The sequence below is a fragment of the Brachyspira intermedia PWS/A genome (assembly GCF_000223215.1).
Classification (GTDB): Bacteria; Spirochaetota; Brachyspiria; order Brachyspirales; family Brachyspiraceae; genus Brachyspira; species Brachyspira intermedia.
This window is the reverse complement of sequence record NC_017243.1, coordinates 1,095,757-1,153,427: the sequence shown is the minus strand read 5'-3', so window position 1 is coordinate 1,153,427 and position 57,671 is coordinate 1,095,757. Positions and strand designations below refer to the sequence as shown.

50 protein-coding genes, 2 tRNA genes and 1 pseudogene (2 of these 53 only partly in view) are annotated in these 57,671 nt (G+C 27.4%); 22 read left to right on the top strand and 31 right to left on the bottom strand.

The genetic code is table 11. The features are described from left to right. From BINT_RS05095 to galT, 5 genes are all read right to left on the bottom strand, one after another. Nucleotides 1–315, bottom strand: the start of a protein-coding gene (locus BINT_RS05095; RefSeq protein ID WP_041177270.1) for a S1 RNA-binding domain-containing protein. 1,365 nt of this gene lie to the left of the window's left edge; only the first 315 of its 1,680 coding nucleotides appear in the window; its start codon is at nt 313–315; its stop codon lies beyond the left edge, outside the window. 49 nt (nt 316–364) lie between these two features. Continuing rightward, entirely contained in the window at nt 365–1,036 is a 672-nt protein-coding gene (cmk, locus tag BINT_RS05090) for a (d)CMP kinase (RefSeq protein WP_014487479.1), read from the bottom strand. A 140-nt stretch (nt 1,037–1,176) separates the two neighbouring features. Further along, nucleotides 1,177–1,662, bottom strand: a complete 486-nt coding sequence (locus BINT_RS05085; protein ID WP_014487478.1) for a hypothetical protein — start codon at nt 1,660–1,662, stop codon at nt 1,177–1,179. A 133-nt stretch (nt 1,663–1,795) separates the two neighbouring features. Then, on the bottom strand, nt 1,796–2,728 hold the full coding sequence (locus BINT_RS05080; RefSeq protein ID WP_014487477.1) for a glycosyltransferase: 933 nt from the start codon (nt 2,726–2,728) through the stop codon (nt 1,796–1,798). A 3-nt stretch (nt 2,729–2,731) separates the two neighbouring features. Beyond that, nucleotides 2,732–3,706 carry a galactose-1-phosphate uridylyltransferase gene (gene galT / locus BINT_RS05075; RefSeq protein ID WP_014487476.1) on the bottom strand — a complete coding sequence of 325 codons (975 nt, stop codon included), beginning with the start codon at nt 3,704–3,706 and terminating at the stop codon, nt 2,732–2,734. Between the two features lie 295 nt (nt 3,707–4,001). Between galT and BINT_RS05070 the strand changes: the two genes are divergently transcribed. From BINT_RS05070 to BINT_RS15070, 6 genes are all read left to right on the top strand, one after another. Continuing rightward, a complete protein-coding gene (locus BINT_RS05070; RefSeq protein WP_014487475.1) occupies nt 4,002–4,913 on the top strand; it encodes a glycosyltransferase in 912 nt (303 codons plus the stop codon). A 242-nt stretch (nt 4,914–5,155) separates the two neighbouring features. Then, on the top strand, nt 5,156–6,097 hold the full coding sequence (locus BINT_RS05060; RefSeq protein ID WP_014487474.1) for a nucleotide-diphospho-sugar transferase: 942 nt from the start codon (nt 5,156–5,158) through the stop codon (nt 6,095–6,097). Between the two features lie 2 nt (nt 6,098–6,099). Beyond that, on the top strand, nt 6,100–6,390 hold the full coding sequence (locus BINT_RS05055) for a glycosyltransferase (protein WP_049783491.1): 291 nt from the start codon (nt 6,100–6,102) through the stop codon (nt 6,388–6,390). Between the two features lie 35 nt (nt 6,391–6,425). Continuing rightward, nucleotides 6,426–7,208: an FkbM family methyltransferase gene (locus tag BINT_RS05050; RefSeq protein WP_014487472.1), complete on the top strand. Its 783-nt coding sequence runs from the start codon at nt 6,426–6,428 to the stop codon at nt 7,206–7,208. Between the two features lie 168 nt (nt 7,209–7,376). Next, complete coding sequence (locus BINT_RS15075; RefSeq protein WP_234944363.1) at nt 7,377–7,604, top strand: hypothetical protein; 228 nt, start codon at nt 7,377–7,379, stop codon at nt 7,602–7,604. Beyond that, the gene (locus BINT_RS15070) at nt 7,601–8,149 is read left to right on the top strand and encodes a glycosyltransferase (protein ID WP_234944362.1); all 549 of its coding nucleotides are present in this window, start codon (nt 7,601–7,603) and stop codon (nt 8,147–8,149) included. The genes BINT_RS15075 and BINT_RS15070 overlap by 4 nt, the downstream gene beginning before the upstream one ends. A 213-nt stretch (nt 8,150–8,362) precedes the next feature. On the opposite strand, the gene BINT_RS05040 is transcribed toward BINT_RS15070, so the two are convergent. Next, the gene (locus BINT_RS05040; RefSeq protein ID WP_014487471.1) at nt 8,363–9,220 is read right to left on the bottom strand and encodes an aldo/keto reductase; all 858 of its coding nucleotides are present in this window, start codon (nt 9,218–9,220) and stop codon (nt 8,363–8,365) included. Nucleotides 9,221–9,229: 9 nt separating this feature from the next. Next, a complete protein-coding gene (locus BINT_RS05035) occupies nt 9,230–10,270 on the bottom strand; it encodes a mechanosensitive ion channel family protein (protein WP_014487470.1) in 1,041 nt (346 codons plus the stop codon). Between the two features lie 207 nt (nt 10,271–10,477). On the opposite strand from BINT_RS05035, the gene BINT_RS05030 reads away from it, so the two are divergent. Next, nucleotides 10,478–10,825 carry a cytochrome c biogenesis protein gene (locus tag BINT_RS05030; RefSeq protein WP_014487469.1) on the top strand — a complete coding sequence of 116 codons (348 nt, stop codon included), beginning with the start codon at nt 10,478–10,480 and terminating at the stop codon, nt 10,823–10,825. A 16-nt stretch (nt 10,826–10,841) separates the two neighbouring features. Here the strand turns inward: BINT_RS05030 and BINT_RS05025 are convergent, their stop codons facing one another. The 6 genes from BINT_RS05025 to BINT_RS05000 form a co-directional block, all read right to left on the bottom strand. Beyond that, on the bottom strand, nt 10,842–11,621 hold the full coding sequence (locus BINT_RS05025; RefSeq protein ID WP_014487468.1) for a hypothetical protein: 780 nt from the start codon (nt 11,619–11,621) through the stop codon (nt 10,842–10,844). 27 nt (nt 11,622–11,648) lie between these two features. Further along, nucleotides 11,649–12,020, bottom strand: a complete 372-nt coding sequence (fliE, locus tag BINT_RS05020; protein ID WP_014487467.1) for a flagellar hook-basal body complex protein FliE — start codon at nt 12,018–12,020, stop codon at nt 11,649–11,651. 32 nt (nt 12,021–12,052) lie between these two features. Further along, nucleotides 12,053–12,514, bottom strand: a complete 462-nt coding sequence (gene flgC / locus BINT_RS05015; RefSeq protein ID WP_012670385.1) for a flagellar basal body rod protein FlgC — start codon at nt 12,512–12,514, stop codon at nt 12,053–12,055. A gap of 35 nt (nt 12,515–12,549) precedes the next feature. Continuing rightward, nucleotides 12,550–12,978 (bottom strand): flagellar basal body rod protein FlgB, encoded by a 429-nt coding sequence (gene flgB / locus BINT_RS05010; RefSeq protein ID WP_012670386.1) that lies wholly within the window; start codon nt 12,976–12,978, stop codon nt 12,550–12,552. 124 nt (nt 12,979–13,102) lie between these two features. Continuing rightward, nucleotides 13,103–14,188: a tetratricopeptide repeat protein gene (locus BINT_RS05005; RefSeq protein ID WP_014487466.1), complete on the bottom strand. Its 1,086-nt coding sequence runs from the start codon at nt 14,186–14,188 to the stop codon at nt 13,103–13,105. Between the two features lies 1 nt (nt 14,189). Beyond that, nucleotides 14,190–14,849 (bottom strand): HAD family hydrolase, encoded by a 660-nt coding sequence (locus BINT_RS05000; RefSeq protein ID WP_014487465.1) that lies wholly within the window; start codon nt 14,847–14,849, stop codon nt 14,190–14,192. Nucleotides 14,850–15,044: 195 nt separating this feature from the next. Between BINT_RS05000 and def the strand changes: the two genes are divergently transcribed. The 4 genes from def to BINT_RS04980 all read left to right on the top strand — a co-directional run bounded on the left by def (nt 15,045) and on the right by BINT_RS04980 (nt 18,553). After that, on the top strand, nt 15,045–15,608 hold the full coding sequence (gene def / locus BINT_RS04995; protein ID WP_014487464.1) for a peptide deformylase: 564 nt from the start codon (nt 15,045–15,047) through the stop codon (nt 15,606–15,608). 6 nt (nt 15,609–15,614) lie between these two features. Further along, on the top strand, nt 15,615–16,277 hold the full coding sequence (locus BINT_RS04990) for an HAD family hydrolase (protein WP_014487463.1): 663 nt from the start codon (nt 15,615–15,617) through the stop codon (nt 16,275–16,277). A 99-nt stretch (nt 16,278–16,376) separates the two neighbouring features. Next, nucleotides 16,377–17,621, top strand: coding sequence for a M23 family metallopeptidase (locus BINT_RS04985; RefSeq protein WP_014487462.1), 1,245 nt, complete (start codon nt 16,377–16,379; stop codon nt 17,619–17,621). Nucleotides 17,622–17,725: 104 nt separating this feature from the next. Next, on the top strand, nt 17,726–18,553 hold the full coding sequence (locus tag BINT_RS04980) for a GGDEF domain-containing protein (protein WP_014487461.1): 828 nt from the start codon (nt 17,726–17,728) through the stop codon (nt 18,551–18,553). 156 nt (nt 18,554–18,709) lie between these two features. On the opposite strand, the gene BINT_RS04975 is transcribed toward BINT_RS04980, so the two are convergent. Continuing rightward, nucleotides 18,710–20,305, bottom strand: a complete 1,596-nt coding sequence (locus BINT_RS04975) for a potassium/proton antiporter (protein ID WP_014487460.1) — start codon at nt 20,303–20,305, stop codon at nt 18,710–18,712. Between the two features lie 480 nt (nt 20,306–20,785). Between BINT_RS04975 and BINT_RS04970 the strand changes: the two genes are divergently transcribed. From BINT_RS04970 to BINT_RS04950, 5 genes are all read left to right on the top strand, one after another. Then, the gene (locus BINT_RS04970) at nt 20,786–22,492 is read left to right on the top strand and encodes an ankyrin repeat domain-containing protein (protein WP_014487459.1); all 1,707 of its coding nucleotides are present in this window, start codon (nt 20,786–20,788) and stop codon (nt 22,490–22,492) included. A gap of 127 nt (nt 22,493–22,619) precedes the next feature. Beyond that, complete coding sequence (locus BINT_RS04965; RefSeq protein WP_014487458.1) at nt 22,620–24,548, top strand: lysozyme inhibitor LprI family protein; 1,929 nt, start codon at nt 22,620–22,622, stop codon at nt 24,546–24,548. Nucleotides 24,549–24,684: 136 nt separating this feature from the next. Continuing rightward, on the top strand, nt 24,685–26,358 hold the full coding sequence (locus BINT_RS04960) for an ankyrin repeat domain-containing protein (protein ID WP_014487457.1): 1,674 nt from the start codon (nt 24,685–24,687) through the stop codon (nt 26,356–26,358). A gap of 133 nt (nt 26,359–26,491) precedes the next feature. After that, a complete protein-coding gene (locus tag BINT_RS04955; protein ID WP_014487456.1) occupies nt 26,492–28,477 on the top strand; it encodes a lysozyme inhibitor LprI family protein in 1,986 nt (661 codons plus the stop codon). Nucleotides 28,478–28,610: 133 nt separating this feature from the next. Next, a complete protein-coding gene (locus BINT_RS04950; protein WP_014487455.1) occupies nt 28,611–30,584 on the top strand; it encodes a lysozyme inhibitor LprI family protein in 1,974 nt (657 codons plus the stop codon). Nucleotides 30,585–30,664: 80 nt separating this feature from the next. Here BINT_RS04950 and BINT_RS04945 read toward each other — a convergent pair whose 3' ends face one another. From BINT_RS04945 to BINT_RS04925, 5 genes are all read right to left on the bottom strand, one after another. Continuing rightward, nucleotides 30,665–31,084 carry a helix-turn-helix domain-containing protein gene (locus BINT_RS04945; protein WP_014487454.1) on the bottom strand — a complete coding sequence of 140 codons (420 nt, stop codon included), beginning with the start codon at nt 31,082–31,084 and terminating at the stop codon, nt 30,665–30,667. 2 nt (nt 31,085–31,086) lie between these two features. Beyond that, complete coding sequence (locus BINT_RS04940) at nt 31,087–31,788, bottom strand: JAB domain-containing protein (protein ID WP_014487453.1); 702 nt, start codon at nt 31,786–31,788, stop codon at nt 31,087–31,089. 148 nt (nt 31,789–31,936) lie between these two features. Then, nucleotides 31,937–33,445, bottom strand: coding sequence for a hypothetical protein (locus tag BINT_RS04935; protein ID WP_014487452.1), 1,509 nt, complete (start codon nt 33,443–33,445; stop codon nt 31,937–31,939). A gap of 174 nt (nt 33,446–33,619) precedes the next feature. Further along, complete coding sequence (gene feoB / locus BINT_RS04930) at nt 33,620–36,109, bottom strand: ferrous iron transport protein B (RefSeq protein ID WP_014487451.1); 2,490 nt, start codon at nt 36,107–36,109, stop codon at nt 33,620–33,622. 146 nt (nt 36,110–36,255) lie between these two features. Then, entirely contained in the window at nt 36,256–37,113 is an 858-nt protein-coding gene (locus BINT_RS04925) for a DMT family transporter (RefSeq protein ID WP_014487450.1), read from the bottom strand. 306 nt (nt 37,114–37,419) lie between these two features. Here BINT_RS04925 and BINT_RS04920 point away from each other — a divergent pair, with 306 nt between their 5' ends. From BINT_RS04920 to secA, 6 genes are all read left to right on the top strand, one after another. Continuing rightward, nucleotides 37,420–38,430: an ABC transporter substrate-binding protein gene (locus BINT_RS04920; protein WP_041177268.1), complete on the top strand. Its 1,011-nt coding sequence runs from the start codon at nt 37,420–37,422 to the stop codon at nt 38,428–38,430. 35 nt (nt 38,431–38,465) lie between these two features. Further along, nucleotides 38,466–39,494: an ABC transporter substrate-binding protein gene (locus BINT_RS04915; protein ID WP_014487448.1), complete on the top strand. Its 1,029-nt coding sequence runs from the start codon at nt 38,466–38,468 to the stop codon at nt 39,492–39,494. Between the two features lie 82 nt (nt 39,495–39,576). Beyond that, nucleotides 39,577–40,596 (top strand): ABC transporter substrate-binding protein, encoded by a 1,020-nt coding sequence (locus BINT_RS04910; RefSeq protein ID WP_014487447.1) that lies wholly within the window; start codon nt 39,577–39,579, stop codon nt 40,594–40,596. Between the two features lie 83 nt (nt 40,597–40,679). Next, nucleotides 40,680–41,804 carry an ABC transporter ATP-binding protein gene (locus BINT_RS04905; RefSeq protein ID WP_014487446.1) on the top strand — a complete coding sequence of 375 codons (1,125 nt, stop codon included), beginning with the start codon at nt 40,680–40,682 and terminating at the stop codon, nt 41,802–41,804. Next, entirely contained in the window at nt 41,797–43,446 is a 1,650-nt protein-coding gene (locus BINT_RS04900) for an ABC transporter permease (protein WP_014487445.1), read from the top strand. Before BINT_RS04905 ends, BINT_RS04900 begins: the two co-directional genes overlap by 8 nt. Nucleotides 43,447–43,618: 172 nt before the next feature. Beyond that, nucleotides 43,619–46,561, top strand: coding sequence for a preprotein translocase subunit SecA (gene secA, locus BINT_RS04895; RefSeq protein ID WP_014487444.1), 2,943 nt, complete (start codon nt 43,619–43,621; stop codon nt 46,559–46,561). A gap of 147 nt (nt 46,562–46,708) precedes the next feature. Here the strand turns inward: secA and BINT_RS04890 are convergent, their stop codons facing one another. The 12 genes and pseudogenes from BINT_RS04890 to BINT_RS04835 all read right to left on the bottom strand — a co-directional run. Further along, a complete protein-coding gene (locus BINT_RS04890; RefSeq protein ID WP_041177267.1) occupies nt 46,709–47,098 on the bottom strand; it encodes a hypothetical protein in 390 nt (129 codons plus the stop codon). 131 nt (nt 47,099–47,229) lie between these two features. Further along, nucleotides 47,230–50,046 carry a hypothetical protein gene (locus tag BINT_RS14400; RefSeq protein WP_014487442.1) on the bottom strand — a complete coding sequence of 939 codons (2,817 nt, stop codon included), beginning with the start codon at nt 50,044–50,046 and terminating at the stop codon, nt 47,230–47,232. Nucleotides 50,047–50,080: 34 nt separating this feature from the next. Then, nucleotides 50,081–50,881 carry a hypothetical protein gene (locus BINT_RS04880; RefSeq protein WP_041177582.1) on the bottom strand — a complete coding sequence of 267 codons (801 nt, stop codon included), beginning with the start codon at nt 50,879–50,881 and terminating at the stop codon, nt 50,081–50,083. A 261-nt stretch (nt 50,882–51,142) separates the two neighbouring features. After that, on the bottom strand, nt 51,143–52,111 hold the full coding sequence (locus BINT_RS04875) for a hypothetical protein (RefSeq protein ID WP_041177266.1): 969 nt from the start codon (nt 52,109–52,111) through the stop codon (nt 51,143–51,145). Beyond that, complete coding sequence (locus tag BINT_RS04870; protein ID WP_049783488.1) at nt 52,095–53,435, bottom strand: LptA/OstA family protein; 1,341 nt, start codon at nt 53,433–53,435, stop codon at nt 52,095–52,097. Before BINT_RS04870 ends, BINT_RS04875 begins: the two co-directional genes overlap by 17 nt. Then, complete coding sequence (gene lptC, locus BINT_RS04865; RefSeq protein ID WP_014487438.1) at nt 53,419–53,982, bottom strand: LPS export ABC transporter periplasmic protein LptC; 564 nt, start codon at nt 53,980–53,982, stop codon at nt 53,419–53,421. Before lptC ends, BINT_RS04870 begins: the two co-directional genes overlap by 17 nt. Beyond that, nucleotides 53,960–54,511, bottom strand: coding sequence for a KdsC family phosphatase (locus tag BINT_RS04860; protein WP_041177265.1), 552 nt, complete (start codon nt 54,509–54,511; stop codon nt 53,960–53,962). The genes lptC and BINT_RS04860 overlap by 23 nt, the downstream gene beginning before the upstream one ends. A gap of 38 nt (nt 54,512–54,549) precedes the next feature. Further along, nucleotides 54,550–54,622, bottom strand: a tRNA-Arg gene (locus BINT_RS04855). Between the two features lie 34 nt (nt 54,623–54,656). Next, nucleotides 54,657–54,739, bottom strand: a tRNA-Ser gene (locus tag BINT_RS04850). Between the two features lie 63 nt (nt 54,740–54,802). Next, nucleotides 54,803–55,555, bottom strand: a complete 753-nt coding sequence (truA, locus tag BINT_RS04845) for a tRNA pseudouridine(38-40) synthase TruA (protein WP_014487436.1) — start codon at nt 55,553–55,555, stop codon at nt 54,803–54,805. A 71-nt stretch (nt 55,556–55,626) separates the two neighbouring features. Continuing rightward, nucleotides 55,627–56,590 (bottom strand): annotated as a pseudogene (locus tag BINT_RS04840) (ABC transporter substrate binding protein). A 235-nt stretch (nt 56,591–56,825) separates the two neighbouring features. After that, nucleotides 56,826–57,671: the 3' portion of a hypothetical protein gene (locus BINT_RS04835; RefSeq protein ID WP_014487434.1), read on the bottom strand. The gene runs 363 nt beyond the window's last position; only the last 846 of its 1,209 coding nucleotides appear in the window; its start codon lies off the right edge, out of view; its stop codon occupies nt 56,826–56,828.

The window sequence follows — 57,671 nt, the reverse complement described above, 5'->3', positions numbered from 1 at the left end:
TTTTACAGCATTATCTATTAATTCTTGAGATTTTCTCTTATCTATTTCACTCTTAGATAATATAACATAACCTTTATCATCTTCGCCTGAAACAATAGCCTCTATTTCTTCTCCAATAGTAGGTTCTTTATCAAATTCGCTTCTTTTTATTTTACCTTCAGATTTAGAATCAAAATCTATAAAAACATCAGTATCATCAAACTGAACTACTTTGCCTTTAACGATTTTTCCTCGGCTTAAAAATGTATTATCACTTTCCTCTAAAGCCTTGCGAAATTCAATTTCATCATTTGATAAATTTTTATTATCTTCCATTGTTCCTTCTCCCTCCTGTACTTTCACAGGTTAAAAAAATAATCTAATATTAATTAGACTTTATATTAAAAATCACATTAGCGATTTTTTCAACCACTTCATCAATAGTCATACTAGTAGTATCTATTATATTAGCATTTTCCGGTACTACTAAAGGACTATCCTCTCTATTTGAGTCAAATTCATCTCTTTTTCTTATACTTTCCCTAACCTCTTCATAAGTAATATTCTTACCCTTAGATAATTCCTCATTATATCTTCTTTTAGCTCTTTCATCTAAAGAAGCATCCATATAAAACTTATATTTGGAATCAGGGAACACTACACTTCCTATGTCTCTACCATCTACAACATAATTACCGCCTTCTGCTATTTTTCTTTGTAGAGATACCATATTCTGTCTTACAATGCTTATAGAAGAAACTTTAGAAACAAGATTAACAACTTCCATACTTCTTATAGCTTCTGTTACATCTTCATCATCTAAATATATTCTGCCGGCATTATCAAAGTTAATACTTAAATTATTAAGAGCTGATATGACTTCACTATTATTATTTATATCAATATGATGCTTGATCATATAAAGAGTTACGGCCCTGTACATAGCGCCTGTATCTAAATATTTAAAAGATAATTTCTTTGCTAATAATTTAGCTATTGTACTTTTACCTGCCCCGGAAGGACCATCTAAAGTGATTATTTCGTATGTACTTGACACCTATAACCTTTTTTAAATTAATATAATTTCCTATACAGTATATCATAAATAATTATAATTTGCAAATATTTATTTTAATAAAAAACGAACTTTATTACATTTTTTAAATATTTTCTAATAAATAATTTATGCTATCAAGATTATAAAAAGAAGTGAATACCTAACAATATATTTGTATCCATACAAAATCTTGAACAAGATGCTGATAAATCTCTTATTATACTATTATAATTAACATTCATTGAGCTTGAATATGAAAAAGAAAATGATATATTCTTATTTATGTCTAAACAGTTCCATTCTATAGTTTTGAAAGTCCTAAAAAAATCTAAATGCATTATATATGTTTTTATACTTTTATCATATCCAATAAAATCATATAAATTATAAAATATTGATAATATTGGAAATTTATCTTTTAATATAAAAAAATTACTTAGCATAGGAAAACCTATAGTATTCAAGTTAATAGAATAGTCTTCAAAAACTATATCATTTATATCTGTTACCCCATCATCAATATAACTTTTACTATAAAAACTATCTGTAATATTAACTCCAGTAAAACAATACAAATCAAATGAAAATATGAACAAAACAAACAATACATATTTATAAATATACATTTATACAAACCCAAATTAATTTCACAAATTAAAAATATAAAATATTGATATTTTGACAATATGTAAATATAAAATTATTCAAAAGATTTATATTTTTTTATAGAAAAAGTAGCAACTCTCTTAAATTTAGTTATTATTCTAATGATTCCGTAAAAAAATCCAAGTCCATAGAAAAAATGAGTAATAAAAAACATAAAAGGATATATAAATATTCCCCGAATTTTTGATATAAAACCTTTATCACAAAAAGAATATACAATACCAGCAAAAAAGTCATTATTATGTAAACTAATAATGGAAGAAAATAATATTTCAATACATTTAATTTAGAAAAATGATAGACACACAATACTATAGGACTTAAAAGTATGTAATTAGCAAATAAAGAAGGCAAAATAAATATCAAATTTTTAATATTAAAATCCCTAAACAATTGCTCAAATCTGCCCCTTCCATAATTAAGAAGCATTTTTATATAAGCTTTTAAATTGGATCTAGGAGGTCTTTGAACTATTATTCTAGGATTATATATCAATTTATATCCTAGAGAAAGTATTTTATCTATCAATGCATTTTCTTCATTTGGATATAAATCCTCATTAAAAAGACCTGCTTCAAATAAAACATTTCTCCTTACAAACAAATTGCAAAGTATAACATCCCTATCACTTCCCTCTTTTACATCATTATTATCAAATCTATATCTATTAGCTATAGGACCTACAGCATAATAAGCTCTCATACATTTATCTATATACATTTCTATTAAAGAACTAACTTTATGTATAGCAGGACCTCCAACTATTGCTATTTTTTCATCTGATTCAAATATAGTACTAGCCTCTTTAATATTATCCGCACTTACAATAGAATCATTATCTATAAAATATACAATATCTCCTGCTGATTGTTTAATACATTCATTCCTCTGCACAGTAGGATGAGTTCCTTCTGCCTGAAAAATTTCAATATTTTCCTTAGGGTAATTAGAAAGATATACCCCTTCTAATGTTTTTTCTATATTTTCACCAACTCGGTGCGGTATTATAATAGTAAATTTTAGCAAATTCTACATTCCCATATATCTGATATATGCTGTTCTTAATTGAGCAGCCATTTCCTCAGGACTTGTAGGATTGCAAGGTGCCCAAGCTCCTGTTTCTGAAGAAGCATTGAATTTTTGTTTCTCCTTACTTCTCATAGGAGGGAAAAATTCTATATGATAATTCCATATATCACTGTAATTGAAACCATCATTTACAGGAGCACTATACATACACATCATATAAGGGAATTTCATATCAAATAATAAATCCAATGTAGAAGTAGCTTTTTTTAAGGCATCTGCTAGAGATAAACTTTCTTCTTTATTAAAATCTGTAATAGAATTTGTCTGTTTTTTAGGCATTATCATTATACCATAAGGATATTCTGATGCAAAAGGCAAGAAACATATAAAATGATCATTTTCAAATATAACTCTTTTATTATATTCAACTTCTTGCTCAATCATATCTAAAAATAGATTTCTGCCATTAACACTGTAATAACTAGAAGCCATCTCAATTTTCCTTTTTATTCTCAAAGGGATCCAACTATAGCCGTATATCTGTCCATGAGGATGAGGCATTGTAACACCTACTACCTCGCCTTTATTTTCAAATGGCATAATATATTTTATCTTTTTGTTTTCTGATATAACTTTCATTCTTTCCTGCCATAAAGCTACTAATTTAGCTATATGATCTACAGGAAGTTCTGGTAAAGTAGTATTATGATCAGGAGAGTATAAAATAACCTCACATTTACCTATAGATGGAGCTGTTCTAAATAATTTTCCATTATCAACTTCATCAGGATAAGGAGGTTCAAAGGATAAAGCAGGAAAGTCATTATCATAACAAAGAACCTCATAACTATCCGGTACTTTTCCGCTGCCGGGACAAAATGGACAATAGTCTTTAGGCATCTGAGGACGTGACTGCCTATGACTAGCTATCATAACATAATCTCCAAGCAATGGATTATAACGCAATTCTGCCATATTAATTCTCCTTAAAATTTCATTTATATAAAAATATATTTTTTATTTACACTTATATTATATACTTTTTTTAATAATAAACAATACATAAAACAATTATAATTCAAAAATATAAAATTATTATTTATTATTATTGGTAATGAAATTATACAACAGTAAAATATTAAACCCTATACATATAAAGCTAACATTTTAATAATTAGCTTTATATTATTAACTATTTATTTTTTTATATTATAATATATAATAATTAGAAAATATTAATATATATAAAAAATAGGAAAATATACCAATAATGAAGAAAAAAATCGCTTTACTTTTATGCTCAACAGGAAATGAGGCTTTTGCTGTTGGAAATGTTATAATAGGAGCAAAAAAATATTTATTTCAAAATTTAAAAGATGAAGAATATGACATAATATTTTATACAAATAAATTAGAACCAAATGATGAAAAAGCTTTAAAAACAATTTTTCCTAGAATAATTATAAAAATATATGAATCACCATTCTCGAAAAAAATGATAGAATTAAGAGAATTAAATAATTTTAGTGTCTTTGCTTATGCAAGATTTGAAGCTTTTAATATACTCGATAATTACCAAAAAGTTTTTTATACAGATACTGATATTGTTATACAAAAAGATATTTCACATTTAATAAATTTAGACTTCGAGCTATATGCAACATTATCTGATATTTCAATACGTAATTCTGCACAAACTAAAGAAACAATACCTATTTTAGAAAAAACTAAATATAATATAGATTGCAATTCTTTTTATGATGGAAATATAATAATATCAGATAAAATAAAAGATTATAAAAATATAGCAGAATGGTGCTACAAAAAAACTGAAGAATATATAACTAATGATTTAGTTATATTGAATTTAGCATGTCAAGAATTTAATATACAACTATTAGATGCAAAAGAAACTTTCTGCTGTTTTCCAAAATCAGAAAATGCAGATAAATCCCATATAATACATGCTATAGGTCCAGATAAATTCTGGAGAGGTACTTACAATAAATTTTGGGAAGAAAACAATAAAATATGGATAGAATCAGGCGGAAGCCAAACTTATAAAGAAAATAACGCTAAAAGAAAAAAAATAGATAAGATTGTTTGGTGGATACCTACATTTAAATTGAGAGATAAAGTAAGAAGATATTTATTAAGAAAATCAGGACTTACAGGAAGATAATATATTGACTTTTATTATATACAAAGTTAATATTCTCTCTATAAGGTTTTTATTATGACACAACACAACACAACACAACACAACACAACACAACACAACACAACACAACACAACACAACACAACACAACACAACACAACAGTTAAAAATAAAATCGTATTTTTTATTCCCCCATATTGTAAAAATATGGGGTATTGTTGCTATAAAAATACAATCAAAAATTAATATATTGGAGCAATAAATATGTTTGATACTCCAATATTATTAGTAATTTTTAAAAGAAAAGATACAGCATTAAAAGTTTTAGAAGCAATAAGAAAAATAAAACCTAAAAAATTATATATAGCAGCTGATGGCTGGAGAAATGAAGAAGAAAAAATAAAATGTATTGACACTAGAGAAAGTATTTTAAAATCTATAGATTGGGAATGTGAAATAAAAACATTATTTCAGGATACAAATTTAGGATGCTGTAATGGTGTATCAAAAGCGATAACTTGGTTTTTTGATAATGAAGAACAAGGTATAATATTGGAAGATGATGTATTGCCTGAAATATCATTTTTTTATTACTGTGAGAAATTGTTAAATTACTATAAAGATAATGAACAAATAATGCATATTGCTGGAGATTCTCCTTTAGATAGAAAAGTTGGAGAGGCTAGTTATTATTTTGCTACTATACAGCATTGTTGGGGCTGGGCTTCTTGGAGTCGTGCTTGGAAATATTATGATGCTACAATGAAGACTATTAGTTTTAAAGATACTAAAAAGACTTTAAAAAAACGCTACAATGATTTTAATATAAGAGACTATTGGCAGAACTGGTTTTACAGAACTGCTGATATAAATACTTGGGACTATCAATGGACTTATTGTATAATTTCAAAAGATGGAATATGTATTAATCCTAATGTAAATTTAATTTCTAATATAGGCTTTGGAGAAGATTCTACTCATACAGGAAATCCAGATGATGAAAATGCCAATAGAAAAACATACCCTATAGATGCTGAACATTTAATTCACCCAAAAGAAATAAAGTGTGATGCTAATGCTGATTTTGAAATAGCTATAAAAAGATTTAATATAAAGCCTTTTTCTTTATCATATAATATCACTAGAGAGATAAAAAGAATTATAAGACAAATAAAAGGCCTTTTTATAAAAAAGGATAATAAATAAAAATGATTGAAATGAATATTTGCTTATCATCTGATAACAATTATGCTCCGTATATGGGTACAGCTATTGCATCAATCTTAAAAAACTCTTTAGAAGATGAAAAAATAATATTTCATTTAATAGATGGCGGAATAACTAAAGAAAACAAAGATAAAATACTTTCGTTAAAAAACATAAAAGAATGCGAAATTAATTTTTATACTCCGGACATAAAAATGTACGATGAATGGTTTGAAAAAATTCCTTCTAAAGTACATTTCTCTGCAGCTATGTTTTACAGAATTTCGATATAAAATATTATAATATAAATTAATAAAAGGATATAAAGATGTTAAATAAAGAATTGATAAATAAAATTGTATGGTGGATACCTAAAAGAGAATTAAGGAATAATATAAGAAATATTTTATTATCATATATATACATTTCAAAAATTAATAATAATAAAAAAAATTTAGAAAAATTTAATGATGTATTAGATTTTGGTAAAAATTTATATGAATCTAAACTAAAGATAGAAAAACAAACAAATATTAATTTCCAATCAGAAATAGAACAAGATTTTATATCATACTTAATATTTTCAGGTAAGAAAAAAGGATTTTTTATAGATATAGGAGCTAATGATGGAATAAAAATCAGCAACACTTACTTTTTTGAAAAATTAGGATGGTCTGGTATATGCGTTGAAGCCAATCCGATAATTTATGAACAATTAGAAAAAAACAGAAATTGTGATCTATACAATGCTGCTATTTTAGATAAAAAAATGGATAGTGTTAAATTAGTAAACTATGAAGGACATAGTTTAATGGCTAAAATTGATATATCTGAATCTAAAGAAAATTCTTTAAATATAAAATCAATGACATTTGATGAATTAATGTATAACTACAAAAATATTAGTTCAATTGATCTATTATCAATAGATGTAGAAGGTTTTGAATTAAATATACTAAAAACCATTGATTTTAATAAATATGATATAAAATTAATCATAGTAGAAAATAATGAAAAAGAAGGAGTATTAGAACAATATATGAAATCCAAAGGATACAGATTATTAATAGATATATATAGATCTCATGATTTAGCTTTTGTAAAAGATTAATTTTTTATAAAATATAGATTTATTTCCAAATTAAACTAAATACTCATAAATATATTACAATAAATTTTTATTTATACACTAATAAACACGTTTCTATATTTTCAATGCTAAGATTGCAAATAATATAATAATACTATAGAATATAAAAAAATATAAAGGTTTTATATTATGGAAAAGAAAAAATTAGCAGTTGTTTTATGTTCAACTTCAAATCAAATGTTTGCTGTTGGAAATGTTTTAATAGGACTGAAAAAACACTTTTCATTAAATGAAAAAGATTATGATATAATTCTCTATATAAGCGGTAAAATCAATATAAAAGATGAAAATGCATTAAAAAAAATATATAATAATATTATAATAAATCACTATGTATCTCCATTAGAAAAACTATGAAAAATGCTAATTGTACATTAATGTGGAGTCTAATGGCTTTTGCAAGATACGAAGCTTTTGAATTATTAGATAATTATAATAAAGTTTTATATTTATATACTGATATATTAATACAAAAAGATATAATAGAACTTTTAAATATAAATAAAGATATATCCGTATCTTATGAAAGCATAAATTTAAGAGAAAATGTAGAAAATAAGATTTTATCAGAAAAATTCAATTCTGACAAATATAATTTAGATGCAAAAGTATTTAATTCTGGAGTACTTTTAATAAATGATTCTATAAAAAAAAGAAAAGAAATAAAAGAATGGTGTTATAAAATGACAGAAAAATGGTTAATGGCAGATCAACCAATATTCAATTTAATGGTACAAGAATTTAATTTAGAAGTTAATGATTTTTCTGATAAATATAATAGATACTACTTATCAAATAATGCTGATAATGAAGATGCTTATATATTACATACTGCCTGGGAAAAAAATTTTGGAATGGAATCAATAATAATGAATGGAATGAAAATAATAAAAAATGGATAGAATTTGGAGGTATTGCTTACGATCCTAAATATGTAGAAAAGAAAATGAAAGAAATTAATAAAATAGCTTGGTGGATACCTAATAAGAAATTAAGAGATATTTACAGAGTAAGACAAGCTTCAAAATATGGTTTCAGATGGCATTTATATTAATATAAAACTGCTAAATATTTTAAATACTAAGCAGTTTTTATATTTAATTTATTAAAATCAATTATACGATATCCAAAGGCATCTTTTTATAAGGCTTTGGAAATTCCTTGTTTATCATATATACATCTTCATCAGTAAGTATGATATTACAGCTTTCAATATTTTCAGAAAGATGTTTTCTGCTTGCACTTTTAGGAATAGGAATATATCCGGAAACCTTACTAATAAATGCCAATACTATTTGAGCAGCAGATGCATTATATTTTTCAGCTATTTGAAGAATAGTGCTATTTTTAAAAATATTTCTACCGAGTTCCCCTGCCCTTCCTAAAGGCGAATATGCCATCAAAGCTATATTTCTATCTTTCATATATGGATCTAAATCAAATTCAACACCTCTTGAATCTAAGTGATATAATACCTGATTAAGTACGCATTTATCACCGTATTTTAATGATTCAAGTTCTTTCATATCATCAATATCAAAATTGGAAACACCCCAATCTCTTATAAGTCCTTCTTTTTTGGCTTCTTCCATACATTCAACAGTTTCTTTTAAAGGTACCCTGCCCCTCCAATGAAGCAAATACATATCTAAATAATCTAACCCTAAACGTTTTAATGATGCTTTTAAACTATCAAATATTTTACCTCTTCCAGCATTATGAGGATATACCTTGGAGATTATAAAAAGCTCCTCCCTTTTAATATCTGTATGCTTTAATGCCTCATATATCAATATTTCAGCCATACCATTTCCATACATTTCAGCAGTATCTATTAATCTTACACCATTATTCAAAGCAAATACTATAGATCTTATTTCTTTTTCTTTTTTATCTTCATTTTCACCTAATCCCCAAGTTCCTATTCCAAAATTGGGGATTCTATTATCTGATTTTAATAATGTATAATCCATAAATAATCCTTAACTATCTTTACTTATATATAAAGTTCTTGAAGGGAATGCAAAGCCTACACCCAATTTATTAAATTCATCTATTATTTTATAGTTAATATCTTCAACTATTTTAACAAATTCTGCATAATCAGGTATAGTTATATGATATATAACTTCAAAATTAAGAGAAGAATCAGCAAATTCTATAAATCTAGCACTATAAAATTCTGTATTACTAGTACTTTCTATAATTGTCTGTATGATATTTGGTATAACTTTTAACTTTTCTAATGGTGTAGAATACTCAACTCCTAATAACATATATTGTCTTCTCTTTTCTAATATTCTATAGTTTTGTATTCTAGATGCCAATAAATTAGTATTAGATATTAAAAGCTGTTCACCTGTATTTCTTCTAATACGTGTAGATTTTATCCCAATATATTCAACTACTCCTTTATCCATATCCACTTGTATTAAATCACCTTTCAAAAAAGGCTTATCAAAAACTATAACAAAATAATTGAATAAATCTGCTATTATACTCTGTGCCGCAAAAGCTACAGCTACACCGCCTACTCCAAGTCCTGTTATAAAAGTATTTACATTAACACCTAAATTTGAAAGTATAGTTAAAAATCCTATTATCCATACTAAAGCTTTTAATATTGTAATAATACCATCAGATATAACAACATCTTTTTTCTTTGATAAATAATTATTAGTAAAGTTAGTAATTATATCGCATATAAATAACGTAACAAACACTATTATAAATACTACAACTATTTTCCCAAAATATGAACTTTCTTCTTTTGGTAGGGTAAGCCCTATTCTAGCTATGGCCAATGAAGCTATGAATATAATAGGCTTTGTTCTTTTTTTTATACTCTTTGTTAGATCTATAACAAAAGGACTCTGAAATCTAGTATTTAATTTTAATAAAATTTTTAATAGAAACAACAATGCTAAACGCATAGAAATTATACTAATAATTAAAACTCCTACTGCTATTAAATATTGAAGCAATGAATTATTCCAAAATATTGTTTCTTTAAGGTACTGCATATTTTCTCCAATTAGATAATTATTTTAATTATATTAATTTTACTATATAATGTCAATTTTTCAAATACAATTTGACATAAAATAAATAGCATATTAGTATATAAACAATAAAAAATAAAGGGGTCAAAACAATACTATTTAACATTGATTACAAAAACTATTGTTTTTTAATATTCTAATAATAAACAATATATAGGGATATTTAATATGAATATAAAAAAAGTAAAAATAGAAATATATATACCTGAAGAATATACTCAAAAACTTAGAGAGGCTTTAAACAATATAGGTGCTTTAGGTGTTGGAAATTATGATAATGTAATGTCTGTAACAAAAATTACAGGTTATTGGCGTCCTTTAGAAAACGCTAATCCTTTCGATGGAAAAGTTAATGAAATATCAGAAGCTCCTGAAGATAAGGTGGAATTTTCAACAGATGTTAAAAATATAGAAAACATCATAAAAATTATGAAAGAAGTTCACCCTTATGAAGAGCCTGTTATAAATATCATTCCTCTTTTAAATGATAGATTCGATGTGAATTTAAATTATTAATTTTTTATTTATAAAGTTATAAAGAAAATATATCTTTTATAATATAAACAAAATCATTCTTTGGAAATTTATTTAAGTTTATTACATTTTCTATTGCATCAGCAAAATATAATTTATTATCACTTGGCAAATATGATACGCTGAATATTTGTGCATTGCTGTTTAATAATTTTTCTTTTGTATATCCGTATTCTGACATGTCTATAATTCTGCTTGGTATATTATCACCATAGAAAATAAAAACAGCATGATTATATAATTTAGCTTTTACTATTTTGTCTTTGTCATTATCATCTTTTTTAAAAAGTTTTTGATTATCATCTACATACAAATCAAATATTTCATTAAGTTCATTTTTTATATTATTTAAAACAGCTTCTCCGTCTTTATCAATATCAACTAAAAAGAAATAGTAAGCATGTATTATAATAGATTTTTTATTTTTTATAACTTCAGCATTAATAAAAACTCTTGATGAATTAATAGAATACATGCTGTATCCGAAATATCTGAGTCTATCTATTATATTTTCTTTGCTTACTTTTTTATTTATATTATGCTCTAATACAGAATTGTTTTTGATGAATAATAATTTTCTTTTATTAATATTAGAAGCATCAATATATAAAAATACTAAAGTGATTATTTCAAGTATTATTAAAATTATAGTGATATATATTTGATTATTATTATAAATTGAAAAGAAAATTAAGTTGGCAAACGCTATGGCTATTACACCATAAACGCTTGCCCTTAATAACTCTTTTTTGAAGGAGAACAGCTTATTATTGTTCATTATTACTAAATTTATTTGATGAATTTATTATCTATAAGTAGTTACTTCTTGATAAGCTCTTACAGCTCTATCAATTACAGCCTTTGTAAAGCTAAGAGATAATTCAGCTTCAGCAATAGCATTCATTACATCTGATACATCAACCTGATCAGGTCTTATACCAGCTTGAACTATTATATTATCTCTATCAACCTGCTTTTGATTTACAGCATCAATGGCATCGCTTAACATTGTACCGAAATTGCTTATTAAATCATTGTTTGAACTTCTTCTTAACTGCTGAGCAGGTCCATAATGTCTAGGGTCTGTAGTTTTAAGCACGAATCCGTAATTATCTCCTACATTACCAGTTCTTGTATTATTCATACTATAAGCATTCATTACACTATTAATATTCATAAAAATATCCTTATATTATTACTTCCAAATGATTAATATCTTATTATATTCAAAGCACTTCCAAACATAGTTTTAGCTGACTGAATCATAGTAGAGTTAGCCTCATAAGCTCTTGAAGCCTCCATCATATCAACCATTTCTGTAACTGGGTTAACATTAGGCATTTCTACATAACCAGCTTTTTCACCATATTTGATAGCATCAGGGTGAGAAGGATCATATACAAATCTAGTTGCAGTTTCCATATCCTTTTCTATACTGAATACTCTTACACCAGTACCAACATTAGGCTGTAAAGCATCTGGTAAAAATGGGCTTCTGTATTTATTGCCGTCATCTCTAGGCTTGAATATTACTCTGCTTCTTCTGAAAGCTCCGCCCTCTGTAGTTCTTGTTGTATTAACATTTGCTATATTATCAGCTATAACATCTAATCTAGTTCTTTGAGCAGTTAAACCGCTTCCTGATGTATTTATAATTGAAAATATTCCCATTTCTGTTACTCCTTTAAGAATTTAAATAATACTGATTAAGCATTACCTATCATTCTTCTAATTTCTCTATATTGAGCATTAACTATTTGCGTAAACATTTGATATCTTAAAGTGTTTTTAGCTTCTTCAGCCATTTCTTTATCTATATCAACATTGTTTTTATCATTTCTATAGCTAGTATCATAATCTACTGTAATAGTAGGTGAAACTTGTTTATAATCCATAGGCATATGAAAAGGAAAATGTCTTGAATCAGTTCTTTTAGCTTCCATGCCATTATAATTTTCACTGTCTAAAGCTCTAGCAAGCTGATATTCAAAAGTTACATCGCTTCTTTTGAAATTAGGTGTAGATACATTTGCTATATTATCGGCTATAACCTCAGCTCTAAGTCCATAAACATTTAAAAGCTTCTTGGCTACTGTCATAGTTTTAGCATAGGTTGTATCAGCAAACATACTCATAGTTATAACCTCTAAATTATAAAATTATACTTATGAATATTGTCGGTTTAATGAAAAAGTGCTTTAATACTTTTTTAGGATTATATTATGTAAATTATAATAAAATATTATGTATACTATAATATTATTTAAAATACAAACTATTCATAACTTCTTTAGCGAATGATATTAAATGACTGCTCACTGTAACAGTTGCTGACATTGTAAGTATTATAGATTCTTCACCCTTGCCTACTACAGTTATAGCATTAAAGAAATCATTTTTATTTATCTTTGAAATGAATATATACTCTGCAAATAAATCATTATATTCTTCTCTTTGTCTTATGGATATAGGTGTAATTATAGAGTAAAGCTCCCCTCTTCTGCTTCTAAATCCGTCAAAAAGCTCTTTTATAGCAGCTTCATCATATTTTTTATCACTATAGCTGATGATTATTGATATTCTCTTATCAGAACTTTCTATTTTTAATAAAGACCCTTCTATAGAGGCATCAAAATTTTCAGGAACTAATAAATTAAATCTGTCAGGATTGGCCTGTATTGCTGTTAATCTTCCTGCATCAAATTTTGAATTATCTATTAAATATTTTATATTGTTTATTCTGTTTATAATATTAGAATCATTTTTATTTATAGTTAATGCTCTGTCTAAAATATTCAAGGCATCATCATATTTATATAATGCCCTATAAGCTACAGACATATTAATCATAGATAAAACATCTTCATTATCTATTGATATAGCTTTTTTATATTTTTCTATAGCCTCATTATGTTTTCCTTCTATAGAAAGTAAAATTCCATACTGTCCATAAACACTTGAATCAGCATTTCCGAAAGATATTAACTTTTCTATTACATTCTTTGCTTCTTCATATTCATAAGTGCTTATAAGTGCCTCTATCTTATTTTCAAGTAAATCTTTATCATCTTTTATAAAATTAAGAGCATTATCAATCAATTCTATTACAGATTTGAAATCATTTTCTTCATAATATATGTCAATTAAAACTAAGTATCCGTATTTATACTTATTATCTTTTTTTATCAGTTCTAAAGCTAATTTTTTGGCATAAGAAATATTATTTATATCTATAAGATTATTAATTTTTTCTGCAATAATATCATTATTTTCTTTTATGATATCTTTAATATCTTCATCTATTGCTGCTGCATTATCATAGACATTATTAATATTTTCTGCCATATTATCTCCAATTAACTATAGTAAAACCTTTATCTTTATTTTTTAAAGCATGCTCTTTTAATTTATTATCAGGATTAACGCATACTTTAGTGTCGGCAAAATTAAAAAGAGGTAAATCACTTATAGAATCACTGTATGCTATATTTTTATCGCTATGATGAGGAAAAAAATGCTCAGTAAATAATCTGTATCTTTTAGCAGCACCATAGCAATTTTTACCGTACATATATCCGGTATATTTTCCCCTAAAAGTCCATAACTCAGTACCCATACATCTATCAAAACCTAAATTTTCAGCTATATATTTGGCATAAATCTCAAAACTAGCGGTAACTAAAATCAATGTATATCCCTGATTTTTTAATTTCTTTATTTCTTCTAAAGCATCTTTATAATATAAAGAAGGTACTATAGTATCAGCAAACTCTTTACCTATTTTGTCTCCGAATTCTATGTCTATATTTTTGAATATATGTGCTATTTGATATTTTATTTTTTGATTATCTATTATCTTTAAACAAAATAATAAAAAATAAGGTATCAAAGCTATATAATGCATTATACTTGAAGGATTCTTTTTTAAATAGAACATCATAAATGGAAATATGGAATCTTTATTTAATATAGTTTTATCCAAATCGAAATATGCAACTCTCATCATAAAATGTATTCTACTACAAAAAAATCATTTGTCAAAGGAATTTTCAGATTTTAACTTATAATTAATAAAAAATTATGTAAACTAAAAAATCACTTGACTATAAATAAAAAATTTAATATTATATATTAGATTTAATATTAATTGATAATTATTGTAAATAATAGTTTATAAATATATATAATTTTAGGAGATAATATGCTAAGAGAATTAGTAATATACGGAGATGAAAGATTGCAGAAAGTATCAGAAAAGATTGAAAAAATAGATGATGAAATACTCACTTTAATAGATGATATGTTTGAAACGATGTATAAAGAGCGAGGAGTCGGACTTGCAGCAGTTCAAATTGGAGTATTAAAGAGGCTTATAGTTATCTCTGTACCTGATTTTGATGATGAAACTAAACCTGATTTCAAATTGGCATTAATAAATCCAGAGATAATATGGCATAATGATGAAACTGAAAGTTTAGAAGAAGGATGCCTTTCATTCCCTGAAATAAGAGATGATGTTGCTAGATATACTCAAATTAAAGTAAAATATTTAGATAGAGACGGCAATGAACAAATTCTTGATGCTGAAAATTATATAGCTAAAGTACTTCAGCATGAAATAGATCATACAAATGGAATATCTTTTATAGACAGATTGGAATCATATCAAAAAAGAAGATTAAAAAGAGAATTAAAAGAACTTAGAAACAATACAGTTAGAGGCATAAAAAAGGCAAATAATAGAGAAATGTTAAAAAATAGCTGATTAATTATGATAAAAAATATAATATTCGATTTAGACGGAACTTTAGCTGATTCTATATTAGATATATATAATTCTGTAAATGCTTCATTAAAACACTTTAGTTTACAAGCCATATCCATTGAAGATACTCATAAATTCGTTGGAAATGGGGCTAGACTTCTTATAAAAAGAGCTGTCAATAAATATAGTAATAATGAAGAAATTGAGGAAGAAATATATAGCTTCTATATAAAATACTATGAAGAACATTGTGTAGACAACACTAAAGCTTATGAAGGTGTTTATGAAACTTTAGATACATTATACAATCATAATATTAATATGTTTGTTATAAGTAATAAACCTAATAAAATGGCTATAAAAACAGTAGAAAAACTAAATATACAAAAATATTTCAAGGCTGTTATAGGTGATGGTGTTTATCCATACAGGAAACCTGATGTTAATATATGGAATAGCTTAAAAAAAGATTATAATCTAATAGAAGATGAAACAGTTATGATTGGGGATGGAATACCTGATTATGAATTTGCATGTAATTCAAGTATAAAATGTTTGTTAGCTCTATATGGAATAACAGATAAAAACATTTTGTTAGAATTAAAAAACAATTATTATTTAAATTCATTCAATGAGATTGCCGATTATATAATTAAGAAAAAATTTTAATTAAAAAAAATTATATACTTGACAATACTATAAAATATTTGTATATTAGAATGAATTATTTATTAGTAATCAAATAAGTATTAATTTAACAGTAACAATATGAAAAATAACAAATTTAAGTACACCAAAATCCGAAATAATGATAATATTCTTTCTTATATAGAAGATATATTATTCAAAATCAAGTCAAAATTAAGTAAAAGCAATAGTATTCAAAGAATAAGAACAACTTATGTTCATTCTACAAGATATACAAGTAATGATAAAAAAAATAATATTTTCTTATCGATAATCAAAAAATTTGCATTAGCTGTAGTATCATTATCATTATTTATGATTTTGGCTAATTTTTTAATAATAAATATGCGTCATACATCCAATGCTGCAATTTTACCTGAAGATAAAATGCCTTCTAATGCCGCATATTCAAAAATATTAGATGAAATATCTCCGGAACAAGTAAGCTATAATACTTCAAGCATATCCGAAGTACCTACTGTAACATCAGCAGTAACATTAGAAAATGCTACAGATATATTCTATAATTCTATAACTTCTGACAATACTTTGGTTGGAGACGGTACTATAGGAATGAAATATGATGAATATATCATAGAAGAAGGAGATAATCTTACTACAATATCAAGAAAAATAGGTGCTAATTTAGATACTTTAGTAAGCGTAAATAAAATCACTAATGCTAATAGATTAAGACCTGGACAAAAAATTGTTGTACCTAATAGAAACGGATTATTATACACAATAAAAAAAGATGAATCTATAGAAGAAATCGCTGAAAGATACGATGTTTCATTAAATAGAGTTCTTGCATTTAATAAAATAAGTGATCCTAGCAATATTGAAGTTGGAGATGATATATTTTTGCCAGGTGCTAAATATACTTTAGATGAAAGAATCGATAAATTCGGACAGATGTTCAGTATTCCTACAACTATAACTAGAATAAGCAGTGTATTTGGATATAGAATTCACCCTATCACAGGTGTTAGAACTAAACATATGGGTGTTGATATACCTGGAAGACTTAATACTCCTGTATATGCTGCTAGAAAAGGAAAAGTAATATTTGCAGGATATAGCGGTGGTTATGGTAATTTAGTAATAGTTCGTCATGACAAAGGATACACAACATATTATGGACACCTTAATTCAATAACTACAAAAGCTGGAGCTACTGTAGGCGTTGGTGTTATGATAGGAAGAATGGGAAGCACAGGAAGATCTACAGGAAGCCATTTACATTTTGAAGTTAGAAGAAATGGCGTGGCATTAAATCCTGCTGATTTTATACCTATAAAAAAATATTTAAGAGGAAGAAGATAATAAATATTTAAATATAAATAAAGGGATTCTTGGAATAAGAGTCCCTTATTTTTATATTCATTAATATTTGCAATATATTTTGATTTTTGTATAATGTTTCAATTATGAATGATGTTATTAAAGTTATTAATATTCTAAATGATATACCTGAACCGTTTTCTGTAGACGGAATAATAAAAACCTTTGAAGCAAGTTCTAAAGATTTTATAAAAAGTTTTGCAGTTTACTTTTACAAAGAAGAAATCGGAGAAGCAAGATTATGGTATACGTCCAAAAATAAATTGGTTATTAGTGACAAAACAAATAATAAAGAATATACATTATTCGCTAGAGGCAATAAATTCGGCTATATAATAATTAATACGGATAAAAATGAAGATAAGATACAAATACTTATCAATTATCTCTCAATAATATTATATAGCGAAAAACTTTCATTTCTAGCCAATAGAGATAAGCTCACAGGTTTATACAATCGCGGATATATAATAAAATATTTACAAGAAAAAGAAATTACTAATGAAATATACTCTATAGTTATAGTTGATTTAGATAAATTCAAGCATTACAATGATACTTATGGTCATAATATAGGAGATCATGTATTAAAATTAGTTTCAAAAGTAATGAAAGATTCTTTAAAAAAGCTAATACATAAATCAGTATTGGCAAGATATGGTGGAGAAGAATTTATCATAGTATTTGATATTGATAATAAAAAAGAGCTTCTAAATGCTATGGAAGAGATAAGAACTTCAATAATAGAAACAGATTTATCTACAGAAGAATATTCTCTAAAAGCAACAGCATCTTTAGGCGGTGCCATAAAAGAAGAAAATACTACTCTAAGAACATTTATAAACAAAGCAGATCAATCATTATACAATGCTAAAGAAACCGGAAGAAACAAATCTGTTATATTAGATTTTTAATTCAATTTTTTTATAGTTATTAGGAATATAAGAATAATAGTCACTTTTATTTAGCTTTAGTATGTTAAAGCTAAATAAAAGTGGGAGATTATTTATGAAAAATACTATATAATATAACCATTCACACTAACTATGGTAAAAAATAAATATAAAAAATTAAATATCTCTTATTAATACAATATCTTTATCTTTAATAACAGTATTTCCTCTAGGTATAACTGTACTTTCTCCCCTTTTTATCATAACTATTAAATTATTCTGAGGTAAATTTAAATCTTTTAATTCTTTATCCTTCCAAGGATGACGATGATTAATATGTATCTCTCTTAAACTAATATCATAATATTTAGTCTTTTTAGCATTTAATATAACGACATCACCCTGCTCAATTACAGTTTTACCATGAGGAATGATAGTACTGTCGCCTCTTTCTATAGTTACTATAATTGATTCTTCAGGAAGTTCTATTTCCATAATAGGTCTGCCTACCCAATGATGCGTACTAGGTATTTTAACCTGTATAAGCTCCATATCTGAATCATCTACATAGTCGTTAAAAGTTTTAAGTACATTTTCATCAGAGTCTACCAAATCAAGCTTTTTTGCTATAATAGGAAGGAATGTTCCTTGAAGCAATACTGATATTATAGAAAGGAAAAATACAACATGGAATATATCATAACTTATAGAATTATCATTAACTATTACAAATATAGCAAATACAATGGATGCCGCTCCTCTAAGGCCTGCAGCCATAACAAGAAGTTGTTTCTTTAATGATATTTTAAATGGTGTTAATATGGAAAATACAGCTATAGGTCTAGCTGCTAATGTTACAAATAAAGCTACATAAATAGAAGTTGGAGCAACATTTAATATTCTTGAAGGTATAGATAAAAGTCCAAGCATAAAAAACAGAACCATTTGCATAAGTCCTGTGATTCCGTCAAAGAAATGAACCAATGTAACTTTATTTTTAATCTTTGTATTTCCTAAAACTATACCCACTACATAAACAGTTAAATATCCATTTCCTCCTATAAAAGAAGAAAGAGAATATGATAGCAATGCTACAGCAAGTACAAATATAGTATCAAGTCCATTAACAGGAAATGTGAACCTTTTAAGCATATTATAAGCCATAAAAGATACAGCCGCTGCAACTGCCAAAGCAAAAACTATTTGAGCAAACACCATATATGCTATAGATAAAGGAGATGTTAAAGTTTTTCCTATAAGACCCAAAAATATAACGGTAAGCATATAAGACATAGGGTCATTACTTCCGCTTTCAAGTTCAAGCAATGAAGCAAGTCCGTCTTTAAGGTTCAAACTCCTAGAACGAAGTATAGAAAACACAGAAGCTGCATCTGTTGATCCTACCACAGAACCTATTAAAAAACTTTCAAAAAAATTTAATTTAAGAATATAATGGCACAATAACCCCGTAATCATAGATGTTATAAAAGTACCAACAAATGAAAGAAGAAATGCCTGATTTGCCACAGGTTTTGCAGCTTTCCAATTAGTACCGAATCCTCCGTAAAACATGATGAATATCAATGTGATGGTGGCTAGTTCCTCAGCAACTTTATAATCATCAAACTCTATTTTTAAAATACCGTCTGTACCAAAAACCATTCCCAAAACTAAAAAAAGCAAAAGAGATGGGACTCCTACCTTTACCGAAATTTTACTCACTATTATGCATAGTATAATTATTATAGAAGATAACAATATAGCTGAATTCATAAAAACCTATTATTAAAGAAATATTTTATATAAATATATATGGTTTTTAAAAAAATACAAATATTATTTTCAATTAATATTAAAAGTTTAATATTATTATATATTTTGCTAATAATGTTATAATCTATTTTTATTAATTATCATTTACGATTATCTAAATCAATATATAAAGTAGAAGATACACTCTATTAATGATTAGCTTTGAAAATATAAATTATTCTATTTTATAAACATTTACAAATATGAATGCTGATTATAATATAAAAAACAATAAAGGTAAAACAATTCTTGATTATGACTGAAAATAATGAATTTACACTTTGTTATTTAAATAACCTGAAAAGTTTATAAACTAATTCAAATTAATTTATAAAAAATGTATATATTATTAGCTTTTTTATTGTGAAAATATTTTTAATTGAAATTTTAATCATTTTAATTTATTATACAAAAAATCAAAATACATATGGACGGTTTAATATGAAAAATTTTATTTCTATAATTACAGTATTTATTTTAATGATTGCTATAATTTCATGCGGAGGCGGAAACAAAGGAACAAATCAATCAGAACAAAATACTCAAACTAATCAAACTCAAACAAATGAACAAGTATATATTAATCCAACAACTACAAATAATAATAGAGATATTGATATCAATGTTAATGAAAATAATGATATTAATAAAACTAAATATACTAATGAATATATTCAAGGTACAGAGTTAGATCCTATGCCTACAGGATATAGTAAAATAGATGAAATACTTAATGAATATAAATATAAAGCACCAATATATGAAATATCAAAATTATTAGCAGAGGAAGGACTAGAAGGAAAAATCACTGAATATACAAATTTTAGTGATAAATATATATATAAAGTAAATAAAGATTCTACTCCTTTGTTTTTGGCGGTACAATTCGGATATAATGATTTGGCAAAAGAACTTATAAAAGAAGGTGCAGATGTTAATGCTAGAGCAAATGATATGGAAACAGAAGATGGTATTGATATGCTTTATTATGCTGTTGAAAATAATAATGTTGAAATGAGTAAAATCTTAATTGATGAAGGACTTGATGCAGGCAGAGATTATGGTTTTGAATATCCTTATTATTTAACAGATATTGCTATTGACAACAATAATCTTGATATGCTTAAAATACTTGTAGAAAGCGGAGATATTGATTTGGAATCAAGCTTAATTCCTGATGCCATAGAAGAAAATAATATAGAAATAGTTAAATATTTAATATCTATAGGACAAGATGTAAATGCTCAAATATTTGCAGATGGACTTTGGATTAACTCTCCTATGAAAGTAGCAGCTGAAAATGGCAATATAGAAATAGCTAAACTTTTAATTGATGAGGGTGCCAATTTAAACTCAAGCGATGATTATATAGGTCCAGCTATTGATTATGGTAATTATGATATAACTAAATTATTAATAGATAATGATGTTTTTAATCTTAATACTAATACAACTAGAGAACAAGCTATAACATTAGCAAAAGATCAAAAATATTATGAAATGGAAAAATTATTATTAAGCGAAGATTCAAACAATATAGATGGATATGATGAATTAATGAATGCTGTATCAAAAGGCGATATGAAAGCATTAGAAAAACTTATAAAAGATGATACTGATTTAAATAAACAATATGATAAGATTACACCTCTTAATTTAGCTGCTGCTAGAAATGATAAAGAAATGGTGAAATTTTTAGTAGAAAAAGGTGCTGATATAAATTTAGAAGATGGATACGGATATACTCCTTTAATAATAGCAATTAAGTATCGTAATATAGGTTTAGCTAAAAATATTATTGATTTGAAGCCTGATTTAAATGCTATATGTTCAGCAACAGGAGATACTCCTTTAACATATTTAGTAAATGCCAACAAGTACGGCGGTGTAGCAGATCTTTGTTATTATATGATAAAAAATGGTGCCGATATAAATAAAAAGAATAAGGAAGGAAATACTCCATTAATGATTGCAGCTGCAAGTTATAATTATTCTATTGTGGGAGTTCTTGTAAATATGGGGGCTGATTATAATATTAAAAACAAAGAAGGAAAAACAGCCATTGATATTGCTTCAGCTAGAGATGATACATCAGCACTTCATAATATGACTAATCCAAGCGATTTAGAACATTATCTTAGTTATTAATAAATAATAAAAAAAGTGCATGCATTATATATGTATGCACTTTTTTATTATGAAAATATTTTGTAATTGAAATTTTGATAATTTTAATTTATTATACAAAAATCAAAATACTTATGGACGGTTTAATATGAAAAATATTATTTCTACTATTATAATGCTTAGTTTGATTATTACTATAATTTCATGCGGAGGCGGAAACAAAGAAGTAAATCAAGCATCGCAAAATACTAATGAACAAAAAACTGCTTCATCTGATAATCAAAAAACAGAAACTAAAAAAGAATTCTTTGATATGAAATATGTTCATAAAGGTGTTAGAGTAGATAAAGCTAAATTTGATGAAGAGCTTAAAAAATTAAGAGAAAATAATGAATATGCAAAAAGAAATTTCGATTTTCTTAATAGGAAATTTGCAAATGATGATGAAAGAAAAAAATATTCTATAGAGTTTATATCAAATGTTAATTATGATCCATTTAGTGAAACATTCAGCACTTGGGATAAATATAATGAAGATTTGACAGATTATTATGCTGATGAACATTTATATGTTGATCAGAATTTAGCATTAAAAAAGGCAAGAGAAGAATTATTAAAATTAAATAAAAAAGATGCTGATGTTTATTTAGCTTTGTTCTTATCTCATTTTGCTTGCGATTCGCTTTATTATTTTGAAGAAGAAAAAAAGTATTTAGTAGAATGGAAAAAAGCAGGCGGAACTAATATATCTATGATGATAGCAAAGTATGATGATGATAATGCTTATAGTAATAAAATGAAATTAGTTGATTATATAATAGAAGCTCCTGATTCTTTAAGAGCAGAAAAATTAGTTGCTGATGCTTATAACAATGGTTTCTCTAGATATATTGCAAAAAATACTGGATATATAGATTTATTTAATGAAAATAATTATTCTTTAAGTTCAATTGAATTGGAAGGTACAGCTAAAGTAGCTTCATTAAATATAGTGCCAGAAATAGTCAATACAAATATAATAAATAAATATTTAAAAACTTATGTTACAAATAAACTCAGCGATGATAAATTATATTTTGATGATGCGGAGTATTTTAGAAATTATTATGATCATAATAATGAAGATGCTTATGACGGATGGAATGGGCTTAGTTTTCTTGAGTTTAAGAAGAATACATTCTTAATTGAATCAAAAGTAAATATGCATTATTATAATCCTGAGTTTATGAATGATCATATATATGCTTCATTTGAAGAGGTAAAAAATTATAATTTCAGACTTGGAGATATAGATGAAGTAGAATCTGCTGAAATTAATTCAATTTCTACAAATGATTTGAAAGATTATGCTAAAGGCTCTAAATTTATAAGTTTTGGTAAATTTGATGAAGAAAAATATTTGGAGTATATAGATGAAACAATGGGTTGGCGTGTATATCCATCTTTCTTTTTATGCGACATAAATAATGATGGTAAAGAAGAATTAATGCTTTCAGGGGATTATGATTATAGCGGAGGAAGAGGCGGTACAGTGAATTTTACTTTACTTTTAAAAGAGAATTTGGAAATAGATTTTGATTCAGAAATAGGACAGCTTATTAATAATCAAGATTTTCAGGATTTAAATAAAAGTCAAAAAATATATACTGAAGACGGTAAAAATAAAATGTTTTTGTTAAATGAAGCTTCTAGTGAGGCTTTGGATATATTCATTGATAATAATGAAATAAAGAATGCAGATTATTTTGATTATATTACATATAGTTATCAGCCAAAATTGGAATGGAAAGGAAGCATACTTGACGGAGTGCCTGAAGGAGCTTTAAAAACTGATGCGAGCTTTGATATGTCTAAAGCAGAAAATGCATCAGACAAAGCAATAGTATCAGACAGAACTTTGAGAATGGCTGATAAACTTATAAGCGATGCATATTTTGCTAAAAAAGCTACTTTGGATAAACAAGGTCAGGAAGAATTGTTGGAGCAAAGAAGAGCAGAAATCAAAACTATTCAGGAAGCAAAAGGCGATATTAAAACAATAGAAGCTGAAATGCTTAAGATTTTGAACATACAATAATTTTAATAGTTAAAAAAAGTGCATGCATATTTTTTTATATGTATGTACTTTTTTATTGGTAAAAATATTTTGTAATTGAAATTTTAATTATTTTAATTTATCATAAAAAATAATAATACATACAGAGGGTAAAAAAATGAAATCACTTCTTTCTCTTATTTCTATTTTTGTTTTAATAGTTTCGATAATTTCCTGCGGAGGCGGAAACAAAGAGACAGAACAAACAGAAAATAGTCAAACTAATCAAACAGAAACTAATAAAGTATATGTTAATCCTACAACTACAAATGAAAATCATAATACAGATATTGATATTAACATTGATACAACTAAATATACTAATGAATATATTCAAGGTACAGAAATGGATCCTATACCTACAGGATATAAAAAAATAGATGAAATACTTAATGAGCATAAATATAAAGCACCAATATACGAAATATCAAAACTAATAGCAGAAGAAGGACTAGAAGGAAAAATTACTGAATATACAAATTTTGGTGATAAATATATATATCAAGATTCTACTCCTTTGTTTTTGGCAGTACAATTCGGATACAATGATTTAGCAAAAGAGCTTATAAAAGAAGGTGCTGATGTTAATGCTAGAGCAAGCGGTATGGAAACAGAAACAGAAGGCGGTCTTGATATGCTTTACTATGCTGTTAGAAATAATAATCCTGAAATGACTAAAATCTTAATTGATAAAGGACTTGATAAAAATAGAGATTATGGTTATGAATATTCTACTTATTTGACAGATATTGCTATTGACAACAACAATCTTGATGTACTTAAACTTCTTGTAAAAAGAGGAGATTCAAAAGAAACTTTAATTCCAAAAGCAGTTGAGCAGAATAATATAGAAATGGTTAAATATTTATTATCTATAGGACAAGATATAGATGCTCAAATATTTTATGACGGATTTTGGGTTAATTCTCCTTTGAAAGTAGCTGCAGAAAACGGATATATAGAAATGGCTAAATTTTTAATTGATGAAGGAGCAAATTTAAACTCAGCTGATGATTATATGCTTTATGCATATAATAATTATGATATAACTAAATTATTAGTAGATAATGATGTTTTTAATCTTAATACTAATACAACTAGAGAACAAGCTATAAAATTAGTACAAGATGGCAAATATTATGAAATAGAAAAATTATTATCAAGCGAAGATTCAAATAATATAGACGGATATGATGAATTGATGAATGCTATATCTAAAGGCGATATGAAAGCATTAGAAAAACTTATAAAAGATGATACTGATTTAAATAAACAATATGATAAGATAACTCCTCTTGGTTTAGCTGCTGCTAGAAATGATAAAGAGATGGTTAAATTTTTAGTAGAAAAGGGTGCTGATATAAATTTAGAAGATGGATACGGATATACTCCTTTAATAAAAGCAATGAAGTATCGTAATATAGATTTAGCTAAAAATATTGTTGATTTGAAGCCTGATTTAAATGCTATATGTTCAGCAACAGGAGATACTCCTTTAACATATTTAGCACGTGAAGTTTGGTTTGGAACAGATCTTTGTTACTATATGATAAAAAATGGTGCTGATGTAAATAAAAAAAATGACAACGGAGATACTCCATTAATAGTTGCCGTACAAAATGTTGTTGGAAGTTATGGTATGTTAGGAGTTATTATAAATATGGGGGCTGATTATAACATTAAAAACAAAGAAGGAAAAACAGCTATGGATATTGTTATGGAAGAAGATGACAAAGCAACACTTTATCATTTAAATAATCCTGACGATTTAGAAACTTATCTTAGTTATTAAGTATAAAAATAATAAAATAAAAAAGTGCATGCATTATATATGTATGCACTTTTTTTGTTTAAATATTTTTCATTGAAATTTTGATTATTCTAATTTATAATGCTAAAATGACAATACATACAGAGGGTACTATATGAAAAATGTTATTTCTATAATTGCAGCATTTATTTTAATGATTGCTGTAATTTCATGCGGCGGAAACAAAAAAACAAATCAATCAGAACAAAATACTCAAACTAATCAAAAATCACAAAACAACAATGCACAAAATATTCAAACCAATACATCAGCTAATCAAAGCAAACAAACAAATAATCAAAAAGAATTCTTTGATATGAAATATGTTTATAAAGGTATTAGAGCAGATAAAGCTAAATTTGATGAAAAGCTTAAAAAATTAAGAGAAAATAATGAATATGCAAAAAGGAATTTTGATTTTCTTAATAGGAAATTTTCAAATGATGATGAAATAAAAAAATATTCTATAGAGTTTATATCAAATGTTAATTATGCTACATTAGATCTAGAATTCTTAATAAGCTGGGGGAGTTGGGGCATATATAGTGAAGTTGAAGATTATTATGCTGTTGGATATCTATATGTCGATCAAAATTTAGCATTAAAAAAGGCAAGAGAAGAATTATTAAAATTAAATAAAAAAGATGCTGATGTTTATTTAGCTTTGTTCTTATCTCATTTTGTTACAGATTCGCTTTATTATTTTGAAGAAGAGAAAAAATATTTAACAGAATGGAAAAAAGCAGGCGGCACTAATATATCTATGATAATGAGAGAAAATGATAATGAGAATACTTATATACAAAAAATGAATTTAATTAATTATATAATAGAAGCTCCTGATTCTTTAAGGGCAGAAAAATTAGTTGCTGATGCTTATAAAGATAATTTCTATAGATACATTGTAAAAGATAATGGATATATAGATTTATTCAATGAAAATAATTATTCTTTAACTTCAATTGAATTAGAAGGTACTGCCCGTTTATCTTCAGTAAAAATAGCAGAAGAAATAGGCAATACAAATGTAATGAATAAATATATAAAAACTTATATAAATAATAGATTGGCTAATGATGATATACAAGACTATTTAGAATATTATCAAAATTATTACAATATTAATGCAGTTTATTGTTATGACGGTTGGAATAACCTTAATTTACTTGAGTTTAAAAAGAATACGTTTTTAATTGAAAGCACTATGAAAGGATTAGTAAATATGCATTATTATAATCCTGATTTTATAAAAGATAATTTATATGCTTCATTTAAAGAGATAAAAAATTATAATTTCAGACTTGGAGATATAGACAAAGTAGAATCTGCTGAAATTAATTCAATTTCTACAAATGATTTGAAAGATTATACTAAAGACTCCAAATTTATAGATTCAGGCAGCTTTGATATAGAACAATATTCATCTCATGTAGCTAGCAACATGTATTATCCTCTACATGAAGTATCTTTCTTCTTATGTGATATCAATAATGATGGTAAAGAAGAATTAATGCTTTCAGGAGAATATACTAGTTCTGCAGGAAGAGGCGGTATAGCACATTATACTTTACTTTTAAAAGATAATTTGGAAGTAGATTTTGATTCAGAAATAGGACAGTTTATTAATTATCGTAGTTTCCAAGATTTGGGATGTACTCAAAAAATATACACAGAAAATGGAAAAAATAAAATGATTTTATTGGATACTCTTAATAATGAGGCATATGATATATTTATTGATAATAATGAAATAAAGAATGCAGAAGTTTTTGATTATATTACATATAGTTATCAACCAAAATTGGAGTGGAAAGGAAGTATACTTAATGGAGTACCTGAAGGAGCTTTAAAAACTGATGCCAGCTTTGATATGTCTAAGGCAGAGAATGGATCAGACAAAGCAATAGTGTCCGACAGAACTTTGAGAGTAGCTGATAAACTTATAAGCGATGCGTATTTTGCTAAAAGGGCTACTTTGGATAAACAAGGTCAGGAAGAATTATTGGACCAAAGAAGAGCAGAAATAAAAGCTATTCAGGAAGCAAAAGGAGATATTAAAGCAATAGAAGCCGAAATGCTTAAAATTTTGAATATACAATAATTTTTAATAGTTGCAATAAAAGTGCATGCATTATATATGTATGCACTTTTTTATTGTTAAAAATATTTATAATTGAAATTTTAATAATTTTAATCTATAATGCGAAAACAACAATACATACAGAGGGTACTATATGAAAAAATTTATTTCTATAATCGCAGCATTTATTTTAATGATTGCTGTAATTTCATGCGGCGGCGGAAACAAAAAAGCAAATCAATCAGAACAAAATACTCAAACTAATCAAAAATCACAAAACAACAATGCACAAAATACTCAAACCAATACTTCACAAACAAATAATCAAAAAGAATTCTTTGATATGAAATATGTTTATAAAGGTGTTAGAGTAGATAAAGCTAAATTTGATGAAGAGCTTAAAAATTTAAGAGAAAATAATGAAAAAGCAAAAAGAAATTTCGATTTTCTTAATAGGAAATTCGCAAATGATGATGAAAGAAAAAAATATTCTATAGAGTTTATATCAAATGTTAATTTTAATTATTATCCATTTAGTGAAACATTCAGCAGTGTGGATATATATAATGAAGATTTGACAGATTATTATGCTGATGAACATTTATATGTAGATCAGAATCTAGCATTAAAAAAGGCAAGAGAAGAATTATTAAAATTAAATAAAAAAGATGCTGATGTTTATTTAGCTTTGTTCTTATCTCATTTTGCTTGCGATTCGCTTTATTATTTTGAAGAAGAAAAAAAGTATTTAACAGAATGGAAAAAAGCAGGCGGAACTAATATATCTATGATAATAGCAAAGTATGATGGTGATAATGCTTACAGCAATAAAATGAAATTAGTTGATTATATAATAGAAGCTCCTGATTCTTTAAGGGCGGAAAAATTAGTTGCTGATGCTTATAACAATGGTTTCTCTAGATATATTGCAAAAAATAATGGATATATAGATTTATTTAATGAAAATAATTATTCTTTAAGTTCAATTGAATTTGGAGGTACAGCTCATATAGCTTTAGTAAATATAGTACCAGAAATAGTTAATACAAATATAATAAATAAATATTTAAAAACATATGTTAGAAACAGACTCAGCAATGATAAATTATATTTTGATGATGCGGAGTATTTTAGAAATTATTATAGAATTGATTTGCTGGAGTATTATAATGGATGGAATAGACTTAGTTTTCTTCAGTTTAAGAAAAATACATTCTTAATTGAAAGTACTAGGAACGGACCAGTAAATATACATTATTATAATCCTGAGTTTATGAATGATCATATATATGCTTCATTTGAAGAAGTAAAAACTTATAATTTCAGACTTGGAGATATAGATAAAGTAGAATCTGCTGAAATTAATTCAATTTCTACAAATGATTTGAAAGATTATACTAAAGGCTCTAAATTTATAAGTTTCGGTAAATTTGATGAAAAAAAATATTTGGAGTATATAGATGAAACAATGGGTTGGCGTATATATTTTCCATCTTTCTTCTTATGCGACATAAATAATGACGGTAAAGAAGAATTAATGCTTTCAGGGGATTATGATTATGGCGGAGGAAGAGGCGGTACAGTGAATTTTACTTTACTTTTGAAAGAGAATTTGGAAGTAGATTTTGATTCAGAAATAGGACAGCTTATTAATAATAAGGATTTTCAAAATTTAGAACGTATTCAAAAAATATATACTGAAGACGGTAAAAATAAAATGTTTTTATTAGATAAATCTTATAATAAAGCACTTGATATATTCATTGATAATAATGAAATAAAGAATACAGATTATTTTGATTATATTACATATAGTTATCAGCCTAAATTGGAATGGAAAGGAAGTATACTTGATGGAGTACCTGAAGGGGCTTTAAAAACTGATGCAAGTTTTGATATGTCTAAAGCAGAAAATGCATCAGACAAAGCAATAGTATCAGACAGAACTTTGAGAATGGCTGATAAACTTATAAGCGATGCATATTTTGCTAAAAAAGCTACTTTGGATAAACAAGGTCAGGAAGAATTATTGGAGCAAAGAAGAGCAGAAATCAAAACTATTCAGGAAGCAAAAGGCGATATTAAAACAATAGAAGCTGAAATGCTTAAAATTTTGAATATACAATAAAATAAGTCAATCCCTTAATTATATTAAATATATAATTAAGGGATTTTATTAAAAGAAGATGGATAAAGTTATATAAAAATTCAATCTATTATATTTTTCAAATCCTTTATTATAGTATCTATATTCGATAACTGCAAAGCCGAATAATTTTTAAGTTTATTTGCTATATATAAAAGTTTCTTAGTTTTTTCTATATGATCATAACTAAATAATATAGCTATAGGAACATTCAAAGCATTGGCTATTTTATTTAAATTTATTATGGATATGTTTCTTTTACCTACCTCAACACTTTGAAGATATTTAGCAGATATCCCGGACATTTCTGCTATTTCTGATATTGTTTTAGTCTGTGATTTTCTTATAGCTCTTATATTTTTACCAACAGAAGATATAAGCTCATCATCTTCTCTCAATCTATCTTTATTAGTATTATCTTCTTCTTTATTATCACTAAGTATATTATTATAAAAAGGTTTCTTTAAATTAGTAGTAAGCATACTCAAACCTCCGCATTATGTTTGTATTTGTCAAACATACCATCTTCCCTAAAACTATAAAAAGAATTACCGGCAACTATAATATGATCTATCATTTTTATTTCTACCATTAAAAATGCTTTATATAAAACCTTTGTAATTTCAATATCCTCTTTTGACGGTTTGGATATACCCGATGGGTGATTATGAGATATTATAACATAACTTGCTCCTAGTGATAATGACTTTTCTACTAAATCTCTTGGATATATAGTAGCAGAATCTATTGTGCCTCTGAATATATGCTCCATAGATATAAATCTTTTATTTACATCTAAACAAATAATAGAAAAAGTTTCAAATTTTAATTTTCCTAATTTTATAATAAGATAATTAATTAAATCTTTTTTCTTTATATGAGGGGAAGCTACTTTCAAACTGCTAAGTAAATAATACTCCAAAATAGAAGGGATACTCTTTATAAGATTAATCTTTTTTGAATTAAGCCCCTTAACCTTTGACAGTTCTTCTTCTGAGGCATTAACTATATTATGCAGATTATAAAAATTATAATAAAGTTTTTCTACTATAGTATTTGCTTTCTCTAATGATATGCCATTAGAGATAATTGAAGCTAATATTTGCTTTTCATTTGCTATATCTGCATTGCTGCTTTCTAAGGCATTACTAAATTTTATATTATCATTATAAAAATCATTATACATACGCATTTCCTTAATAAATTATAGTATAGCCTTAGTTAAACAAATTCTTTTTTAAAAATAAGCCATTTATTAAAGAAAATAAACAGTATATATTTAACTTTTATAACTTTTTTAAAAAAAATTCATTATTATAAAAAAATTATACAATTCAATAGTATAATGTATATATTAATTTTATTTCTCCAGAAGTTTCATCTGCCCCTATAGCAGCATTTTTTATTGTGATTACAAATTCTTTAATTTCACCCTTTTTAAGAGTAAAACTTTTATCATAAGAAATATTTGCAGTATCTCCTATAGAAGAATCAAATACAAACATATCTTGAGTTTTATCATATTTAAACTTTATCATAGGTTTTTGATGTTCTATTAAAATAGTGTCATTAACAATCTGAGGTATTTTATAAGTTTTATCATACATTGTTATAGAAGCATCTAAAGAAAAATAAACTTCATCTTTATCTTCATACTGAATATCTGCAGTATAAACTGTAGAAAGAATACTTTTTCTCTCGCCAATATTTACAGTTGTTAAAGAATCAAAGAATAAACTAGGTTTTTCTTTTGAAGATATAGTATTAAATACAGGTTCTTCAGTATTTAAACTTCCTGCCAATCTAATATCATAGCTAAAACCTGCATAATCATAATATTCAGTTTTACCTCCAAATTTAGTATTAAGAGTTTTAGCACTAATATTTTCTATTTCTAAATTCTGAACCTGTAAAGCCATTTTATTTTTCTCAACAATTTTTATAGGCATATAAGGAGAACGTCCGGGTGTTCCATAAGTAGCAATCTTTCTAGTTAAATCTACTTTTCCGCCTTCTACTCTAGGTGCATAACTATTATCATTTGCTATAGATAAAGTACACCAAGGATATATCTCTATAGTACCATCAGAATGAACTATACCAACAGGATCATACTCATAAAAATAAGTAAATCCATCAACAGCAAATTTTACCTGTTCATTTAAAGTAGCACTGTCAGCGCTAGCTTCCCAGCCCAATTCAACAGATCCCCATTCAACAGGGGCAGGTATTCCTACAATAGTTTTCCATTTTACAGGTATAGCAAAAGCAAATACTAATTTTGAATAACTATCTATTGCTATTAAATAATTATCAGTATCAAGTCCTGCACTTCCTGTAAATCTATAAAACCAAAATCTTTGTAATCTTTCGCTTTTATTGTATGCACTTGTAGAACTGAAAGTAGGATTCATATTTTTATACATATAGTATTTTACTTTACTTACATTGAATCCAGCAGCTTTGGTATTAGTACCATCATAATAATATTCATTTCTTAAAGGGTCTTTCAATTTCCAAGTATCATCTTTTATAAGCATATATGTAGGTTCATTTTTTAATCCGAAAGAAGCTGCAATTACATATTCATTATCAAGATCAAGAGTAAATCCATTATAATTAGGCTCATTCCAAGGTCTTTCTCCATTATAATTATAAAATGGATCTTCTTCAGGTTTTAAAATATCCTCTCCGCCAATATCAGGTTCTTCTGTATTATCATCTCCGCTGTCAGCCTTTCCCATTTGCTGATAATAATACCTTGGACTGAAATAACTTCCGCAAGTATTTAAAAATATTAAATTAAATATTAATAATAAAATAATAAATAAAGTATTTCTCATAAAATAAATTCTCAAAATAATTTTACTTAATAATTATACTAATAAAATAGATTAAGTAAACAATATTTTTATTGATTATTCTACTAATTAACAATATAAAAAAACGCCCAAGACCTTGCCTAAGCAAAGCCTTGGACTAAACACTATATTAAAAAACTATCCTATGGATCAAAACTATATAATACCTGCTATCCTTCCAGCAATTTGATAGAAAGCAAAACTTACTACCCAAGCAACTGTTAAGGTATAAATCATTAAGAAAGGTATCCATTTATTACCTATCTCGGCACCTATAACACCAACAGAGGCAAAACAAGGGAAATAAAGCAGTACAAAAAGAAGTAATGTATATGCCACTACAGGATTAAATACAGGGTCATTCTGTAATGATTCTGTGAGAACTGTTTCATCTCCGTCTTCTATAGACTTAATCTGTGCTATAGTAGAAACTAATACCTCTTTAGCAGCACCTCCAGCAACAAGACCAATACCTATTCTCCAATCGAAACCTAAAGGCTTTAATACTGGTTCTATAAATGTACCTATTTTACCAGCATAACTATTTTTTAAACCTTCAGAAGCAACTAATCTATCATATTCAGCAGTTATAACTTCTTCATCATTAGCATCTAATCCTTGACTAACAGCCAATGATTTAGCTTCCTGCATAAGTCTTGCATTATCTTCATCAGTAGGCTTATATTGAGGGAATGTCATTAAAGCCCATATTATAACTGAAGCAGCAAATACATAAGTACCAGCTTTCTTAATATACATCCAGCCTCTGTCAAACATATGTCTTAATACAGCCTTAGCTCTTGGTATTCTATATGGAGGAAGTTCCATAACAAAAGGAGTTTCCTCACCTTTGAAGAATGCTTTTCTAAATATGAATGCCATTATAAATGCCATCAATACACCAATCATATATATACTAAACATTACAGAAGCAGCCATTTTAGGAGCAAAAAAAGCACCTATAAACAATATATAAACAGGAAGTCTAGCACCGCAGCTCATAAATGTTGTAATCAATATAGTTACTACCCTATCCTTCTTACTTCTCAATGTTCTAGCAGCCATAACTGCAGGAATTGTACAACCAAAACCTAAGAAAAGAGGTATAAATGACTGACCGTGTAAACCTAATTTATGCATTATCTTATCCATTAAAAAAGCAGCTCTAGCCATGTAACCGCAGTCTTCTAAGAATGAAATTCCTGTGAACAGTATCAATACTAATGGAAGGAATGATAATACAGCACCAACACCTCCTATAACACCATCAACAACAACAGACTGTATCAAACTGCCTTCAGGAAGCAAACTTCCTACAAAACTAGATAATGCCCCTATTCCAGCTTCAAGCCAACCCTGAGGATAAGCTCCTACAGTAAATGTTACTTTAAATATCAGCCATAATACTACCAAGAATATTGGAAGACCAAGCCATTTATTTAAGAATATTACATCAGCAGCCTCTGTAAAATTGAATGCCTGTATATTATCTTTATGAACAGCCTCCTGTAAAGCTCCTCTTATATATGAATATCTTTTATCGGCCATTATAGAGTCTGTTTTTGCATTCATAGAAGTTTCTAATTTAATTATTTCTTTATTTAATACTTCTATTACTTCGCCGCCATTATTGCATTCTCTTCTTATAGAGTGAATAGCTCTTTCATCTTTTTCTAAAGTTTTAATAGCAAGCCATCTCTTATGAATCTCGCTTATATCGCCATGCATAGTATCTACAATATTCTTAATAGAGTTTTCTACTTCCTCTCCATATCTTATAGCAGAATCTCTATGAAGCTTATTTCCTGAAGTATGCATCTTTTCTATTTCATCTAATATTCTAACAACACTTTCATATTTATTTCCATGAACTTTCATCACTGGGAATTTGAAAAGCTCACTCAAATTCTTTTCATCTATTTTAATACCATTCTTTTCAGCATGCTCATACATATTAAGTACGCATACAATAGGAATACCTAATTCTACAAGCTGTAATGTGAGATAAAGATTTCTTTCTAAATTTGTAGAGTCTATAACATTTATTATAAAATCAGGTTTCTCATTAAGAAGCACATCGCATGCCACTACCTCATCTTGAGAATATGCACTTAAACTATAAACACCGGGTAAATCTATTAAATCATAAGTATAACCATTATAAAGCATATTAGCCTGTCTTTTTTCTACTGTTACACCCGGATAATTAGCAACTTTATAATTAGCACCTGTTAAAGCATTGAATATAGTTGTTTTTCCTGAGTTAGGGTTTCCAGCCAAAGCTATTTTAAATTTAGTATTATTTGACGGAACTTTTATTTTCTTTGCTATATCAGATTTACTTTCTATTAAAGTATCATCTTCATCTTTTACTTCTTTATGCTCTATATGCTTTAATACTCTCTCCTTCTTTATTTCCACATTTGATTTAGCAACTTCTATCCCATTAGCCTCCGATTTTCTAAGAGAAATTTCATAGTCCATAATATGAACTTGTATAGGATCTCCTAAAGGTGCTTTTCTAACAACCCAGCCTTTAGCTCCAGGAGTAAATCCCATTTCTATAATTCTTTGTCTAATCTCACCATCGGTGGCTACTTTATCAACAACAAAACCTTCTTCAATATCTAATTCTGTTAGTTTCATAAATAATTATCTCCTTTATAATTTTACAACAGAAATTAATAGACACTTACAAAGTGTTTGTATATTCTAACATTTAAAATAAAATTGTCAATATACTAAAATACATTTTTGTTATTTTATTACACAAAAAATCAATAAAATAAGAATTATTTTTTACTGCCTATCACCATACTTATAGTAGAAAGTATTATTAAAATAGAACCTATAATAATATTAATAGTAAGCTCTTCTTTATATATAAAAATAGATGCAACAACTGTAGTAGCCGGTTCAAACATATTAAGTATAGATGCCAAAGAAGAACCCAATCTTTTTACTCCATAAAGCAAAAGACCAAGAGAAAATATTGTACATACTAAAGATATTATAGCAAAATTTCCAAATACATATAAATTATTAAGAAGCTGTAAAGAACCTGTAAACATTCCAACTATAAAAAAAGTAATAGAAACAAATAAAGACATATAAAAAAGCGAGACCATAGTATCAACTTCAGCAAAACTGCATTTCTTATTAGCTATTATATAAGAGCCGTAAGTAATTGTAGTTATTAATGCATACACTACTCCCAAAAAGGATTCAACCTCTACAACTTGAGTAAGCATTACTATTCCTACAATAGCAAATACTATAGAAAGAACTTTTAATATATTAGCTTTTTCTTTAAACATAAATATCATTACAAGCAAAACTATAACAGGATATCCGAAATGTATCATATTACTTAATCCTGCAGATATATATAATAAAGATTGTGATAAGAAAAAGAATGTAAGTCCAAGCCCTATTATACTAAATATTAATAATTCTATAAATTGTCTTTTTGTTATTTTAAAACTTTTCTTTGAAACAATAATGATTATAAACAAAAAAATTGCTGTAAGAAAATATCTATAAAAAACTATTGAAAGTGAAGAATAATTATAAGCAATAATATTCTTAACAAAAATAGGAAGAAATCCATAAGCAATAGAGCCTATTATAACTAATAAAATATTTAACATTGAAGTCCTCTATAATAAATATAAATAAATGTAATAAAATAAATACTTAGAATGAAAATTAGAATACTGTTTTAAATTATACAAAAGAAAATATCACTGCATATACAAACCCTAAAATAATTATAATTGCTTAATGATATATTATATTATTAATAAATCAATATAGTGCTTATACAAAAATACTTCTTTTAATAATTTAAATATTTAATTTACATATTTGTAAAGAAGTATTTTCTTTTTAGTATTGATTTGAATAAAAATATCTACTATAATAGATATATAATTAATAAATTAAGGATTATTATCTTGAAAAAATATATACTAATTATCATATTTTGTGCTATGTTTTTCTGTTCATGTTCTTCAAAAGAATCCAACACTCAAAACGCTAATTCACTTATAATATATTGTCCTCATCCTTTAGAATTTATAAATCCATTGGTAGATGATTTCAAATCTAAAAATCCTGGAATAAATGTTGATATTATAGCAGCCGGAACAGGCGAACTTATAAAAAGGGTTGAATCTGAAAAAAATAATCCTTTAGGCGATATACTTTGGGGAGGAAGTTTAAATCTCATAAGAAATAAAATAGAGCTATTTGAAAATTACACTTCTACTAATGAACCTAATATAGGTGATGCATATAAAAATACTGAAGGCCCTTTAACTAGATTTACAACTATGCCAAGTGTTATAATGATTAATACTAACTTAATAGGCAATATAAAAATAGAAGGTTATCAGGATTTGCTTAATCCGCTATTAAAAGGAAAAATAGCATTTGCTGATCCTTCCGCTTCTTCATCTTCTTTTGAGCATTTAGTAAATATGCTTTATGCTATGGGTAAAGGTGATCCTGAAAAAGGATGGGATTATGTACAAAAATTATGTGCTAATTTAGACGGTAAATTATTAAGTGGTTCTTCTGCAGTTTATAAAGGTGTGGCTGATGGTGAATATACTGTTGGTTTAACTTTCGAAGAAGGCGGTGCTAATTATGTATCTGCTGGTTCTCCTGTTAAATTAGTATATATGAAAGAAGGTGTTGTTTTTAAAGCAGATCCTATATGTATAATAAAAAATGCCAAGAACTTAGAAAATGCTAAAAAGTTCGTTGACTATGCTACAAGCTATGATGCCCAAAAAACAATAAATGATAAATTAAATAGAAGATCTGTAAGAAATGATTTGCCTCCTTCTGCTATACTTCAGTCTATAGATACTATTAATGTTATAAAAGATGATGATACTGTAGTTGATAAAAATAAACAAAATTGGCTTAATAAATTTAAGGATATTTTCACTAGTATCTAATAATTTATAAATAAAAATCAAAAAGGATTGATATCATGAAAAAAATTATTCTAATCTGCAGTGCAGTAATACTATCACTAGTACTATTTTATTCTTGTTCTTCAAGCGAATCTGGTACACAAAGCGGACAAGGCGGTAATTCACTTGTAATATATTGCCCGCATCCATTAGAATTTATAAATCCATTGGTAGATGATTTTAAAGCTAAAAATCCAGGAATTAATGTTGATATTATAGCTGCCGGAGTCGGCGAACTTTTAAAAAGAGTTGAATCTGAAAAAGATAATCCATTGGGCGATATACTTTGGGGAGGAAGTTTGAATACTGTAAAACCTAAAGTAGAATTATTTGAGAATTACACTACTACTAATGAAGCAAGCATAGCAGATGCATACAAAAATGTTGAAGGTGCTATTACAAGATTCACTGCTATACCAAGTGTTATAATGGTTAACACTAATTTAGCAGGCAATATAAAGATAGAAGGTTATGAAGATTTACTCAATCCTGCATTAAAAGGAAAAATAGCATTTGCTGACCCTTCTGCTTCTTCATCTTCTTTTGAGCATTTAGTGAATATGCTTTATGCTATGGGAAAAGGAGATCCTGAAAAAGGTTGGGATTATGTACAAAAATTATGTGCTAATTTAGACGGTAAATTATTAAGCGGTTCTTCTGCTGTTTATAAAGGTGTGGCTGATGGCGAATATACTGTTGGATTGACTTTTGAAGAAGGCGGTGCTAATTATGTATCTGCTGGTTCTCCTGTTAAATTAGTATATATGAAGGAAGGCGTTATAATTAAACCAGACGGCATATATATAATAAAGAATGCTAAAAACTTAGAAAATGCTAAAAAGTTTGTAGATTATGCTACAAGTTATGAGGCTCAAAAAACAATAAATGACAAATTGAACAGAAGATCTGTAAGAAGCGATTTGCCTCCTTCTGCTATACTTCAGTCTGTAGATACTATAAACGTTATAACAGATGATGAAGCTGTAGTTGATCAAAATAAACAAAATTGGCTAAATAAATTTAAAGATATTTTTACTAGTATATAATTAAATTAAAAACGAATATTAAAGAGTATAAATACATTTTATACTCTTTGTATTATAAATTTAAATAAAAAGGAATCGTACTATGAAAAAAATAATTTTAATATGCTCTGCATTATTCTTATCACTATTTTTATTTTATTCTTGTTCTTCAAGCGAATCAGGTGCACAAGGCGGTAATTCACTTGTAATATATTGTCCTCACCCATTAGAATTTATCAACCCATTAGTAGATGATTTCAAAGCTAAAAATCCGGGAATTACTGTTGATATTATAGCTGCTGGAACAGGCGAACTTCTTAAAAGAGTTGAATCTGAAAAAGATAATCCATTAGGCGATATACTTTGGGGCGGAACTATAAGCATGGCAAAGCCTAAAATTGATTTGTTTGAAAGCTATACATCTACAAATGAAGCTAATATAGCAGAAATATATAAAAATACTGAAGGTGCTTTAACAAGATGTACTGCTGTTCCTAGTATATTAATGGTAAATACTAACTTAGCAGGCAATATAAAAATAGAAGGTTATGAAGACTTGCTCAATCCTGAATTAAAAGGAAAAATTGCATTTGCTGATCCTTCCGCTTCTTCATCTTCTTTTGAGCATTTAGTAAATATGCTTTATGCTATGGGTAAAGGAGATCCTGAAAAAGGTTGGGATTATGTACAAAAATTATGTGCTAATTTAGATGGTAAATTATTAAGCGGTTCTTCTGCCGTTTATAAAGGTGTAGCTGACGGTGAATATACTGTTGGTTTAACTTTTGAAGAAGGCGGTGCTAATTATGTATCTGCTGGTTCTCCTGTTAAATTAGTATATATGAAAGAAGGCGTTATAATTAAACCAGATGGCATATACATAATAAAAAATGCAAAAAACTTAGAAAATGCTAAAAAGTTCGTTGACTATGCTACAAGCTATGATGCTCAAAAAACAATAACTGATAAATTGAACAGAAGATCTGTAAGAAGCGATTTACCTCCTTCTGCTATACTTCAGTCTGTAGATACTATAAATGTTATTACAGATGATGAAGCTGTAGTTGATAAAAATAAACAAAATTGGCTAAATAAATTTAAAGATATTTTTACTAGTATATAATTAAGTATCAAACTAATATAAAGAGTATAAATATATTTTATACTCTTTATTTATATAAACTAATAATAAAAAGAGAGGTTATAATGAGTGTATCTATATCTATTGAAAATGTAGTAAAACGTTATGAGAAGCTGACAATAATACCTGATCTTTCATTAGAGATAAAAAACGGAGAATTTTTTACTCTGCTTGGACCATCTGGATGCGGTAAGACAACACTGCTTCGTATGATAGCTGGCTTTAATACAATAGAAGGTGGAGAAATAAAATTTGATAAAGATGTAATCAATAATATTCCTGCTCATAAAAGAAATATTGGTATGGTATTTCAAAACTATGCTATATTTCCTCATATGACTGTTAGAGAAAATGTTGAATACGGATTAAAACTCAGAAAAGAAAATAAAGAATCTATGAAGAAAAAAGTAGATGAAATGCTTCATGTGGTAAAAATAGAAGAATATCAGGACAGACTTCCTGAAAGATTATCCGGAGGACAGCAGCAGAGAGTAGCTTTGGCCAGAGCAATAGTTATCACTCCAAGTGTTTTACTTATGGATGAGCCTCTTTCTAACTTGGACGCTAAATTAAGAATAGAAATGAGAAGTGCAATAAAAGATATACAAAGACATGTAGGCATTACAACTGTTTATGTTACACATGATCAGGAAGAAGCACTTGCAGTATCTGATAGAATAGCTGTAATGAAAAATGGAGTTATACAGCAGGTTGGAAGTCCTGTAAGTATTTATACAAGACCTTATAATGTATTTGTTGCTACTTTTATAGGACATTCAAATTTATTCTATGCAACTATCAAAATAGAAGGAAATGATACTTATCTTTTATTTAGATGCGGATATAAATTAAAAATGGATAATTTATTGGATGTTAAAGACGGCGATGAAGTTATTGTTGGAATAAGACCTGAAGAATTTTTTGTTAATTCTGAAAATGAAGAAGGCATCAAAGCAAAAATATTATCTAAAACTTTCCTTGGAAAATATACTAATTATTTCTTACATTTCAATGATAATGAAGTTGTTCCGGATCAGCCTAGCATAGAATATTCACAAGACTCATCATATACAGATAGAATGTATGAGAAAGATGAAGTTATAATTTTAAAACCTAATGCTAATAAAATCAATGTATTTACTCCAGACATGGAAAAAAGTCTTATTAAAGGAGTAAAAAAATATGAATAAACGTTTAAAAATAGATTTTTGGACCTATATTACTTTAATAATAGCTGTAATTTTTGCTTTATTTTTAGTATATCCATTATTCTCTTTGTTTATAAGCAGTTTTAAAGATCCTGAAACAGGAGCTTGGACTTTAGATAACTTTTTACGTTTCTTCAGCAGAAAATATTATTATCAGGCACTTGTAAATAGTTTTTCAGTAACTATATGCGTAACTATATTAGCTATAATCATAGGAACTCCTATGGCATATTTTATGAGCGTTTATAAAATAAAAGGTAAAACTTTTTTAGAAATACTCATAATAATATCTATGATGTCCCCTGCTTTTATAGGTGCTTATTCTTGGATACTATTACTAGGAAGAAGCGGAGTAGTAACTAAATTTTTTGCAGGATTTGGAATTTCAACTCCTACAATATATGGTTTCGGAGGAATATTATTAGTATTTACTTTGAAATTATATCCATTTATATTTATGTATGTTTCAGGTGCTTTAAGTAAAATAGATGTTTCTTTAATGGAAGCTGCAGAAAGTTTGGGATGTTCTCCTTTTAAAAAGGTTGTTACCATAGCTATGCCTTTAATAACTCCAACTATATTGGCTGGTTCATTATTAGTATTTATGAATGCATTAGCTGATTTCGGTACTCCTATGCTTATAGGTGAAGGATACAGAACTATGCCTACTATGATTTACTCTGAATTCGTAAGCGAAGTAGGAGGCAATGCTAATTTCTCTGCTTCTATGGCTAGTATTATGGTATTTATAACTGCTATGATGTTTATGGCTCAAAAATACTTTGTTAATAAAAAATCATTTACTATGAGTTCTATGAATCCTATAAAACCTAAAGAAATTAAAGGTGTTATGTCTGTATTAGTACATGTATTTATTTATTTTATAGTATTTTTATCTATAATTCCTCAGCTTACAGTTATATATACTTCTTTCTTAAAAACAAACAGAGCCATATTTGTTAAAGGTTTCTCTTTGAATAGTTATATTTCTATATTCTCTTCTCTTGGAACTTCTATAAAAAATACTTATCTATACGGAATTATAACTATATTTATTATTGTTATACTTGGTATGTTTATAGCATATATTTCCATAAGAAGAAAAAATATTTTAACAAGCATTATAGATACAATAACTATGTTTCCATATATAATACCTGGATCTGTTTTAGGTATTACGCTTCTTTTAGCTTTTAACAAACCTCCTATAATATTAAGCGGAACATCTATGATAATAATAATGTCATTGGTTATAAGAAGAATGCCTTATACTTTGAGATCAAGTTCTGCCATACTATATCAAATAAGCACGAGTATGGAAGAAGCCTCTATAAGTTTGGGAGCTTCTCAAGTAAAAACTTTCTTTAAGATAACCGCTATGATGATGCTTCCCGGTGTAATTTCTGGAGCTATATTAAGCTGGATAACAGTAATCAATGAATTGAGTTCTTCTGTAATATTGTATACAGGAAAGTCAAGAACAATGGCTGTTTCTATTTACCAAGAAGTTATAAGAGCTAGTTATGGAACTGCTGCTGCTTTATCCACAATATTAACCTTATCAACTATAATATCTCTTTTAATATTCTTCAAATTGACTGGTAAAAAAGAAGTAAGTTTATAATAAACAATTAAAACATTATAAAAGGATCATGGGATAAATATCTTATGATCCTATTTTTATATTATCTAAAATTGCAATTTTTCTACTTTATTATATTTACATTTTATGTTATTATTAAGTTTTAATAAAAAATATTTTACCTATATATTAGATTTTTAAGGAGTTTATACTAATGGGAGCAATGGACTTAGTATTCAAATTAATATTCGGCTCTAAAGAACAAAATGACGCTAAAATATTAAAACCTATAGCAGAAAAGACATTAACATTTGAAGAAGAAATAAAGAAATTAAGCAATGAAGAACTTACAAATAAAACAAAAGAATTCAGGGAAAGAGTAGAAAAATACATAGGATGCAAAACAGAAGAATTAGATTTAAGCAAAGAAGAAAATAAGAAAAAACTTCAAAATATATTAGATGATATACTTCCAGAAGCATTTGCTGTGGTTCGTGAGGCTAGTATAAGAACTACAGGAATGAGACACTTTGATGTGCAGGTTATGGGAGGAGCGGTACTTCATCAGGGAAGAATCGCTGAAATGAAAACAGGTGAAGGTAAAACTCTTGTTGCTACACTTGCCGTTTATCTTAATGCTTTAACAGGACTTGGAGTGCATGTTGTTACAGTAAATGATTATCTTGCTAAAAGGGACGCTGAATGGATGACTCCTATATATTCTATGCTTGGTATAAGTGTTGGTATACTTGATAATACTAGACCTCATTCTCCGGAAAGAAGAGCCGTTTATAACTGCGATGTTGTTTATGGTACTAATAATGAGTTCGGTTTCGACTATTTAAGGGATAACATGGTAACTAGAAAAGAGGATAAAGTTCAGAGAAAATTCTACTTTGCCATAGTCGATGAGGTAGACAGTATTTTGATAGACGAAGCTAGAACACCTCTTATCATATCAGGACCTGCTGAGAAAAACATAAAAATGTACTATGAAATTGACAGAATCATACCAATGCTAAAACAGGCTGAAGTTGATGAAAGGATGCGTGAGGTGGCTGGTACTGGTGATTATGTATTAGACGAAAAAGATAAAAACGTATACCTTACAGAAGAAGGCGTACACAAAGTAGAAAAACTTCTTAATGTTGAAAACTTATACGGTGCTCAAAGCAGTACTATAGTTCACCATGTTAATCAGGCATTAAAAGCACATAAAGTGTTCAAAAAAGACGTTGATTATATGGTTACAGATGGGGAAGTTTTAATTGTAGATGAGTTTACAGGACGTGTACTTGAAGGAAGAAGATATAGTGACGGACTTCACCAAGCAATAGAGGCTAAAGAAAAAGTTGCTATACAAAATGAATCTCAAACTTATGCTACAATTACATTCCAGAACTATTTCAGAATGTATCCTAAACTTTCAGGTATGACAGGTACTGCTGAAACAGAGGCAGAAGAATTCTATAAAATATACAAATTAGACGTTGCTGTTATACCTACTAATAAGCCTATAGCAAGACAGGATTTATCAGATAGAATATACAGAACAAGAAAAGCTAAATTTGAGGCTTTGGCAAAATATATTAAAGAACTTCAGGATGCCGGAAAACCTGCTCTTGTTGGTACTGTATCAGTGGAAATGAATGAAGAATTATCAAAAGTATTCAAAAGACATAAAATCAATCATGAAGTATTGAATGCTAAAAACCACTCAAGAGAGGCTGCAATAATAGCACAGGCAGGAGAACCGGGAGCCGTTACACTCGCTACAAACATGGCAGGCCGTGGTACAGATATTGTGCTTGGAGGTAACCCTGTTGCTAAAGGCGTTGCTGAAATAGAGCAGATACTTGTACTTATGAGAGATAAGGCTTTCAAAGAGAGAGACCCTTACAAAAAAGAGGAATTAACAAAGAAAGTAAAATCAATAGACCTTTATAAAGAAGCATTTGTAAGAAGCGTTATTTCTGGAAAAATTGAAGAGGCTAAAGAATTGGCTCAAAAGAATAATGCCGATGAAATGATAGAAAAGATTGACAGAATAATACAAATAAATGAAAAATCCAAAATAGATAAAGAAAAAGTTCTTGCTGCAGGCGGTTTGCATGTTATAGGAAGCGAAAGACATGAGGCTAGACGTATTGATAATCAGCTTAGAGGTAGAAGCGGAAGACAGGGAGACCCGGGACTTAGCGTATTTTTCTTATCTCTTGAAGATGATTTAATGCGTTTATTCGGAGGTGAGAGAGTTTCTAAGATGATGCTTGCTATGGGAATGGGCGAAGAAGAAGAACTTGGACATAAATGGCTTAACAAATCAATAGAAAATGCTCAGAGAAAGGTTGAAGGCAGAAACTTCGATATAAGAAAGCATTTGCTTGAGTATGATGATGTTATGAATCAGCAGCGTATGGCTGTTTATGGTGAGAGAGATTATATACTTTACTCTGACGATATATCCCCTAGAGTAGAAGAAATTATATCTGAAGTAACTGAAGAAACTATTAAAGATATATCAGATAATAAAAAACATGTTGATCCTTTAGAAGTAACTAAATGGCTTAACAGTTATTTAATAGGCATAGATGAAGATGCTGCTAACAAAGCTGTAGAGGGCGGCGTTGATAATGCTGTAAAAAATCTTACTAACCTATTACTTGAAGCATATAAAAAGAAATCTTTAGAAGTAGATGAAAAGATATTCAGAGAAGTAGAAAAAAACATATTCCTTTCAATAATAGATAACAGATGGAAGGATCATTTATTTGCTATGGACAGTTTAAGAGAAGGTATAGGACTTAGAGGATATGCTGAGAAAAACCCTCTTACAGAATACAAACTTGAAGGTTATAAAATGTTTGTAGCTACTATGAATGTTATACATAATGAGCTTGTAAACTTGATAATGAGAGTAAGAATAATACCTAATTCATTTGACCGTATGGAAAGAGAGAGTGCATTTGACGGAGGGGTTGAAGAGAAAAGCAGTACTAGTGCTATGAATGGAGGCAATGCTCAAGCTATTCAAAGCAAAGTAAAAACTGCACAGGCCAATGTTAAAATGACTCAGAAAATAGGAAGAAATGATCCTTGTCCTTGCGGAAGCGGTAAGAAATATAAACACTGTCATGGAAAGGATAATCCTCAGTAAATAAAAGAAAAACAAAATAATTAATGCAAAAATAAAAGGTATATATAATTGATTTTATATATACCTTTTTTAATATAATAATCAATATAAAAATAGGATAGAAATTTTAATTCTACCCTATTTATTTTTTATTAATTATAAAAGTTTTTATTGTTTTGATAATTTTTCATTAAATACAACATTATTATTTTTATTATCGCTTATAGTAAAGAATATAGTATTCACACTATTACCAAAATTCATAGTATAAACATATCCTTCATATTTTACTGACTTTACAGTCATATAATTAGCTGCAGATTCAGAATTAACAGTAAGAGTTTCATCAATTGCACTGCTTCCAAGATCTATAACTCTTAAATTATTATTTTCCTGCTCATTAATTGTTACAGCAATCTTTCCAGTTTCATTTTGATAAATACCTTTTCTGCTTTTAAATTTCACTCCAGATGAAGATCCGTAAGGCGAACTGCATGAAATAAAAATTAAAGAAAGTAAAAATAAAGATATTAATAATAAAATAATTTTTTTGCGCATTTTATTCATCCTAACATTATATAGTATATATTATATAAAAAATATTTTGTTTGTAAATAGTAATTTAATAAAAAAGCGGAGAGAGTTTTTTAATCCCTCCCCGCTTGATTTTTTAGTTATAATTATTTAATTTATTCTTTTATATATGGATCTCCATAATCTCCGGAATTGATAGCATGATCTGGAGTTTTTAAAGCCCCAGTAGAAACATATAGATTCTTATCTTTATATTCTTCCATAATTTCTACAGCCCAATATCCGGCGCCTAAGAATCCCCAAGCTTTAGGATCATAATATGCCGCTTCTAAATGATTAACATTATTTACTTTATTGAATGTATAAGTAGTTGTTAATCCTTTATCAATACCATTTTCATAATACTGAATAGATTTACCAGTATTATCAACTACATATGTTGCTCCGCTTGAGCGCTTATAAGTTTTACCTTTTATTACATCGTAAATATAAGGACCTGGGTCTTGATAATTGTATTCTCCAACCTGACCGCTTGATTTAAATAGCTTAGTAGGAGACATAGAATCAACACTAAACTCTATCTTAGTAATAGTATTATTAAGTGAGTCATTATATTTATAAATACCTTTAGTATCAGATGATTTTTCATATCCGTAATATTCAACTCTCGAACCTTCTATAGGCTGATCTGTATACCAATCTATTTGTTCATAAACTATTGAAGCACCGCCTGAAGAGAATGTGTATCTCTCTAATTTTGTACTGTCAGTTCCATTTCTCACCTCAAATACTCTTCCAGCAACAGCATTCAAGAATGGATCTTTAACTAAAGAGCCACTTCCAAGCACAGCTTTCCAACCATAAGATGCATCTCTAAGTATATCTGTAGGGAAAGCCAAAGAACCTGTCGACATTTCCAATACACCGCCTAATGAAGTTACTCTTAAAGCCCAATATCTAGGGAACCAAGTATCCTGCTGTTTATAAGCAGCTTTGAAATATTCTGTTCCAGTTTGTGTATAGTCATAATTTATACTTTCTCCACTAGAATAAGTAAATGTTAAAAGTTTTCCGTCATCGCTGAATTTATAAGAATAACTTTTATCTTCAGCTATATATTCACTTCCTCTAACTATATCTAAGAAGAAAGGACCTTTATCTGTAGCTGTACAATCTGCCAATGCAGAACCTTCTCCATTATATATCATATTAGGATTAATACCTAATTTAATAACAAGAGTTTTACCATTAGATGTATATGTAGCTTGTAAGCCATTTACATTATCTAATTTATATGTTGTAGAAACATCTTCTTGCTTATAAACCATCTCTGTATATGTAAGTTCTGTAGCATCATTATTAAATACATATTTATAAGCATTCAAACTATTTCCATTACCGCTATTAGGTTCTTGGTAATTTCTATAGAAATATGTTTTACCTTTTACTGTTTCAACAAATTCGCTAGGTATAGAACTCTGATCTATATATGCCACATAAGAAGCTAAAGTACCTGTCATAGCCATATCTGGATTTATCATACCTACTTCAGTAATAGCACCTGATATTTGACCATCTTTTATACCATTATAGTCACTCAATTTTATACCCCAGAATACGCTTCCAGTTTGACTATAAGCTGCTTTTGACTCTGAAGGATCTGATTGTTTACTAAAGTAATATGTTATAGTTTTACTTCCTTCAGTATACTTAAATGACATACCATCAGCACTAAATTCATAAGTACGATTTTCATCATTATTCACAAAAATCTTACCAGCAACTCTGTATATAAAGTCTGGACCTGGATCATTATAATTTAATATATATTCTCTACTTCCATCTTTTAATTTATTATAATCTTCAATACCATTTATTATAATAGCTTTACCTGAAGAATTAGTATATTCTGCTGATGTTAATCCTGCTACCTTACTAAAGGTATAAGTTTCTGTACCCATATCTCCATCATAGAAATGTTCTGCTGTAAGTGTTACAGTATTAGCTGTACTATCAAATGTATATGTATATAATACTAATTTATCTCTTATACCATATTGTTTATCTTTGAAATTATTCAATACAGTGCTAGGATCTATTGTAGAAACATCTACTTTCAAGTATGGAGAACTTCCTTGACCATTCTCTTTATGTTCTGCCATTTTTTCAAATTCAGTGTGAATTTTAGGCATATATTCTGTAGGAGCAGCAACAAATTCTTTTCTATAGTGTTCATATAACACAACAGATCCGTCTTCTTTAACATAACCTATAGGGTCATATTCAAAGAAAGGACGTTTATCTCCATGTTTTTCTATAGCTTCAAATGAAATAGGTACCTCATCTCCTGCTACATTTTGTGTTCCTGTAATAGCTCCAAAGGCAAATATAAATTTAGAATAAGTATCTACTGCTATTAAATATTGCCTAAGTGTAGCTACGGAAGCTTTTCCATTTATAGAATAAAAATTAAATCTGTCTAATCTTCCTTCCAAATAACCTTCTTTACTATATAAAGGATTATTAGCAACATACTGATAAACTTTTAATCCAGTTATTGAAACATTTCCTATTATACTGCCGGCATAATTTTCCCCGTCTTTTCCATCATAATAATTTGCTGGAATATTATTCCAATCCATTACACCTGATATCCAATATCTAGTATCATCTTCAAAAAAAGTATATATAGGAAGTTTATCTTTTTGGAAACTAGCTTTAAATAGCCAAGTTTTAAATTTGCTGGCATCATACCCCCCATAAGTAGGATCATTCCAATCACCATTTTTGAAAGGATCTTCATTTTCTGGAACTTCTTCTGGAGGAGTTTCTGGAGTTGTATCTGGAATTTCTCCTTGTTCAGAATCTGAAGCACTTTTATTATAATAATATCTAGGATTAAAGAAATGTCCTCCGCATGACATCATAAAAATAGATATTATAAGCAAAAATAATAAATGAGTCTTTTTCATATAATTTCCTTACAATTTATAAAACAATGTTTAATTATCCTTTGAATGCTAAACCTAATGTTATACCAAAATCTAATGAATTTATATAATAAGATTTTAATGGTGTTTCTAATGTAAAATTAGGGTCTTTTACTGTTTCCATTAATTTATATAAACTGTCTGGCATTGTTATATATCCTGGGGCATATACATTAAATCTTGTATAAGCTCCCAATATTACTTCTACTCTATCATTAATAGGCTGATTATATTCTATCATAAATTTAATGCTGAACATAACTGGGTTCATATTTTTTATCATAAAATCACTAACTATTATTTCTCCAATTTCAGGTGCTAATATAGTGCTATCACTAGAATATGCTAAATATTCAGGTGATAAATCTGCTATAATTTTACCTCCTAAAAGAAGTCCTAATGATAATCTGCTGTTTAAAAAATAAGCCTTAGTGCCAACTCCAAAGCTTATAACAGGAGCATAGCTTACGTTAATATACATATCAGCTATTCCATTTCCAGAAACCTGACCGGCAAAACCATTACCAACACCTAAAGATCCAAATAAACTCATACCACTGAATTTAGAAGGATCCATTCCTCCAAACCATCTTTCAGAACCGAATAAATAACCAAGTTCAGCTTCTCCATCCATTGTATAACCTACTCCACCTTTCATATATGTGGCACCTAATTTTTTCAAATCAGAATCACTTATAGAAGGCATAGTTGCAGTACCATTAAAGTTTGCCTTTAATGCCCAAATAAAACCTTCATCAAAACCGTAAGCCGCTGAAAAGCTTGCTAATAATAAAATGTTAATAAATATCTTTTTCATCATAAATTAATTTTCTCCCACTAATTAAAATCGACATAATATTAAAAATGTTTATATCAAATTGTACTATCTTTTTGACATAAGTAAATAGTGTTTTGCTATTGTTTTACAAAAAATTTACTATTATGTTTTATTATTAAAATGAAATACTACATATCAAACATATATATTAGACATTTAATAATTTTTGTATTATCTTTTTTAGACATTTTTTATATAATGTTGATTTTTACATAGTTAATTTATACTATTTTTATAGATTTAGTTTTTAATAGTATCTTTATAATATTTAATTGTTTTATATGGGGGCTTTAATTGAAAATTTATTATGTTACTATACCAATTAACATAATCAAATCTATCAACTTCAGACATTATTGAATGTTTTTCATCTGAATGTATATCATATTTAGCAAACATCATTGCTATAGTCTGTACAATATAATAAGCAAATATATCTTTCAATTCTTTATTATCTAATCCGGAAGTTAAAAATTGATAAGTACTTATTATAGAAATTGATTTACAAGGATTTATATTATTATTTTCACAAACTATTCTATCTACAAATCCACCATCTGCAATAGATTTAGCACTCATTCCTCTATAATTTGAAGTTAATGGCATATTTATTATTACTATAGAAGTATCTCTAAATTCATTAGCTACTATTCGCCAATATAAAGAAGTAAAAATAAATAATCTTTTAGCATCTAGCAGCTCATTTCTTCCATTCACTGGACTATTCCAAACATTAAGTATACTCTGCTCATAAGACGGAGCTATATTTTTTGCTATAAGCTTTAAAGGAGTTCCGTATTCATATCCGAATAATTTTTTTATATTGGCACTAGTTTCATTAGAAAGTGAATATAATATATCTTTTTCTAATTGATCATAATCTATATTTTTTATATCTATAAAATCTCTTTTAAATATATCAGAATTTTCTATTATTACTTTTCTATTGTCTGAATAGAATTTATTAACATCTACACCATTTTTAAGATTATATTTTATTTTGTAACCTAGTATATCATAAGTGAGTTTTGATAAATCATCATCAAAAATATCGAGAAAATCTCCTGGAGTAAAACCAAGAATATTATCATCTTCTATGTAGGTTATATTAACATTATATATTTTATCTTTATTGAGAGGCTCATTACTTTTTTGACATGATACAAAGAAAATCAAAAATAATAATAATATATTACTCAGGTATCTCACCACTTACACCCATAGCCTCAACTTTTTCAGTCTCTATATAATATTTTATTTCTCTAGCTCTTACAACACTTTCTTTCTGTTTTAAATAAGGACTTTCTCCCCAAAGTCTTAAATATTTCTGCTTATCAAAATAAGTTGCCCAAGCACTTTTTGAGTTCATATCTTTACCTTCTACATATACATTTCCATTAGCACGTAGTTTTTCTTCATCATTAAACATCTGCATAGTTACAGAAGTAATCTTAATGCTTCTATCCTCTACATAAGCCTTAGGACTTCCGCTTACTGTAGCAACTTTAGTATCCGGATCTAGATGCAGTAAATCACCTTCTAATGATAAACTCTCATCATAGTCAATCATAACAACATCGTTATGAAATATAACATCTTTAAACTTTTCATCTTTTTTATATTCTATCCATTCTCCAAAGGCTATAATTCCCCTGTCAGGCATTCTAACAGAAGGATCTTGATACATGTAAATATGTTCATTATCTATTTCATATTCTATGTAACCGCCTTTAAGTATCATGTTCTCTTCATAAAAATAGGCTGTAACATTGCCATATGCATATAAAGTACGAGTATTATTATCTTTTCCGCCATATTCATTCAAAAATAATCTATCTGCCACTACAATATTATAATTACTTACATTATCTTTTTTCTTATTTGTTTCAGAAGAATTTATATAGTTATTAGTTTGAAGTACATATATTTTTCCTCTTCCCATAACATTAGCAGTTGCTGTTTTAGCATTATACTCTAATATTTCACCTTCTAATCTATCAGAACCTTGGTAAAGTCTAGGGTTTCCTGTAAGATATGCTGTTTCTTTATCCATATCATAGATCAAATTATCAGCATAACCATCTGTTTTTCTTTTACTCTCAGTATCAACATGCGTTAAATGTACATTACTTATGGCTTTGGCTATTGGAGTATTGAAATCTCTTTCCATAAACGAACTTCTTATAGTCATATTATTAGTAGGAGATCTTAAAACTGGTTTATTTTTTACATAAGCGTATCTAGTTTTACCATTATAACTTGCATATCCCCCTGATATTGTAGACCCATTAGTTTTACTTAAAAGTTTAACACCTCCACTAAATGTAGCCAATTCTGTTTCTTGATAGAATGTCATAACATGACTTGTAATTACAGCAGATGAATCTTCCATTTTGGAATTACCTGTATATTGAAAAACTTTTGTTTTATTATTGTATGTAAATTTATCAGCACTTCTTCTTGATTGAGCAATTAAAGATAATGCCAGTATAAACAGTATTATTATAACAAAAATTTTATTGATCTTCAGCAACTGGCACTCCTATAGCATCACCTTCATCAGTTTCATTATATATAGTGATATGTTCTAATCCCATATCCCCTTCCATGCTGCTTCCTGTAAGCCAGCTTCCATCTTCTTGCTCTACACGTATAGGAACAGGACTTTTAAATTGCTGTTTTTTATTATCCCATTGTAAATATTCTGTATAAAGAGTAGTATTATTAGATGATTTTACAATAACATTTGTATATACTTGAGTAAACAGTGTTTCCTGATTTACGGTTATAAATTCCCCAGATACACTAGCCGCTATCGTATTATTAGAATCATAAGTATATGTTCTGCTTTCATAAAGTTCAACAATTTTCTTTTTATTATAAAATTTAGCATTAGTTGCAAAAGAATCTAACTGCTTAAAATTAGTATCGTAACTTTCCCTTCTAAAACCATAAAATTCCATATCTGGCGGAGGTACAAAATCATCTGATTGTTTAAATTCTTTTCCAATATCATTAAAATTAGTGCATGAAACACATAGCAGTAAAAATAAAATATTAAAACTTACTAATAATTTCATTATAAATACCCTTAGATCTAAGTATCATATCTATTACTACTCTAACAGCACCATATCCGCCTCTTTTACTTATTATAACATCAGCAACTTTCAAAGCTTCATAATGGGCATCTTTAGGAGAAAAAGATATACCTACATATCTCATAACACTTAAATCTATTAAATCATCTCCAATATAAGCTATCTCTTCCTTTTTTAAACCATATTTTTCCATTAAAGTTAAAATAACAGGCATTTTATTTTCTTCACCAAGTATCAAATCTTCAAAACCATGTTTTCTAAATTTATCAAATCTTGTTTTTATAGCATTAGAATTACTTCCGGAAATAACAGCAATTTTTATACCAGCTTTTAGTGCTAAAACTACCCCCATACCATCTTGAGTATGAAAAAATTTACTTTCAACACCATTATCATCAAATATTAATCTGCCATCCGTCATAACTCCGTCTATATCGGATACCAAAAGCTTGACTTTTTTAATCTTATTTTTATTAAATAGATATGAAATATGATCTCTGATATTCATTTTAAGAAACTTTTATTAAGTATTAGGACAAAACATTTTGGGGCTTACAGGACTCGAACCTGCCCACCCGGTTTAGGAAACCAGTGCTCTATCCTGATGAGCTAAAGCCCCTTATAATAAAGAAGCTATTAAGTCTTATAATAATCGGAGAGTGTGGGACTCGAACCCACATGGGTGTTAGCCCGGCGGTTTTCAAGACCGCTGCTCTACCAATTGAACGAACTCTCCAAACAAATATGAAAGGTATTATAACATATATAAAATTTATTTCAAGTTTTTTTTTACTTAAATTTAAAATTCATCTTTAAAAAAGGCCCTTCTAAAATAAAGTCCATGTGCTGGTGCTGTTACAAAAGCCCTTGCTCTATCTTCACTTTTTAATATATCTTCTATAAAATTAATTGGCATTTTTTTCTTCTGACCTTCTACCAAAGTACCTACTATTATTCTAACCATATTATGCAAAAAAGCATTGCCTCTAATAATAAAATATATAGTATCTCCTTTTCTTATGGCTTTGACTCTCTCTAAATATCTAAATTTAGAATCATTTTCATCTTCTGTAGAACAAAATGATGTAAAATTATGCTCACCTATTAAATATTTCGCATATTCATTGATTAATTTTTCATCTATAACATTTTTTCTATAAAACCATGAATATCTCTCATAAAATGGAAAAGATGTACTACTGTTATGAACTATATACAAATATTCTCTAAATGTAGCTGAAGCCCTAGCATTAAAACTATCAGGCATCTCTTCAGCTTTTATTATTCTTAAATCTCTATCCAAATATGAATTCAAAGCTATATGAACTTTATGTATTGGAACAAGCATTTTAGGAACTCTAAAATTAGCAACTTGTCCCAAAGCATGAACTCCAGCATCCGTTCTTCCGCAACCGTATATAGTAATCTTTTCTCCATATACTTTCTGAACAGCTTTATATATCTCTCCCTGAACTGTTCTTAAATTAGGTTGTATCTGCCAGCCATAGAAATCTGTACCGTCATATTGTATTGTTATTTTTATGTTATTCATATATTTATCAAAAAAGAAAAGCCCATATAAATACTTATACAGGCTTTTGTATAGTCATAAAATTATAATTATTATAAATCTGCAGGTATTGTAATATTTAATTTTCTTGCTGCATTAGTATTAATTTCTAATACAGGATTTTGTATATATTCTATAGGCATATCTGCAGGTTTAGCTTCGCCTTTTAATATTTTTACTGCCTGATTAGCTGTTAATTTTCCTAATTCATAGTAATCTATACCATAAGTAGCAAGTCCTCCAGCATTAAGCATAGCAGCTTCTCCGCATATTACAGGTATATTAGCAGGTCCTGTAACACCTATAACATTTGCCATACCAGCTGATACCATATTATCTGTAGGCACATATATAACATCTACTTTACCTACTAAACTTTGAACAACCTGCTGTAAATCATTAGGAGTTGTTACTGTAGCATCTACATAAGACAAACCTAATTCATCGGCTTTTGCTTTAGCTATATCTATTTGAAATTTAGAATTCTGTTCACTTGAGCTATATAAGAAACCTATATTTTTAGCTGAAGGAACTAATTTTTTTAAAAGCTCCATTTGTTCTTTTACTGGTGTCAAATCTGAAGTACCTGTAACATTTCCGCCAGGCATTTTATTATCAGCTACCAATTTTGAATCTGCAGGATCTGTAACTGCTGTTATAAGTATAGGTATATCTTTAGTTAAATTAGCTACTGCTTGTGCTGCTGGTGTTGCTATTGCCAATATCAAATCCACTTTATCATTAATAAATTTCTGTGATATTGTAACACAGTTTGCTTGTTCACCCTGAGCATTTTGATAATCTATTGTTATATTCTTACCATCTTCATATCCAGCTTCTTTCAAACCATCTACAAAACCTTTATTAGCCTGATCCAATGCAGAATGCTCCACAAGCTGAAGTATTCCTATTTTTTTAGTCATCATTACTCAAAGATGAAGTATTTGCATTATTCTTTTTTGAACATGATGCAATGAATAATAATGCAATTGATAAAGTAATAAATAACTTTTTCATTATTATACTCCTTAATAAAATTCAAATAATTACTATTACTAGTAGTATATAATACAGAACTAATAAAGTCAAATAAAATTTACATAACTAATAGATAATAATTATTTATTTTTCTCTAAAAATTCAATTATAGAATTATTTTGTGAACCAGATGAATCCTTTTCGAATCTATTAATATATCTTTCAATAGTTCCAAACATAGCAGATGCATTTAATGATAGAAAAATAACAAAAACTAAAAATATTTTTTATTATTCATAACAAAATTTTCTTTCTGAACTAAAAATAATATTATAGGAATATAACAGATAGCAAAAAGACCATAAAAATAATGAAAATAACCTTCTCCAAATGTAAAAACCATAAAACATAAAAGTGTTACAAATACTGACAAAATAAAAAATTTTGAAATCTCTAAAATAGATTTTTCTTTTGTATTATTATATTTATTTTTAAATATAGAATTAATCATATTTATTAAACAATAAAAAGAAAACATAAGACTAAGAATTAAAAATATTAAACCGTATATGTAATTTGGGGTTAAAGTCCAAAATTCTATAATATTTTTGAAACCGCTTAAATAATGAGATGACATTTCATTAGTAGGAAATAAAAACAATGATTGTATTTTAGCAATCACTATTCCTTCTGAATCAGAACTTTTTGAAAGCATTAATTTAGTATTATAAAAGCCATTATTTAACTCTGAAATTAAATACGGTAAATATTCTAAAAATGATAAAAAAACTCCTAAAATCCAATATTTTAAATATTTAACTGTACTTTTATATTTTATAATTAAATAAAATATCATTGAAGGAATAACTGAGAAAAATGATGCAAAATGTCCTTGTGCTATAATCGCTAATATTGGAAAAATAAAAATAGATGAAATAATACCTTTTTTATTAACTTCTCCAGATGTATATATATACTCATAAAGAAAAATAAAAAATATAAAACTAAATATTAATGCTATATTAGGATTCCAAAAATTAGTCATAGCCTTCACTACATATCCATTGAGTAAAATGAGAGGCGACATAAGTGAACATACAAAAAAACCCAGTCTTTTATA

What these genes read in the sequence shown, in the direction of transcription:
- BINT_RS15075 (WP_234944363.1), top strand. Translation starts at nt 7,377, where the DNA reads ATGGAAAAGAAAAAATTAGCAGTTGTTTTATGTTCAACTTCAAATCAA.
- BINT_RS04935 (WP_014487452.1), bottom strand. Translation starts at nt 33,445, where the DNA reads ATGAGAAATACTTTATTTATTATTTTATTATTAATATTTAATTTAATA.
- BINT_RS04905 (WP_014487446.1), top strand. Translation starts at nt 40,680, where the DNA reads ATGAGTGTATCTATATCTATTGAAAATGTAGTAAAACGTTATGAGAAG.
- flgC (WP_012670385.1), bottom strand. Translation starts at nt 12,514, where the DNA reads ATGGGAATATTTTCAATTATAAATACATCAGGAAGCGGTTTAACTGCT.
- BINT_RS05035 (WP_014487470.1), bottom strand. Translation starts at nt 10,270, where the DNA reads ATGCAGTACCTTAAAGAAACAATATTTTGGAATAATTCATTGCTTCAA.
- BINT_RS15070 (WP_234944362.1), top strand. Translation starts at nt 7,601, where the DNA reads ATGAAAAATGCTAATTGTACATTAATGTGGAGTCTAATGGCTTTTGCA.
- BINT_RS05050 (WP_014487472.1), top strand. Translation starts at nt 6,426, where the DNA reads ATGTTAAATAAAGAATTGATAAATAAAATTGTATGGTGGATACCTAAA.
- BINT_RS04990 (WP_014487463.1), top strand. Translation starts at nt 15,615, where the DNA reads ATGATAAAAAATATAATATTCGATTTAGACGGAACTTTAGCTGATTCT.
- galT (WP_014487476.1), bottom strand. Translation starts at nt 3,706, where the DNA reads ATGGCAGAATTGCGTTATAATCCATTGCTTGGAGATTATGTTATGATA.
- feoB (WP_014487451.1), bottom strand. Translation starts at nt 36,109, where the DNA reads ATGAAACTAACAGAATTAGATATTGAAGAAGGTTTTGTTGTTGATAAA.
- BINT_RS04915 (WP_014487448.1), top strand. Translation starts at nt 38,466, where the DNA reads ATGAAAAAAATTATTCTAATCTGCAGTGCAGTAATACTATCACTAGTA.
- BINT_RS14400 (WP_014487442.1), bottom strand. Translation starts at nt 50,046, where the DNA reads ATGAAAAAGACTCATTTATTATTTTTGCTTATAATATCTATTTTTATG.
- BINT_RS05040 (WP_014487471.1), bottom strand. Translation starts at nt 9,220, where the DNA reads ATGGATTATACATTATTAAAATCAGATAATAGAATCCCCAATTTTGGA.
- truA (WP_014487436.1), bottom strand. Translation starts at nt 55,555, where the DNA reads ATGAATAACATAAAAATAACAATACAATATGACGGTACAGATTTCTAT.
- secA (WP_014487444.1), top strand. Translation starts at nt 43,619, where the DNA reads ATGGGAGCAATGGACTTAGTATTCAAATTAATATTCGGCTCTAAAGAA.
- BINT_RS04970 (WP_014487459.1), top strand. Translation starts at nt 20,786, where the DNA reads ATGAAAAATTTTATTTCTATAATTACAGTATTTATTTTAATGATTGCT.
- lptC (WP_014487438.1), bottom strand. Translation starts at nt 53,982, where the DNA reads ATGAAATTATTAGTAAGTTTTAATATTTTATTTTTACTGCTATGTGTT.
- BINT_RS04880 (WP_041177582.1), bottom strand. Translation starts at nt 50,881, where the DNA reads ATGAAAAAGATATTTATTAACATTTTATTATTAGCAAGCTTTTCAGCG.
- BINT_RS04890 (WP_041177267.1), bottom strand. Translation starts at nt 47,098, where the DNA reads ATGCGCAAAAAAATTATTTTATTATTAATATCTTTATTTTTACTTTCT.
- BINT_RS05085 (WP_014487478.1), bottom strand. Translation starts at nt 1,662, where the DNA reads ATGTATATTTATAAATATGTATTGTTTGTTTTGTTCATATTTTCATTT.
- BINT_RS05070 (WP_014487475.1), top strand. Translation starts at nt 4,002, where the DNA reads ATGAAGAAAAAAATCGCTTTACTTTTATGCTCAACAGGAAATGAGGCT.
- BINT_RS04945 (WP_014487454.1), bottom strand. Translation starts at nt 31,084, where the DNA reads ATGCTTACTACTAATTTAAAGAAACCTTTTTATAATAATATACTTAGT.
- BINT_RS04955 (WP_014487456.1), top strand. Translation starts at nt 26,492, where the DNA reads ATGAAAAATGTTATTTCTATAATTGCAGCATTTATTTTAATGATTGCT.
- BINT_RS04900 (WP_014487445.1), top strand. Translation starts at nt 41,797, where the DNA reads ATGAATAAACGTTTAAAAATAGATTTTTGGACCTATATTACTTTAATA.
- BINT_RS05060 (WP_014487474.1), top strand. Translation starts at nt 5,156, where the DNA reads ATGTTTGATACTCCAATATTATTAGTAATTTTTAAAAGAAAAGATACA.
- BINT_RS04960 (WP_014487457.1), top strand. Translation starts at nt 24,685, where the DNA reads ATGAAATCACTTCTTTCTCTTATTTCTATTTTTGTTTTAATAGTTTCG.
- BINT_RS05055 (WP_049783491.1), top strand. Translation starts at nt 6,100, where the DNA reads ATGATTGAAATGAATATTTGCTTATCATCTGATAACAATTATGCTCCG.
- BINT_RS04975 (WP_014487460.1), bottom strand. Translation starts at nt 20,305, where the DNA reads ATGAATTCAGCTATATTGTTATCTTCTATAATAATTATACTATGCATA.
- BINT_RS04950 (WP_014487455.1), top strand. Translation starts at nt 28,611, where the DNA reads ATGAAAAAATTTATTTCTATAATCGCAGCATTTATTTTAATGATTGCT.
- BINT_RS04985 (WP_014487462.1), top strand. Translation starts at nt 16,377, where the DNA reads ATGAAAAATAACAAATTTAAGTACACCAAAATCCGAAATAATGATAAT.
- BINT_RS05005 (WP_014487466.1), bottom strand. Translation starts at nt 14,188, where the DNA reads ATGGCAGAAAATATTAATAATGTCTATGATAATGCAGCAGCAATAGAT.
- flgB (WP_012670386.1), bottom strand. Translation starts at nt 12,978, where the DNA reads ATGAGTATGTTTGCTGATACAACCTATGCTAAAACTATGACAGTAGCC.
- fliE (WP_014487467.1), bottom strand. Translation starts at nt 12,020, where the DNA reads ATGAATATTAATAGTGTAATGAATGCTTATAGTATGAATAATACAAGA.
- BINT_RS04925 (WP_014487450.1), bottom strand. Translation starts at nt 37,113, where the DNA reads ATGTTAAATATTTTATTAGTTATAATAGGCTCTATTGCTTATGGATTT.
- BINT_RS04940 (WP_014487453.1), bottom strand. Translation starts at nt 31,788, where the DNA reads ATGTATAATGATTTTTATAATGATAATATAAAATTTAGTAATGCCTTA.
- BINT_RS05030 (WP_014487469.1), top strand. Translation starts at nt 10,478, where the DNA reads ATGAATATAAAAAAAGTAAAAATAGAAATATATATACCTGAAGAATAT.
- BINT_RS04860 (WP_041177265.1), bottom strand. Translation starts at nt 54,511, where the DNA reads ATGAATATCAGAGATCATATTTCATATCTATTTAATAAAAATAAGATT.
- BINT_RS05000 (WP_014487465.1), bottom strand. Translation starts at nt 14,849, where the DNA reads ATGATGAGAGTTGCATATTTCGATTTGGATAAAACTATATTAAATAAA.
- BINT_RS05025 (WP_014487468.1), bottom strand. Translation starts at nt 11,621, where the DNA reads ATGAACAATAATAAGCTGTTCTCCTTCAAAAAAGAGTTATTAAGGGCA.
- def (WP_014487464.1), top strand. Translation starts at nt 15,045, where the DNA reads ATGCTAAGAGAATTAGTAATATACGGAGATGAAAGATTGCAGAAAGTA.
- BINT_RS04965 (WP_014487458.1), top strand. Translation starts at nt 22,620, where the DNA reads ATGAAAAATATTATTTCTACTATTATAATGCTTAGTTTGATTATTACT.
- BINT_RS04910 (WP_014487447.1), top strand. Translation starts at nt 39,577, where the DNA reads ATGAAAAAAATAATTTTAATATGCTCTGCATTATTCTTATCACTATTT.
- BINT_RS04980 (WP_014487461.1), top strand. Translation starts at nt 17,726, where the DNA reads ATGAATGATGTTATTAAAGTTATTAATATTCTAAATGATATACCTGAA.